The sequence below is a fragment of the Wolbachia endosymbiont (group A) of Pherbina coryleti genome (genome assembly GCF_964026875.1).
Taxonomy (GTDB): Bacteria; Pseudomonadota; Alphaproteobacteria; order Rickettsiales; family Anaplasmataceae; genus Wolbachia; species Wolbachia pipientis.
In genome coordinates this window covers 1091862-1149532 of record NZ_OZ034706.1, presented here as the reverse complement: position 1 = coordinate 1149532, position 57671 = coordinate 1091862, and the positions used below count along the sequence as shown (strand labels likewise).

Below are 57671 nucleotides of genomic sequence, written 5' to 3'. Positions count from 1 at the left end.
CCATAAAGATGTAGTAGACATTCTAATCAAAAAAGGAGCAAAGGTTAATGCAGAAAATGATGATAGATGTACTGCTTTACATCTTGCTGCTGAAAATAACCACATAGAGGTAGTAAAAATTCTAGTTGAGAAAGCAGATGTTAATGCAGAAGGTATTGTGGACGAGACTCCTTTACATCTTGCAGCCAGAGAGGGCCATAAAGATGTAGTAGACATTCTAATCAAAAAAGGAGCAAAGGTTAATGCAGAAAATGATAATAGATGTACTGCTTTACATCTTGCTGCTGAAAATAACCACATAGAGGTAGTAAAAATTCTAGTTGAGAAAGCAGATGTTAATATAAAGGATGCTGATAGATGGACTCCTTTGCATGTTGCTGCTGAAAATGGCCACGAAGATATAGTAAAAACTCTAATCGCAAAAGGAGCAAAGGTTAATGCAAAAAATGGTGATAGACGTACTCCTTTACATCTTGCTGCTAAAAATGGCCACGAAGATGTAGTAAAAACTCTAATCGCAAAAGGAGCAGAGGTTAATGCAAACAATGGTGATAGACGTACTCCTTTACATCTTGCTGCTGAAAATGGCAAAATAAAAGTGGTGGAAGTTCTGCTACACACTGAAGCAGACCCTTCATTAAAAGATGTTGATGGAAAAACGCCAAGAGACCTTACTAAATATCAAGGTATAATTCAGCTTTTAGAGGAAGCGGAAAAAAAGCAAACGTTAAAAAATGAGAATAAAAAAACGCCAAAGGATCTTACTGAAAATAAAGATGTAATGCAGCTTCCAGAGAAAAAGGAAGAAAAACAAATTGGAAAAAATGCAATTGTGAAAGAAAAAGAACAATCTGCAAAAAATGCAATTGTAAAAGGTGTTATTGTGTGTTTTGTAACTGCAGTGATAGTTGGTGTTGCACTTGCATTTGCTACTGCCCTATCTGTACCAGCAATAATTGGACTAGCTGCAGGATCTGCGCTCATAGTTGGTGCTGGTCAATATATAATGTCAAAGCCTAAAACTGAAATGAAAGAAGTAAAGGAACTTGTGCCTAGAGAGACAGAAAAAGCACTTACTTGATTTTTGTTATCCTGTTGCTATCAGACTAGCCTGGCACCTTATATTTATTGGGATAACTGTTTTATTATGAATTAAGTCAAAAACTCTGTAATATATTGAAGCTTAAAGATATCTTTAGATATGGAAGTTATTGCAGAAAATAGGAAAGCAAGGTTTGAATATTTCATCTTAGAAGAATTTGAAGCGGGTATGGTCTTATTAAGCAGTGAAGTTAAATCGCTAAGAGAAAGAAAAGTAAATATTTCCGACGCCTACGTTGTTGAAAAGAATAGCGAAGTATGGCTGCACAATATGCATATTGCAGAATATAAAGCTGCGAACCGAAAAAATCATAAACCAAAAAGGGAACGTAAATTACTCTTGCATAAAAAGGAGATAAATAAACTAATTGGTCAAATCAAGACTGCTGGGATAACTGTTGTGCCGCTTTCGGTCTATTTTAACGATAAAGGATTTGCAAAAACTAAAATTGCCATTGTAAAAGGAAAAAAACTCTACGATAAGAGAGCAACCATAAAACAGAGAGAGTGGGATCGTGAAAAAAGTAGATTGTCTAAAAATAATTTATAGCAAAATATGTCTTTAAATCCAGTAATTTTCAGCATCGGTCCTGTTTCTATATATTGGTATTCCTTAGCCTACGTTTTGGGTATAGTGTTTGCATATTGGTATTTACATAGGCTAGATGACCAAAAAATATTTACTAAGAATTTTTACGATTCGTTATTAACAGCCACTATTGTAGGTATTATCCTTGGAGGTAGACTTGGCTACGTATTGATATATGATCCAGTTCTTTATATAAGCAACCCTATCGAGATATTGAAGACCTGGGAAGGAGGGATGTCATTTCATGGCGGTGCTATAGGAGTTTTGCTTGCAGTAATAATCTCCTGCAGAAGACATAACATTCCTATATTTTATGCACTGGACCTAGTTTCTTGCGGAGTTCCCATAGGTTTATTTTTAGGTCGCATAGGCAATTTTATAAACGGAGAGTTATTTGGCAGAGTTACAACTATGCCATGGGGTATGGTATTTCCAGAGAGTGGTGATAATTTGCTGCATCATCCAAGCCAGCTTTATGAGGCACTTTTTGAAGGACTGCTACTTTTTGCAGTTGCAAATTCACTGTTTTTCTTAACTAGAATAAGACTGTATCACGGTGCGTTAACTGGTATTGCAGTTATGTGGTATGGAATAGCACGTTTTTTCGTTGAGTTTTTTCGCGAACCAGACTATCAAATTGGCTATTTGTGGCTTGATTTAACTATGGGGCAGTTGCTTTCTATACCTATGGTTTTGCTAGGAATGCTTGTATATCTAGGCGCATTAAATTTAAAATTTAATACGAAATCTGTCACATAGAGAAAAGGTGAGTTCAATAGAAAAATGTAGCCAGAAGCCCCACATTATGCACAATTGTACGAATTTTCTGCGTTGCAGTAGAATGAATCGGTGGGCTTTGTTGCATCGCTAGCTATGATGGATTAAAGATAAAAAAGGTGGAGAATATCAGTAGCTTATTATTCTGGTATTTATAACAAGAACGGTCAGTGAATACCTAAATTTGAGTAAAAGAAATTTCACTACCACTCACTAATCTGGCTAAAATTCAAGAATTTCAATGCTTTAGCTATTTTCAATAGAATTAAATTTATTAATATAAATAACAAATTACTATTCTTAAATTTGATCAGATTGATTGCAAAAAAACAAGATTTTCAATAAGTTGCTTATAATCCTAATTATAGTTAGCCTTTCATAAGTAGCGATGCAACAAAGCCATCCCAGTGTCAGCTACTTTCATGACACCATTTGCTGTGCAGTTTACCTTCAAAAATGAATGTTCGTACAGCTATGGAATGAATCGCGGTATGACGTAGCTTCGCTATAGGCAATGAAGGAAATATTAACTATACTTCTTTTTACCATTGTTTATATTTCCTATTCACATATATTAATATTTTACTCACTTAAAGTAAGCTAACTACCGTTATTAATATTTTTGTAATAAAAATTGTATATGGTGCATGTAATCAAATTAAGAGGAAGATTGTGGAAATTACGCCATCAATAAAAAAAGAATTGAAGCAAAGTACTCTATATATTTGCCTAGAAAAATGCAAAAGTGCATTTTGGTTTATCTTTTGGTTTAGTGCGGGAATCAATTTATTAATGTTATTCCTACCACTTTATACCTCTCAAGTGCTTGATCGGGTGATATCGAGCGAAAGTGTATCAACACTAACTATGCTGACAATTATCACTTTATCTGCATTTGCATGTTCTGCAATGCTTGAAACTTGTCGATATTTAGCCATGGCAAAAATAGGTGATTGGATCGATAAAACTGCAACACCAGATCTGATAGTAAGGTCAATCAGGCTAACGTCAGTGCAGAGCTCAACTTCAAGTGGTGAAGCAATACGAGATCTCGGAGTGATAAAAAATTTCATTACAGGAAATGGTATATTCTCACTGTTTGATACTCCATGGTCGTTAATTTACCTTGTTGTGATTTTCATGATACATACCTCCACGGGGTTTATAGCTATTACTGGAATTATTATATTAGTCTCTATGGCAATATGGAATGAACTTGCCACTAAACGAATATTACAAGAAACCAACGAAGAAACTATACGGAATATCAATGCTATAGATGTTGCAACAAGAAATGCAGAAGTGGTTGAAGCTATGGGCATGTCAGAATTCATAGTCTCTGATTGGTGTAAACGAAATGATCAGAACCGAGCAATGCAAATTAAAGCACAAAATCGCTCTAATGTAATTACTGGAATCACTAAATTTTTGCGCTCAACTCTGCAAATATCAGTGATTGGAACAGGTGCATTACTTGCAATCACAGCTCATAAGACTGCCGGTAGCATCATCGCTGCTTCAATTTTAATGGGTAGAGTATTAGCACCATTTGATGCTGCGGTTCATACTTGGAAGTTTTTAAATCAGGCTAGAATGTCATATGGAAGGCTACAAAGACTTATATTAACATCGCCAAAAAGAGAGCAAACGATGGCTCTACCAGAACCTGAAGGAAAATTGGAATTTGATAGAGTATTTTTTACTCCTTATGGAAGCAATAAGCCGACAGTAAAAGGAATATCATTCATTATAGATCCTGGAGATGTAGTTGGTGTTATTGGTGCAAGTGCTTCTGGTAAATCCACTATCGCAAAATTAACTGTTGGTGTATGGAAGCCAATATCTGGTGTAGTCAGACTAGATGGCGCTGATGTATATACTTGGAATCGAGAAAATTTTGGTAATTATGTTGGCTACTTACCTCAGGATATTGAGTTATTTAACACTAGTGTCAAAGCTAATATTGCTCGCATGAGGCCAGATCCAAATCCTGAAGAAATAATCAAAGCAGCAAAAATTGCAGGAATACATGAACTAATACTAAGCTTACCAAATGGATATGATACAACAATAGGAGGTCCTGGAGGAGTAACGCTCTCTGGCGGCCAAAAACAGCTTCTTGGACTTGCCAGAGCTTTTTATGGTCACACAAAACTTTTAGTACTTGATGAACCAAACGCTAACTTAGATAGCAATGGAGAGGCATGCTTAATTAATGCAATTGGCATTGCAAGAAAACAAAATACTACTACTGTTATCATCACTCACAAGCTACCGTTATTGTCCGTAGTTGATAAGGTGATCCTCATGTCAGATGGTGTCATTTACGCTATGGGACCAAAAGATGAGATTTTGAGCAAATTAGTTGCTCCATCATCAAGTACCACAGAAGATGAGCGCTCTTCAGCAAATGGTTAGTTTACTTACAATAAATTCTGTATCTGAAATAACAACTGTTCCAGAAAAATATATATTTCTTTACCATTAGAAATAATATTACAAGAATAGTAAATAGATTAATAACTCTTATTAATTAAAGTCAATCGGCAGATATAGCTAAAGTGGCTTAGGTTTACCTACAATTTGAAAAACAACAAATTCGTCTTAATGAATTTTCTTAATTTGTTATCTAAATAACTTAATATTAGTGGTAATTTTATAAAAAAATTATAATATAAATAATGTTGCTGCGAAAATTTATAACAATATTTCCCTCTAACGTTTAATGAATTTCAATAAATTGCCTTTTTAATTCTAGATAAGTATATGCTTTGTTAATATGTTTAGTTCAAAATCCAAAAGTAAGTTTATGCTTTCTATTGGAGAAGAAGGCATAATGTTACTATATTTTAAAAATAATACTTTAAATAAAAGGTATTTTGTTAAGGGCAAAAACGATAAAGCAGTTTCCGATTTAATTTCATGTCTTTCGTCAGATAAAAAAGCACCTTTATACCTGGTGCTTAATCATGCAGATCAAAATTACTCGCTACAGTTTATTACAAGGGCAAACAAGATTAATGCCTATCTATCAGCAAAAACAAAGATGGAGCATTTTTCTCGTAATAATGACATAAGTTCAGTTTTTTTGGTTGAGAAGCCAAACAAATTCAATCAAAACTGGTGCTATCTTCTTGTTTCATCAAAAGCAAAGCATTTAGTAGAATATTGGTTGAATGTGTTTATTGAGATAGGCTCCAACTTTAAGGGAATATTAATGTTTCCTATAGAAATAAGTAATGTAACAAAAAAGATTCTACATAAAGATCCTAATAATTGGAAAATTATAGTTGCTGCAACTAAAACGGGAGGCTATAGACAAGTGGTTCTTAAAGAGAATAAAATGGTATTTACGCGCTTAACATCATTTACTAATGATAATTTACCAGGAATTATCGCTGGTGGAATATATCAGGAAGTGCAAGATACTATTCGATCCTTAACTAAGTTTGGGTTTGAAAAAAATAACCCTATCGACCTTTGTATCATAGTGTCAGAAGATATCAAAGCTAGTTTATCAGTCATAAATTTTTCAGAGAACAGTGTGAACATATTAACTCCATATGAGTTAGGCAAACTATTAGGAGCAGAACTAGCTATAAGTGAAAAAGATAACTTTTGCGATACCATAATTTTGTTTCATAGCTTTAAGAATAAATTAGCAGCTATTTTTAATACAAAGGAAACTAAAGAATTTTATCTATTCAATTACCTTTATTTAAACTCTCCTCGAATTTTTCTATACTTCGCCCTGGTTTTAGTTATAACAAACACCCTTTGTTTGCTAAATTTGTATTCAAATTTCAATGTCGCTGATAATTTATCAGCAAAGCAGAACACCTTAAATAACCAATTAACAAAACTTAGCCAAAGCTATAATGTAAAAAAAATAGATGAAATTTATGATTTTATTAATATCAATAATATTTTATCAAAAATAGAATACTCTCCTCTTACACAAGTTAAGTATGTAGAAAAGTTAAAAATACCAGGTATAGAGCTTCGATCATTTGAATGGAATTATAATGAGGCAAAAAGTTATATTACCACAACTTTAAAGTTTAATTTTCAATCCGGTAAAAATATTTCTCATCAATACGAGAAACTACGAAAAAATTTAAACGATAATTTTCGTACCTATGACATTAATATTTCTAGCTTACCTGCTGCTAAAGAGCAAAATCTATCTATTGATGTTGAAATAGGAGAGGCAATGTAGATTAATGACTATCTCTCAATTAAAAAGAAAAGCTACAATTCAGTTTATATCGTATTTGTTATTATCTGTTGGATTAATAGGGTTATTAACATATGTTGTTATCTATAACGAAAAGATTTATAATAAAAACCAAATTGCGATTGATAAAATACGTTCTATTAATTTACAGATTACTGGAATTCAAAAAAAGGAAGTTGTTCTAAATAAAAACCTAGATTTATGGAAAAAAATTTCTTCTTCAAATTTACATAGTAGCAGATACATTGCAAATTTAAATTTCGAGCTTAGCAAGTTATATAAAAAGCACTATATATTAGAACCTGAAATATCAATTTCTATACCCGAAGAAGTTGAGCTCCACAACAAAAGTGAACGCACAAAAGTAATAAAAAGTGAAGTGGTCCTAAATTTAAGCTCAATCAGCGATAAGCATATTTTTTTATTTCTACAGTCTATTCCAAATCTGCCCGGTTATGTTATGATCAAATCTCTTATTTTAAATAAGCAGAGAAATATTGATGCTGCAACTATGAATCAGATTTTGAATGGTAATATGATAGAGATAGTGAGAGCTAATATAGTCTTTGATTGGTATACTATATTAAGTAGATAAGGTGATGAACATAAAGCTGTTTTTTATTTTTACGCTACTCATTTCCAATGTTAATGCATATTGCAGTTGTGAAGATATCATAGAAAGCATAGAAATTTGTAAGGAGTATTCTTGCCGACAATATATTGGCAATGAAGATTTTATTGAGCATAAAATATTAGGATTAAATAGTGGAAATTTATGCGTATATATAGAAAAACAAGGTAATGATGAAATGGTTTGTCATCATTCTCAGTATGGAATGATGATAGAAAAAAGATATTTTGAAAGTATTCTTAAAGTTGGCAATCAAGAAATCGACGATTTTATTGATATAGCAAATTTGCGTGCAAAAGAGTGTTTCTTTATCAACAATCAAAAACTAAGCTATACAGATCGGGACGATATAATAAGAGAAGCAGTGGAAAGTGACTTTGACGTTTTGTCACAATATAGTAACGTAAAAAGCATTTTTTTTGATGAAGAGCCAGTTAATAGAATGGTCAATGAAATGGAAAAGTTCAATTTACGATCTTCAAGAGCTGCAAAAGAGGAGGTATCAGATAATTTCAACTGTAAGGTAGTGAGTTTAGACTCAATTTTATATCTTTCTCCCGATACATGGAAAATATGGGTAAATGGAAAACTGTTTATAAATACCAAGGATTTAAAAGTGCACTCAGTCACTGAAAATTATGTAACTTTTGTATGGACCGTAGATCAAAAAGCAATAAAAAAGCATGCGAATGATTCTCAAAATGTATATTTTGGATATGGGAGTATTATGTTTACGCTTTATCCAAAACAAAAATTTGACTTGGATGGCTTATCTATTAAATAACTTAAATATATATGCGCTTGTAGCTCAGTTGGATAGAGCGTTGCCCTCCGGAGGCAAAGGCCGTGGGTTCGAATCCCTCCAAGCGCACTTTTAATTAAATTTGACAATAGTATTTTCACATAAGATAATAAAAGGATTTATTTAGAGCATAATTATGTCTGGTGGTACCATAAACAAAGTCATACTAGTTGGTAATTTAGGAAAAGATCCTGAAATTAGGACTACACAAAATGGAAAAGAAATGGCAAGTTTTTCAATAGCCACGTCTGAAAGTTGGACTGATAAACTTTCCGGTATGCGCTCTGAAAAGACAGAGTGGCATAATATCGTAATTTTTAGTGAAGGATTAGTAAAAATCGTCAAAGATTTTGCACGCAAAGGCAGTAAAGTTTATGTTGAAGGTTCTTTGAGAACTAGAAAATGGACTGACCAAAACGGTGGTGAAAGATACACAACAGAGGTGGTTCTATATAATTTTAATAGCGCTCTTACTCTCTTGGATTCACGAAATAGTGCGCCAAATCCTGATTACAAGCCAAGTGAATACAAACAAGGTGAAACAGGACAAAAAGATAAACACGAAAGTTTTGACAACGATATAAAAGATGAACTACTCGATGATGAAATACCATTTTAACAATTTAAATTGAAATCTACATTTTTATGGACTGCTTGTATTACTCCTTTTAATTGCAATGGAGATAGCATAGATTATAGCAGTTTGCAGCGTTTACTGACAATGCAAGTTAAAGCTGAAAATGGTGTAGTGTTGCTGGGTAGCACCGGTGAAAGCCTATCGCTTACTGATTCTGAAAAACGCGAGTTAGTTGAATTTGTATGTGAGCTAAAATTAAATACAAAAATTATAATTGGCGTACCAGGAGTGAATCTATATCAGACTCTTGAATGGCTTGATTTTTGCAAGGGTATGCCTATTCATGGCTATCTAATGACAACTCCCATTTATGCAAAGCCCGGAATTATGGGGCAGACTTTATGGTTTGAAAAGCTGCTTGAGAAAGCACATATGCCGGCTATGTTTTACAATATTCCATCGAGAGCAGGAGTGAGTCTTCACGCTGAAACTGTACGCAACTTATCTAGTCACGAAAAATTTTGGGCTATCAAAGATTCAAGTGGCACTGTTGATACTTTAACTCAGTATAAGAAAGTTGCACCAAATATTGAGGTCTTTTGCGGAGATGATAATATGATATCTGATATGGCCGCTTATGGTGCGGCTGGCCTGGTTTCCGTTGCTGCCAATGTTTGGCCACGCATAGCGCATGAATACGTTAAGAAGTGCCTCAATGGCAGGAACCCTCAGGCAGATATCTGGCAACAGGCTTGCGAAGCGTTATTTATTGCCAGCAACCCAATACCCACTAAAGCACTTTTGCATGATATTGGGCTCATAGAACATCAAACTGTCCGCCTACCACTCAGCACAGAAGACTTGCCTTCTGTTGAAAAATTGAGGCAAGTCAATAAAATGATTCTTGGATGGAAAGAATTGGCTACTCTCTAAATAGTCTTGCAACTTTGATTTAATATACAATCCAAGTTTCATTTGAACACTCCCAAACTTATCACTTTATGCCACTGGTCTTCATCTAAAATTTCTACACCTAATTCCACTGCCTTTTTATATTTGGATCCTGGTTTTTCTCCTGCAATTAGGTAGTCAGTTTTAGCAGAAAGATGTGAGCTGACCTTTGCTCCTAGAGTTTTGGCTCTTACTTTTGCCTCTCCTCTACTCATAGCAAGTAGCTTACCAGTAAACACTATAATTTTATTATTTAAAACAGAGTCACTAGAGTTGGAGCTCACAGAAAGAATTTGAAGACAAGCAGTAAGATCATTTAACATTTTGATGTTATGTTCCTTAGAAAAAAATGATTCCAAAGATTCAGCTACTTTTTTTCCTATGCCGTCTATACCTACTAGCTCAGTATTATCTGATGACAGTTCAATCATCGAATTATACCAATTATCATAAGAAACATAATAATCTGCAAGCAATTCTGCTGCAACTTGGCCAATAAATCTAATACCTAAAGAAAATATAAACCTATCTAGAGTTATTACCCTTCTGCTTTGTATAGCATTTAATAAATGAGCTATTGATTTCTTGCCCCAACCAGACTGTTCTTCCAGATTAAATTCATCCAATCTTTCTTCTAAAGTAAAAATATCGGGAATTTGTTTTATCAGACCAAGGTCGTAAAAAAACTCTATCTGCTTATCACCAAGGCCAACAATGTCAAATGCATCTTTCGATACAAAATGCTTTAGTTTTTCTATTATTTGAGCTTTACAGGCAAATTCCTCAGGACATCTTACTGCAGCCTCTCCCTCAACCTGACGTACTTTACTACCACATTCAGGGCATACTTCAGGAAACACAAATTCAGGTGTATTTGGAAGACGAGAATCTCTGCTTACTTCAACGATCTGGGGAATTACATCCCCTGCCCTTTTGATTGTTACAATATCTCCCTCTCTTATGTCTTTACGTTTTATCTCATCTTGGTTATGCAGACTTGCTCTACTAACTAGCACCCCACCAACATTGACTGGCACTAAATCTGCAACTGGAGTTAAAACCCCTGTTCTGCCCACCTGTATAAATATTTTATTTAACTTTGTTTTTGCATAAACCGCAGAAAACTTGTATGCAAGTGCTGAGCGCGGTGCTTTGTGAGTATTCCCTAGACGATTTTGTAGTACCAAATCATTTACTTTATAGACTATTCCATCAATATCATAATCCAAGTTATAGCGACAGTTATAGACCTCGTTATAGAACTTCAGCATTCCATCTAAACTACTCGTTAAGGACTGATGCTCATTTACGCAAAAACCAAGTGCCTCAAGCTTATTTAGTACCTCACTTTGACTTTTCTCTGCTCCACCAATCAAAGAATAAGCAAAATATCTAAGAGGTCTGCTTGCTGTAATGTTTGCATCCAATTGCTTTAGAGAACCAGCGGCTGCATTTCGAGGATTGGCAAATTCATCGTTTTCATTTAACTTTAAAAAGTCGCTGTTACCGATGTATATTTCACCTCTTACTTCTAGTCTTCCTTGCACACCTTGCAAAAACTTAGGAAAGCCTTTTATTGTTGCAACATTGTGAGTGACATCTTCCCCTACAAAACCGTCACCTCGAGTTGCAGCTTTAATAAATCTTCCATCCTCATAAATTGCAGAAAACGACAACCCATCAATTTTTGATTCACATAATATCTCTATTTTGTCCTCAATTAAAAACCTCTTTATTTTAGACAAAAATTTCTCTACACCTTGTTCATCATAAGCATTCTCAAGGGAAAGCATAGGTTCTTGATGTTCCACCTTAGAAAACCTCTCATCAGGTGGAGCACCAACACTATCTTGTGTTGCATAAATTTCTGGCTCTATTTCAGCTAACTTTTTCTTCAGTTCATCATATTCAGCATCACTTATTTCTGGCTTATTTTTTTGGTGATACAAAACATTATGATAATTTATTTGATCTTGCAGTTTTTCTCTCATCTTTTCTAAGTTAGTCATGATACCAATATAATGCTACATTAGCCTTTGTCGTCAAGCTGTGAATTTTCTTGAATTTATCATATGGTCTTAATCCATCAAATATCAAAGGTGCCACAATGCTATAGCCATACTTATTCTTCTCTTGCTCAATTGTATTAGCAGATCTCGCTTGCTCTAGCCATATATTTATATAAAATTAAAATAAATTAGAGTAAACAATATTGCTATTTAAATGCTAACAAGATTCGCTCCAAGCCCAACTGGCTACCTCCACGTAGGAAACGTACGAACTGCCTTGGTTTGTTGGATGTACACACGCAATCAAAATGGAAAATTTTTACTCCGTTTTGATGATACTGACCTTCAGCGTTCAGATGTCAAATATATAAATGATATCATACAAGATTTGAAATGGATTGGTATCAATTGGGATGCAAATTTCAAGCAATCAGAGCGCTTTGAGCGTTACAATGAGGTGTTTTTGCAGTTAATAAAAGAAGGGCATATTTATGCATGCTATGAAACAAGAGAAGAGTTAGACATTAAACGAAAATTGCAGTTAAAACAAGGACTTCCCCCTGTATATGACAGAAGCGCGTTACTTCTAACTGAGCAAGAGAAAATTAGTTATGAGCAAGAAGGAAGAAGACCACATTTTAGATTTAAGTTGGATAGAAATGAAGTTGTTAAATGGAATGATGAAGTTAAAGGTGAAATAAATATTGCAACCAGTAGCATAAGTGACCCTGTGGTAAAAAGAGAAGATGGAATTTACACATACATGTTACCTTCTGTTATTGATGATGTTGACTTTAATGTAACCCATGTTGTACGCGGGGAAGATCATGTAACTAATACCGCAGTTCAGCTCCAAATGATTAAAGCATTAAAAGCGAAAATCCCTACATTTGCTCACCTTTCTCTGCTACATTTTGATGATAGCAAGATATCCAAGCGAGCCGGCGTGCTAGATATCAAATCTATAAAAGAAGATGAAATTGAACCGATGGCGCTAGTTAGTTATTTAGTAAAGCTCGGAACATCCAATCCAATTGAAGCTTGCGCCTGTATGCAATCTTTGATTGACTCATTTGATATTAAAAAATTTAGCTCAGCATCTGTACAATTCAGCTTGAGTGAAGTATACAAGCTAAATAGCAAAGTGCTGCAACAAATGCCATTTGAAATTATACAAGAACGTTTAAATCAAATTGGAGTGGACTCCTCAGAGTTTTGGTATTTTATAAAGAACAATATAGAAAGGTTTTCTGAGGTGGCCAAGTGGTGGAAAATATGCAAATCCGATATAGAGCCTGTGATTCTTGATAAGGAGCTTATAAAAATTGCGTTCAATGCATTGCCCCAAGGTGATTGTAATGAAAACACGTTGTCAGAATGGGTCAAAACTATTCGACAAACAGTGGATATAAAGGCAAAAAACCTATTTACGCAGTTGCGTTCAGCTTTAACAGGAACAGAAACAGGACCAGAGCTCGCTAAACTATTAATTTTTATCGGCAAAGAAAATATCATTGCAAGGTTAAAAGAAAAGTGAAAACTAAAGAATTATAGCTAATGCAATCCCTACGTCATACCGCGATTCATTCGCGGTATCCCTTAGCCGCTAACAAGCAGCGGGATGACGATTGTCAGGGTGTCATCCAAGTAGCATCTTTCTTGTCATCCCAGTGCCCAGACACTGGGATGACAAAAAAAGGAGCACTGGAATGACAGCAATCTACGTCATACCGCGATTCATTCGCGGTATCTCAGCCGCTAACAAGAGATCCCGCTAACAAGCAGCGGGATGACGGTTGTCGTTTAGCCATAAACATTAAGAAATTTACCAAATGAAAAAAAAGGCAAAAGAAGCCCCGTGGTTATTATCCGCTTTAAAATATTGGCGTTTTTTATGTTTTAAACGCTTGACAAGCGAGATTCAGCCGCTTTTAATTGCAACTAACTTACGCTGCAAATGTTTAAGAAATTTACTAAGCAGAAAAAAAGACAAAGAATCCCCAAGTTAGCTAGTCTTTTACTATCTCTGTCGAGTATTGGCATTTTTTGATGTCTTGTAACGCTTTATAAGCGCGTTCAGCTTATTTAGATAAAAATCTAGATGTAGATGAAGTTTTGTAAAGACATACAGTATCTATATACTGCAAAAAATTGAACATAAGACGCAGATACATTAAGTAATCCTTACCTTTTAATCTGCAGATTGGCGAAAGCAAATACAATAGCTTCACTATCATGATAAGGGAGCTGGCGGAGTTTGTCAAGTAAGTTTTTGTATTTTAATTTTAGAATTTTATAGGCTTTTGTTCTCATGAAAATTATGTTCTCATGAGTAAATTAATGTTATCCTTTTTTGTTGATCTAAAGTTTCTTATGTTCATACACTTACGTGTTCATAGTGTTTATTCGCTGCTTGAAAGCTCGGTTAAAATTGAGGAGCTGATCGGCCTTTGTTTGCGAAATAAAATGCCAGCGGTTGCAATTACTGATTCAGGTAATTTATTTGGTTCACTTGAGTTTGCAGAATATGCGGCAAGTAGGGGAATACAGCTAATAATAGGATGCAATATTATAGTTAAACATTCAGAACAAAATTTACCTATATTATTGCTTGCAAAAAATGAGCAAGGGTACACTAATTTAGTCACTTTGGTGAGTGAGTCTTTTAGAAAGCGCAAGAATAACAGCGATATTCCTTACGTTGATTTTGATGAGCTATTGAATTTAAGTACGGGTCTGATCGCTTTAACCGGTGGATGTTTGGCTCAACTATTGTTGGGGCAAGATAAAGAAACGGTTGAAAAACTGCTTTCAGCATTCAATGGTCATTTATATGTTGAATTGCAGCGTCATGGGCTGAGCAAGGAGCTAGAGCTTGAAGAAACTTTAATAGATTTTGCTTATCAGCGCAATATACCACTGGTTGCAACAAATGATGTATTCTTTACAAATAGATCTGACTATGAAGCTTATGATATATTAACGTGTATATCAGAGGGTAGTTATGCTCTCGAAAATAACAGGAAAAAGCTAACCACTGAGCATTATTTCAAATCTGTGGCAGAAATGGAGGAGCTGTTCAGCGACATTCCCGAAGCAATTCATAACACTTTAGTGATAGCTAAGCGGTGCTCTTACATGCCAAGAAGCAGGCAGCCTATTTTGCCTAAATTTCCTTGTCGAGAAAATAAAACTGAGAATGAAGAACTGAGGGAGCAGGCAGTTGCAGGATTAGAATTCCGTATTGCGAATGAGACAGACATAGACCTTAAACAATACTACGATCGGCTGAATTACGAACTGAGTGTGATAACTTCGATGAACTACGCTGGCTACTTTTTGATAGTTTCTGATTTCATTCGTTGGAGCAAAGCAAATGGCATTCCAGTTGGTCCAGGAAGAGGCTCTGGTGCAGGCTCAATTGTTGCTTGGGGCTTACAGATTACAGACCTTGATCCAATAAAGTTTGGCCTAATATTTGAAAGATTTTTGAATCCTGATCGTATATCGATGCCTGACTTTGATATCGATTTCTGCCAAGAGAAAAGGGACCTGGTTATTGATTATGTTCAGAAAAAGTACGGTTATGTTGCTCAAATAATCACTTTTGGAAAATTGCAGGCAAGGGCAGTATTGCGTGATGTTGGGAGGGTATTACAAATGCCTTACTCTCAAGTGGATAAAATATCTAAAATGGTTCCATTTAATCCAGTAAATCCTGTAACTTTATCGCAAGCGATAGAGTTTGATCAAAATCTGCAGAAAGAACGGGATAGTGATGAGGTAATTGCAAAGCTTCTTGATATATCTCTTAAGCTTGAAGGAATATATCGTCACGTTTCAACCCATGCTGCTGGAATTGTAATATGTGATCAAAAGTTGGAAAATTTTGTTCCTGTGTATTATGATCCAAATTCAGCTTTGCCAATCACTCAATACAGCATGAAATATGTGGAGAAAGCTGGGCTAATAAAATTTGATTTTCTTGGACTTGGTACGCTAACGCTAATAGATCATGTGTGTCGTTTAATTAATCGTGATAGACAAAAGATCGATATTTCTTCAGTTCCTTTAGATGACCAAAAAACCTATGAGATGCTCTCAAGCGGTGATTCAATTGGAGTGTTCCAGCTTGAAAGTTCGGGAATGAGAGAAGCTTTAATTAAACTAAAACCGGACTGCATTGAGGACATCATCGCTTTAATCTCCCTTTATCGTCCAGGACCTATGGATAACATTCCAACTTATGTTGCAAGAAAGCATGGACTTGAGAAGCCAGATTATATTCATCCATTACTTGAGGGAATATTAAAAGAAACGTTTGGGGTAATAATCTACCAAGAACAGGTGATGGAAATAGCGCGTATTCTCTCTGGATATAGTCTCGCAGAAGCAGATTTGCTAAGACGTGCCATGGGTAAGAAAATCAAGGAAGAGATGGATAAACAACGTACACTTTTCGTCCAAGGGGCAACGAAGAATGGCGTTGATTATGACAGGGCAAGTTATATCTTTGACCTTGTTGCAAAATTTGCTGGTTATGGGTTCAATAAATCTCATGCTGCAGCATATGCGGTTATATCTTATCAAACGGCTTACCTTAAAGCTAATTATCCATTAGAATTTTTTACAGCACTAATGAATCTGAATATTGATGATAGAGATAAACTGAATTTATTTTATCATGCAGCAAAGTTTAGTGGCGTTACCGTTCTTTCACCTGATATAAACAAGTCTCAAGCTGAATTCTCAATAGAGGATGAACGCATACGTTATGGTATTGCTGCCTTGAGGAATGTTGGTTTTTCTATAGCGGAAGGAATAGTGAACGTACGTTCAAGCGCTTGTAAGGACATATGGGAATTCATTCAAAATTCAGGTCATATAATAAATAAGAGAGCGCTAGAAAGCCTGATTAAATCCGGAGCATTCGATAGCGTGCATAAGAACAGAAAGCAGCTATATGAGTCAATGGACATGCTGATTTACTTTGCAAATAAAAACAAACAGGATAGAGAATCAAGTCAAGCTGCTTTGTTTGGTAGTCTTGATGTCCTCAAACCGAAACTTGAGAATGTGGAAGATTTTGATGAAGAGAAAAAATTAGAGCATGAGTTATTTTCACTAGGATTTTATTTAACTAATCATCCACTTGAAAAATTTAGAATTCTTCTGGAAAAGTTAAATATTGGGTTTATCGGAGAAAATAGAACAGCAAAAACTGCTGGGGTAATATTAAATGCACGTATGAGAACCTCAGAGCGTGGAAGGTTTGTTATACTCACACTTTCTGATCCCCATAACGTTTCTGAAATAGCATTCTATAATAATGAAATAATAGAAGAAAAAAGAGATTTATTTTCACCAGGAACGTTTGTGATAATTGATCTTGAAGCTTCGGAAAATACAACAAGATTGGCAGGCAAAGATATATCTGAGTTTACAAAAAGAGTCACTTCTACAATAAAAGAATTAGTTCTCACCACTGAGTGCACGGATTCGCAAAAAGCCGCTATGGAATTAAACGCAATATTGAAAGATGAAGGCAGAACCAAAATAATGCTAAAACTTCTTCTCGAAAAACACAAAGTGAGCATCTTATTACCAGGTGCATACTCAATTGCTCCTCAAGTTATTTATGAAATATCTAACTTAAGCTGGATTAAAGGCGTAGAAATTAATACAAATAACTTGCTTATATAAAAAAGCTTTATATAATGAAATATTTAATCGGTATTAAAGGAAGATATAGTGAATCTTTATGAATTTACTTTTATAGCACAACAAGGATTGTTACAGCAAGAAGTAGAGGAGATGGTCCAAGAGCTAGCTGTTTCATTGAAAAATATTAAAGCAGATATTATGTTCCAGCAAATCAGGGATATTCTGAAAAAAGGAAATGACAAGCTTACAAAACAAGAGTTAGAAGTGCGTGCTGAGGACATTAAAGAAAGTCTAGTTGCTTACTCTGATTTCTTGGAAGATCTTACAAAAATTTTATGGGTTGAATTAGAAGAAGATCTTTCAAATTTGAAAGAAGTGAAGTCAAAAATCGATAAAGAGTTGAAAGATGACCTAAAAGATTTAGGAATAACGCAAGATTTTACAAAATTTCTAGGAGGCAGTACTAAAAGTGCGTTTATCCATAACGCAGTAAATGCTTTGAAGAGAAATATTTCAGAACATCTAATAAAGATTTTTCAAGATATTTTGAAAGATTTTAGAATAAACGGTCCAACTCAATCGAGCAAAGCGTTGGAAATGCTTTTGAAAAACATTGAAGCATCAGGATTAATCAAGTATGAACATTGGGGTCTTTTGGATTTTGCATATCACAAAAATAAAATGAAGAGCGGTCATTATTGTATAATGTGCATAAGTTCTACTGCAAGCATTCTGGATGAATTTATGCGTAGAATGAAACTTAATGAGAACGTTATTCGCCACTTTCCTGTGCAGGTTGATAAAATTTTTGAAGGTAAATCTCATATGATGAATAAACAAATTGAGGAGCAAAGCGCATAATGATGAAAAGACGAAATAGTTTTAATAATTCTTACGTATCTGTAAATAATAGGACTGGCTTTAGGCGTTCTAAAGTTTGCCCTCTTGCTGCGTCTAAAGATGAAGACATAGATTATAAGAATATAGATTTATTATCCAAGTTTACCTCTGACTATGGTAGGATATTACCTAGAAGATTAACAGGCGTATGTGCAAAAAAACAAAGGAAGTTACGCTTAGCGATCATAAGGGCACGTTTTTTAGCTCTTATTCCTTACTGTACTAAAAAAGTTTAGGTAATTTATGTTGATAATTTTAAAGGAAAATATAAGGACTTTAGGTAAGCTTGGTGAAGTTGTCAAAGTTAAACCAGGTTATGCACGTAATTTTCTTTTTCCACAAAGAAAAGCGGTGAAAGCTACCAAGGAAAATTTAACAAAGCTAGAGGAGCAACGTTTATTACTGGAAGAAGAGAATATAAAAAGATTAAATGTAGCAAAAGAGCTTGCATTGTCACTACATGATAAGTTTGTGGTATTGATAAAGCAAGCTTCAGAGGATGGTAAAATTTTTGGTTCTGTAACAACACGTGAAATTGCGAAAATTTTACTACAAGAAGGACATGTGATAGATCACCGTAGTTTATCTTTTGGTGGAGTAAGCATCAAAAACTTGGGTGAATACCAAGTAAACGTAGAATTACATAGTGAAGTAGTAGTACCAATTACTATATACGTCGTGAAATCCGAAACAGATGCAAATGAGCTAAGGCAAGTAAAATTGCAAAATCAGAAGTCTGAGCAACAAGAAGCAGAGCAAGATGCGAATAAAGAAGCTACTGATGGTGATGATAGCTGATCAAAGATGATCCCTTGTTATAGTCGTAAAGAAATGTCTGCCATGGCTAAGCTGGTGTCATCCCAGTGCTTCCCTCATGTCATCCCAGTGCGTGACACTGGGATCCAGTTTATTTCATCATGGACATTATTTTATGCTTCTAGAATCCGTTGTCCATTGAATAATTTGCAAATACTTTTATACCTGGATTCCAGTGTCACGCACTGGAATGACACCATTATTGGAATAAATCAAAAATGATTTCCCGCTATAGCAGAAAAGAAATGTCTTCCATTTGGGAGGAAAATAATAAATTTAATATATGGCTTAAAATAGAAAAATTAGCGTGTGAAGCTCAAGCAAAGTTAGGAGTGATTCCGAATAATATTGCTGAGAACCTCTCTGGTGCTATTGAATTTGATGTTGAATGTATCAACGAAATTGAATCCATTGTAAAACATGATGTTATAGCTTTTCTGACATATATTGCTAAAAAAGCGGGAGTTGATGTTCGTTATCTTCATTATGGAATGACAAGTTCTGATGTTTTGGATACATGCCTTGCGGTGCAACTGAAAGAGTCCTGTGATATTTTGCTCGAGAATCTAAAAAATTTACTTGCAGCATTGAAAAAAAAAGCTGAGGACTATAAAGATATTGTTTGTGTTGGACGCAGTCACGGAATGCATGCAGAACCAACAACTCTTGGAATAAAATTTGCCAGATTTTATGCTGAATTTAAACGCAATTATCAGAGATTAATTAGCGCGCAAAAAGAGATCTCAATTTGTAAAATATCAGGTGCAGTAGGCAATTTTGCAAATGTTGATCCGTTTGTTGAAGAATATGTAGCGAAAGAAATAGGACTCATACCTGAAATCATATCGTCTCAAGTCATTCCTCGTGATAGACATGCTATGTTCTTTTCAGTTTTGGGAGTGATTGCAAGCTCAATAGAAAATGTTGCTGTTGAAATTCGTCATTTGCAAAGAACTGAAATCGGCGAAATTTCTGAGCATTTTTCCACTGGGCAGAAGGGAAGCTCTGCTATGCCACACAAATGTAATCCTATTTTAAGTGAAAATCTGACTGGACTCTCACGTTTAATACGCAGTTATGTTTTTCCTGCGTTAGAAAATGTTGCATTGTGGCACGAACGTGATATATCACACTCATCTGTGGAAAGATGCATTGCTCCTGATGCTTGTATAACAATGGATTTTGCTTTAGTGCGATTAACAGATTTGATAGATAAATTGGTGATCAATAAGGAAAACATTGAAAAGAACTTAAATTCTTCAAAAGGTTTAGTTTTCTCACAGCGTGTATTGCTTGAGTTAGTAAATAGTGGTTTGGCGAGGGAAGAGGCGTATAAAATTGTTCAGAGCAATGCAATGAAAGTGAAACAAAACAACAGTGATTTTCTGGCCGAATTGAAACAAGATAAACTCTTACTTAAGGTTATTAACTCGGAAAAACTTGAATCTTTGTTTGATTTGAAATATTATACAAAACATGTAGGTCACATGTATAGCAAGGTTTTCAATTAGGCTGAGTAGCTCAGTTGGTAGAGCAGGAGGATCATAATCTCTTGGTCGGGGGTTCAAGTCCCTCCTCAGCCACTCGAACTAAACTATGTTTAGCAAAGCAGTGCTATTGGTGAAACCCAGTGTCAGTTACTTGGAATGAGTTGTATATCCACTCAGGTGAGGAGACAATGGATAAGAGATTGTGAAAAGGGTTTAGCTTTTGGCCTATGATCTCTTTAAATGACAGAATTTCACTACAAAACTTAACTTTCTTCTATGCAGTTAGCTAAGTCAAGAAAGGTGAATCTATCTCTTGTTGCAAACGCAAGATCGACCACTTTACAATATTGTTCTTTATTCCAATTGAGGTGCTCTGGTAAGTGTGGAATTGACAGATCTGCAAATATTTTTTGCAGGTGTTTTGCAGGTAGTAAATTTTGCTTAATTAAACTGGAAATATTATGCCATTCTTTGCGAATAATCTCTTGGATTTTTTGCTGCAGAATTTGCTTCTGTTCAAAAGTTCTTACAAATTCAATATTATCAAAGCACTGAGTTATATGTTTTACATCTAAAGTGGTCGGTTTAATTATTGGGTTTTGTATTGATAATATCTTTTCCTGTAAATTAGCCATAGTAATCGTTGTGACAGCAATTTTTTCACCATGTAGTGAGGAATAATCTTTTGTTACCATTTCCATTGCGTGAGCTATCATATGCTCTCCTTGGCTTGCAGAATAGCTGCCTTTTGACATCACCATTCCAAGTCCTGAAATTAGTAGAACTTCCATAAGTAATAGGACCTCTTTTCTACTTCTTTTAGTAAGCGCCATATATTCTCTTAGCAAAATTTGCTCCAAATCGTGAACAAGTGTAAAAGGTAATTCATTGTATTCTGTGCTAAGCAACAAATGAGATAGTAGCCAGTCAGCCTGAACTGTTGAACGACAAATGAAATCTGCAAATCCGCTTAATATGAGGCGCAGTGGTGCATTGGCAAGTATGTCTATATCTATATATATTGCTCTTGGAAGATGTGCTTTGAACGATTTTTTATATCTATTTACTAATATTGAAGCATTTGCGGATGTATATCCATTCATAGAAGCGGCTGTTGGAAAGGATATATAATCTTTTTTCTCGAGGTAGCTTACATATTTGCAGATATCGTTAACGGTGCCGCTACCAAATGCAACTATTAAGTCACTGTCTTTTACTTTGTTTCTCACTAGATTTACGGTTTCAAGAGAGGCAGCTCTGCTTGGTGTCATTTCTCTACCTGATGTCATCCCAGCGCGTGACACTGGAATGGCAGGTGGGGTTGGAATAATTAAATGAGAAATTTTATTAAATACGTTTTTGTTTAAAAGTTTTGCTGTATTTTCATCTGCAACTAGAAAGATGTCATTTCCGTGTCGTGTGCATATTTCATAGATATCATCAGCAAGGTGGTAATCTGTTATTACTTCCCTTAGAAAAGTTTGTTCGGCTTGATGTAATATTTGTTTTAAATAGTGCATAGAGTGTTTACAATATAGCAATATAAGTATTTTAAGATTGACATGAAAATTGACCCTGTAGAGCTAACTAAGAAATTGATCTCTTTTGAGAGTATAACACCAAGGGACGGCGGGGCAATAGAGTATATAGCAACAATCTTCAAGAAGAGTGGCTTTGACTGTGAGATTTTAGAATTTGGTGATAATGGAACTAAAGTTAAAAACCTCTATGCGAAATATATAAATGGAGTACCAAATTTGTGCTTTGCTGGGCATGTTGATGTTGTACCACCGGGTCAGTTAAAAGATTGGGCATTTGGTCCATTTAATCCAGAAGTGAGGGATGGCATATTATATGGAAGAGGGGCGGCTGATATGAAAAGCGGAGTAGCTGCGTTTATTGCTGCTATGGTAAATTTGATTGCAGAGAAGTTTCAATTTAATGGTTCGATAAGTGCATTGATTACCAGTGCTGAAGAAAGCACGGAAGAATATGGAACAAAGGCAGTTTTGGAATGGATGAAAAGTAAGCAGAAAAAGGTGGATTTCTGTGTGGTTGCTGAACCAACCAGTAGTGAGAAATTAGGTGATACCATAAAAATAGGCAGAAGAGGTTCTGTAACATTTGAATTAATTTGCCATGGAAAACAAGGGCACGTTGCCTATCCAGACCTAGCAGATAATCCAATATATAAGGTAATATCGATATTGAGTAAGGTAAAAAATACTACTTTTGATCATGGTAATAAATATTTTCAGCCTTCACATTGCGAAGTTACTACTATCGATGTTGGAAATAATACTAGCAATCTAATACCTGGTTCAGCAACTACATGTTTTAACATTCGATATAACAATGAACAAACACCGGGTGGCCTATATAAGCTGATTGATGAAATATGCTCTAGTGTAACTAACGATTATAAGCTTTCTATGCATAGCAGCAGGGACGTTTTCCTCTCTACTCCCGATAGGAATACTGATATTATGCTTGATGCAATAAGTAAGGTTACCAACATTGATGCTATACTTAGCACAAGTGGTGGCACATCTGACGCTGCGTTTATCAAAGATGTTTGTCCAGTGATTGAATTTGGTATAATCAACAAAACTGCACATCAGATAAACGAATGCGTATCAGTAAACGATATACACAAGTTAACAGCTATATATAAGGAATTTATAGAAAATTATTTCAATCCCACTAATAAAATATTGAATCAGGTCAACGTGGTTAGTAATATATCTAGTGGTCCATTGTTAGCTTAGATGTAATCAGATCTCTTGCATAACTGTTGTTTGAATAATAACTTGTATCATTCCAGCAAAATGTGTCAAGTAAGTTTTTTCGTTTCTATAGCTACTTGGATGACAAAAGAAGAAATACTAGACTTTATACCTTTTGCACTCAAATTCACATAAATCATGAATTATGCACGTTTCACACGAAGGTTTCTGTGCTTTGCAAACATATCTACCATGCAAAACTAGCCAATGATGAGCATAAAGCAGGTATTTTTTGGGAACCACATTTAAAAGAGATTGCTCTGTTTTAAACACATCTTTTTCTTTCACAAGCCCAATTCTATTGCTCACTCTAAAAACGTGAATATCAACTGCCAATGTTGGAATGCCAAGCCCTGAATTTAAGAACACATTAGCGCTCTTTCTCCCCACTCCAGGCAAAGACACCAAATCATCAAAATTAGTAGGTACTTTGCTGTTGTATCGTTCTACCAATATTTTACTAAGCCCGATTATATTTTTTGCTTTGGAATTATATAAACCAATACTGCTTATGCATTTTTTCAGCTCACTCTGCCCAAAGCTCAGCATTTTTTCTGGCGTATCAGCGATATTAAATAGTTCTCTTGTAATTTTATTAACGCTTACATCAGTTGTCCGCGCTGATAAAACTATCGCAACCAGTAACGTAAAATGATTGGTATAATTTAGCTCTATTTTTGGCGCAGGATTTGATTGTTGAAACTTTTCAAATATTAGTTCTACTTTTTTTGAGTCCATGCATAGAGCTAAAAGTTTATACTATACCGTAATATTCTACTATGCAAATTCAACCGCTTGAGGTCTAGGTGGCTGTTCAGTGTTAACGTCAGACATATTAGTGTTCACTTCATCGAAATTCCTCTCAGCAAATTCGCTTGCCACCTCTGTAAAACACTTTCTAACAAGAGGCATAATTATTGGCATTAATAGCCTTCGTGGATCATACCGTCCTAACAGATCAGTTTCCTTTTGCACTCTATCTCTTAGATCTTCCTCAAGTAAATCTTTCATGTGTTTTTCAGTGTATATTTCACAAGCCTTTGAAAATGTAGGACTAAATATCTCAGTAGCTAGCAGTGCTAACAATGACAAAGTACCAAATATTGTCACATCAACATAAAAACTGCCAGAGATAAAACCCTCTATCATTAAAGAAGTAAAAAAGACAGGCAAAGGGTAAAAAACAAAAAGCTTATAGCATAAGTAAATACAATTTATTCTATTTACATATTGATCAGTAGAAATTTCAGAGTTTTTGTATTTTTTTTCGTAATGTTGTGTTAAAGCAGATAAAATCTCTGTCATAATAAGATTTAATGCTACTAGTGGCAAGCATAAACACATCAAGGTATCACTGGCAATTAACCAAGTAGGCAAGAAACAATAGCAATAAATTGCTTCAGCAAAAGCTAAAAAAAGTAAAGTATTTACTTTTTTCTTTAAAGTACTAGATAGCAAATCGTCTCTACGCTTTATAAACTTTTGCATTAGCGCTTGTTTGTCTTCCCTTATTAAACTTCCATTCTTTGTTAAAGGGGCGATATAACTAAATAATTGTATGTTAGGTTTAAGCAAGTGTTCGTCAAGCTCATTTCTCAGCTCTTTGACTTTATCATCGAAAAGTGAGCTATATCTTGTCCAAGAATTTATATAATGGATTAATTTATTTTGGTGTTGCAGATCCTGTATTAGCGAGCTGCTTTTTTTTTCAAGTATAGAAGCAAGCTCAGCAAAATTCCTTCCTCTAACTTCCTCTTCAGTGATATTCAATTTTTCAAATAATTTCTTCCTATAATGGAATTCACGCGCTGTTAAATGCCCATCACTTTCAGCATCAACGCTAATTTTAACACAAGGGTCCCCTGACTTTAAAGGTTCAATATATGCATTTAATTCTTTATAAGCTTTGTCAAGATTTTTAAATCTTTCTTCATTTCCACCTTTATCAGGGTGGTGTACAAGAATCAATTTTCTATATTGTTTTTTTAAAACGCTACTAAGCTCTTGATGATCCTTACCTATAACTTGCTTAGCTTCTATTTCCAATACGTTGAACAGATCAGCATTATCACAAAACTCCTGACCAGTTAACTTAAAATGTTGACCCATTACTACATCTCACATAAATAAATTATATCTCTAGTATAATCTATTTAAATGTTTTATGCAATCATAAGAATGTCAAACGATCCATACGCGTCAAGTTAAGAGATTGTGAGCAAATTTAGAGAGGTTAAAGTGGATACTCTAGCCCTTCTACGTTTGTCTTTTAATGAAAATCGCGACCAAGTTATAGTGAGTTTTTTAAGAAATGCTTTTAAACTATTAATTTTGGTTAATACTAAAAATAACTCTCTAACCCGCCTTTTTAGCTCAATAAATGCCTTTGTTAAGCTAAGTTCTGTATTCTTTTTCACTTCTGTGCAACCAACTATGCCGTGAAATATAAGAATTGCGCACAATTTAGCATATAGTTCACATAATACTCTGCATGGCTTTCCTTTTAGCTTATCAAGCCTGATATGGCTTTTATACAATTTAAATAATAACTCAATTTGCCACCTTACTCTGTAAATCGTTAATACTTGCTCAGCACTAATTTTATTTTCTGGAACATTAGTTATAAATATTGACCAGTTCAACAATTTTTGATTTCTTTTAGAGGATCTGCGATCTTGCTAATCTATTAGCTTTCCTTCTTCTGCCCATAGACTGTTCTTCAGTTAGTTTCTGACATATAATTCTTACTCTAATTTTTGCTTCTTTTCCTAACAATACCTCGTTTTCTAAAAATAACTTATCCTCTCAACATTCTAATAACTCCATTTTTTGATTTGTTTCTACATCATATATGTTGGTATCGACGACTTATGAAATAAGCTCCTATTTCATTGATTTGTTTAAAAGAACTTGGCACAAAATAACCGAGATCAGATATTAGCAAATCATTGCTTAATATATTACTTAAATGTTTCCTATATCCCTGGTCTGATCTTACCCCCTCCGTTAAATTAAGTTGGTCTATTATCTGATTCATGTAGTCGAAAACTAATTGTAACTTTATTCCAGACTTAGTATTGCTTTCATAGCCACTGTAGCTAGTACCATAACCTTTATACATCTCTTCCATACTGTTAGGTAGAGTAATATAGCTACTGTCCAATAATTTAACACTATTAAATTGCTGTAAGATTTTGCAATCAACTTGCAAGATATTTTTAAAGAGAATCACAGATTCATTATACATCCTTTTCATAAATTCCACTGCTTCTTCAGTAAATCTAAAATCCAAACCTTGTTTTGTTATATCTATCGAGTCCTCGTTTAGTAATTGACACATTGTTTCTACGCTACAATTATCAACTCCTATATTACCCAAGACCATGGCTTTTACGAATGATGAACCTTTTAGCTTTCTCTTTCTTTTTATAAACCTTGTTGTAATTGAGATTTTCTCTGCTTTTTCATTAAAAAATTCTTTGAGCTTTTTTGATAAGCAAGTTATTTTATTCATTGGTTCTCTCACTAAAAGTATATCTGGGAGAACTTATACCTTATTATTCTATCTCTTTCATACCTTTATTTCCTTAACTTGACGCGTATGGTCAAACGATCATTAAGAGAAAAACCCCTCTTTCCCATCATACAAATACAATTTGTCCATTCTCACCACGTCAAAATTGTGTTCTTCGAGTTTGATTAGCAAGTTATTTACATCACTATTTGTAATAGCTTGCTTTTCATTATTTGCGATAAACCTATAGGTTATTTGGTCACTTGAAGGTTTTGAGTTTCCTGGCCAAATCGCAAGTCCTTTTGAGTATATTGCTATCATTTGCAGATTACTTGATTCAAATAATCCTACTATTTGATCAACATTACTGGATTTGTCCCAAGCGAGAGTTATATCACTACCCACTAGCTTTTTAACTTTGTAATCTTGTTCGTAATTGTCTTGTACTTTATTTATTTTACTATCCAAATTTATTTTACTATCCGAACCACTGCCAATTATAAGCTCAGCAGGTTTCTTTCCTAAATTATCTATAACAGCTTCTGCAAATTCTTTGGTACCAACTTTCTGTTTACTTCTTTTCTCCTTATATAAATCGGCAGTGTGTATTCCATCCTCCAAAGTCTTGAGCCATGCATCGTAGATTAGTTTTGCAGTACCCACTTGACCTATGTAAATTAGCATATGCACTGCAGCATTTAAAAGACCAGAAGGATTGGCTATGTTTTTTCCTGCAATATCAGGGGCAGAACCGTGCACTGCTTCAAACATTGCGTATTCATTCCCGATGTTGCTACTTCCGGCAAGCCCCACAGATCCAGAGGTTTGTGCGACTATATCTGATAATATGTCGCCATATAAGTTCTCGGTTACTATAACATCAAAATTCTCCGGTTCTGTTGCAACACGCGCCATTCCAATATCAACTATATAATGTTCTGCCTTTATATCTGGGTATTCCTTTGCAATGCGATCAAACGCGGCATGGAAAGTTCCGTCAGTCATTTTCATGATGTTATCTTTAGTCAGGCAAGTTACTTTTTTTCTGTTGTGTTTTTTTGCATATTCAAAAGCGTACCTGCATATCTTCTCTGAGCCAGATCTAGTAATAATTTTAGTGCATTGGTAAGAGTCACCAGTGAGCCTATGCTCTATTCCGGTGTAAACGTCCTCTTCATTTTCACGTATCACTACGATATCAAACTTATCGAATTTATTTTCTATAACAGGATGATATGAAATGCATGGTCTGATATTTGCATACAACCCTAGATTTTTTCTGAGTGCAACGTTTAAGCTTTTGTGCCCTTTACCTTGAGGAGTTGTTGTCGGAGATTTTAATAATATTTTTGTCCTTTCAATTGATTCCCAACCACTTGGAGAAATTCCGTGAGACCATTCTTTACTGTAAACACGCTCCCCTATTTCAATAATATCTATTGAGATTTCCGCTTCTGCTTCGCGCAATATCGACAGCACCGCTTCCATGATTTCTGGTCCGATACCGTCGCCATATGCAACTGTGATTAGTGTTGACATAACTTCCCTAGTTATAAATGATTTAATATTAATTTAAATAATAGAGTGGCACAAGTAGCTAATATTACCCAAGTTAGTATATTTACGGTTATTTAATAACGTATTTTTATATCATATGATGATATTATGAAATATAGGTGGGGTTATGAATACTGAAATAAATGTTAAAGTAAATTATGTAGGATTTACAAGGCGTATTGTAGCAGAAATACTTGACCTCATCATATTTTCCCCTCATTTTATCTTCGGTTTTATCTATGGTGTATTCATCGTATCATTACAAGATCAAGATAAAGATAAAGACTCTTTTCAGGAACTTGCACAACTAGCAACAGAAATACCATTTATAGTTTCTACAGTGGTCGCAACATTAGTACTAACAATATCCAAAATATTAATGGTAACAAAACTTGGTGGTACCCCAGGAAAACTATTGTGTGGTATGCATATTAAAGATGCTAATACATTTACAAATGTTACCCTTATGCAAGCAACAATAAGATGTATTTCTAAGGGAAGCATCTGGATTATTTTTCGCTTTTTGCTTCATCTGCATTATCATGGTTATACTTTTCTATATCTTTTAATTGTGCTAATTTTATTTTTGTTTGCAGTATTTGATCAACGCAAACAGACTTTTTACGATAAAATTGCAAAAACAGTAGTGATAGACTATAAATCTAGTTGATATTTTTCTTTATAGGTAGTACATGGATAAAAAAGTAAACTACTCAACGATGACAAGACGTACTCTAGCATTTATAGTTGATTGTATTTTATTTATCGCAATACCATTTGGTTTAATGGCGGTGGGTTTCTCACTTACACACGCAATACAAGGGATCATGGGTGCAATAATTGTAATCACCACGATTGTATTTTCTTTATTTTTAATGATACCATGTATATTTCATATATTCATGCTAGTAAAATTTGGCGGCACTCCAGGACACTTGTTATTTAGCATGCGTGTAAAAGACAAAGATACATTTGAGTCAATCACTACAATGCAAGCAATGAAAAGGACTATAGCTCTTTTTATAATTTATTGCATATCACTTTGTAATCCCATTTTATTCTTAGCTATACTAATCTTAGTTTTAGTATGTGCAGTAGGTGATGAACATAAACAAGCTTTTCACGACAAAATTGCAAACACGGTAGTGATAGATTATAAACCTAGTTGATATTTTCCTTTAGCTGTCTGCCACCAAGGGTGTCATTCCAGTGTCACGCGCTAACTTAAGGTAAATTGCCAACTTAACTATAAATATACTTTGGTAAATCCAAATTATTTTAGCTATAAGAGCGTTTTACTTTTTGCTCAGCATATCCATCATAACCATACGCGTCAAGTTAAGAGATTGTGAGCAAATTTAGAGAGGTTAAAGTGGATACTCTAGCCCTTCTACGTTTGTCTTTTAATGAAAATCGCGACCAAGTTATAGTGAGTTTTTTAAGAAATGCTTTTAAACTATTAATTTTGGTTAATACTAAAAATAACTCTCTAACCCGCCTTTTTAGCTCAATAAATGCCTTTGTTAAGCTAAGTTCTGTATTCTTTTTCACTTCTGTGCAACCAACTATGCCGTGAAATATAAGAATTGCGCACAATTTAGCATATAGTTCACATAATACTCTGCATGGCTTTCCTTTTAGCTTATCAAGCCTGATATGGCTTTTATACAATTTAAATAATAACTCAATTTGCCACCTTACTCTGTAAATCGTTAATACTTGCTCAGCACTAATTTTATTTTCTGGAACATTAGTTATAAATATTGACCAGTTCAACAATTTTTGATTTCTTTTAGAGGATCTGCGATCTTGCTAATCTATTAGCTTTCCTTCTTCTGCCCATAGACTGTTCTTCAGTTAGTTTCTGACATATAATTCTTACTCTAATTTTTGCTTCTTTTCCTAACAATACCTCGTTTTCTAAAAATAACTTATCCTCTCAACATTCTAATAACTCCATTTTTTGATTTGTTTCTACATCATATATGTTGGTATCGACGACTTATGAAATAAGCTCCTATTTCATTGATTTGTTTAAAAGAACTTGGCACAAAATAACCGAGATCAGATATTAGCAAATCATTGCTTAATATATTACTTAAATGTTTCCTATATCCCTGGTCTGATCTTACCCCCTCCGTTAAATTAAGTTGGTCTATTATCTGATTCATGTAGTCGAAAACTAATTGTAACTTTATTCCAGACTTAGTATTGCTTTCATAGCCACTGTAGCTAGTACCATAACCTTTATACATCTCTTCCATACTGTTAGGTAGAGTAATATAGCTACTGTCCAATAATTTAACACTATTAAATTGCTGTAAGATTTTGCAATCAACTTGCAAGATATTTTTAAAGAGAATCACAGATTCATTATACATCCTTTTCATAAATTCCACTGCTTCTTCAGTAAATCTAAAATCCAAACCTTGTTTTGTTATATCTATCGAGTCCTCGTTTAGTAATTGACACATTGTTTCTACGCTACAATTATCAACTCCTATATTACCCAAGACCATGGCTTTTACGAATGATGAACCTTTTAGCTTTCTCTTTCTTTTTATAAACCTTGTTGTAATTGAGATTTTCTCTGCTTTTTCATTAAAAAATTCTTTGAGCTTTTTTGATAAGCAAGTTATTTTATTCATTGGTTCTCTCACTAAAAGTATATCTGGGAGAACTTATACCTTATTATTCTATCTCTTTCATACCTTTATTTCCTTAACTTGACGCGTATGCTTATCATAACAGTGAAGCTATTTATTTATCTTCGCAATCTGTGCAGGTTAATGACAAAAAACTTAGGGTATTTGGCGTCTCATGTTTAATTTTTCGCACTACGTGCATCGCATGTCTTTAAAAATTTTTAGGTTTTTACCTATATAAGCCGAAACGCGCTTACAAAGCGTTTAAGACAGCAAAAAACGTCAAATTGACAAGGGAGAATTTGAATGCTAGCTACTACGGGGTTTCTTTGCCTTTTTTCCTGCTTAGTAAATTTCTTAAACACTTGCGGTGTAGGTTAGTTGCAAGTTAAAAGCAGCTAAATCGCTCTTAATCAAGCGTTTTAGAATAAAAAAAACGCCGATATTTTAGTACATAGTAAATAGCCAACCACCACGGGGCTTCTTTTGCCTTTTTTTTATTTAGTAAATTTCTTAAATATTTATGGCTAAAGCAATTTAAGAGACCGAAAATGGTGTCATTTCAGTGCCCCTGTAATGTCATCCCAGTGCCCTGACTACTTGGATCCAGGAATTTTATTAAGTTGGTGAGCATAAAAATAGCTGTTTTACGTTAAAATACAATGTTTTGATGATTATGGAAAGGCTGGATTCCAGTGCCAAGCACTGGAATGACATCCTCCCTTATGGAAATTGCTCTCAAATCACAATGTTCGTACAGCTATGGAATGAATCGCGGTATGACGGTTATCAGTAAACATGAATTACTTTAGCTATGCAATCAGGCTTCCTAAAAACACTTTGTAGCCAATCAATTCTTGAGTATAAAAAGAATTCCTTTAATAATAAGGTATGCTAATCAGGAATTTAATAAAACAAGCAACTCAAGTAGGAAGCAGTGAAAATGCAATACGGTATGTCGAATATCTCTATCAATTTGAGAAGTTTAGAAACACATTAAACCTCACTTTATCACTAATAAAGCAAAATAGGCTCTCATTTGAAATATACCAAGAGGGATTAGTGGATATGGAAGAGGGAGTGTGTAAGACAATCAGGTCTTCCAGTGTAAATAGATATGTTATTGTACTGAGGAAGTCAAACCCATACATTATAGTGCATGAACTTTCACACATGGTTGAAAATGAACTGAACTTAAATTTGGAGCAGGAATTCCTCCATAAAGTTTACCAGGATATTGAGCAGAACCTAAAGCAAGCAAATATTCTTGTGCAGAAAATTATCGGCCAAGTTATATTTAAGGAGATACAGGCTTATCAAACTGCAAAATCACGTGCATCTGAATTATTTGCACGCTATTTTGAGCTATTTGCTTGGGCGCAGGAGGTTTACCCTAAAGATAAAGAATACTTAATCCGCACTCAAGACTTAAACAAAGTGTTCCTTGCTACTGGCCAATGGAAAAAGAGCTACCTTGATTCACAAATGATGGAGAGAATAGATAAGGAAATCAAGGAATACAGCAATAAAACTGCCACTAAAGACGTAACCAAAGTGCAAAGCAGTTGGACTAATAAATTTTCTCCTGGGGGCAAAAAAATTAGCTCTATATTTGGAGATGATGATTAGCTTATAGTGCAGGTTTTCCTACGTCATGCCGCCGCGAACCGTCATACCGCGATTCATTCTTTTGGTGTACGAACATTGCAATTTGCAGGTAATTTGAGTAGTAGATGGTGTCATTCCAGTGCTTGACACTGGAATCCAGGAATTTGGATTGGGCAATAAGTTGGTGAGCATAAAAGTGGCTGATCTTATGTTAAAACACAACGTTCTTGATGAGATTACGGCAAGGCTGGATTCCAGTGTCAAGCACTGGAATGACACCATTTGCTGTGCAGTTTACCTTTAAGAATGAATGTTCGTACAGTTGTGCGCGGTATCTCATCAGCTAACACGTAGCGGAATGACGGTTGTCGGTAAATCTTTTAGCTATAGAAGTTAACTTTGCAGTTAACTTCTACAGCGTTTCAAAGTATAGTTTTGGTAATACAGTAACTAAATATACATGAAAACCATTTTAGCTGTTGAAACAAGCTGCGACGAAACTGCAGTAGCGATTGTAAATAGTGACAAGCAAGTCCTTGCTCACAAGATTCTTTCTCAAGTAGAACACAAAAAACGCGGTGGGGTGATTCCTGAGATAGCTTCACGTGCTCATATGGAACATTTAAGTGGCCTGATAAAAAGCGCTGTAAAAAAATCTAACCTTAACTTTTGTGACCTCAATGCAATTGCAGCAACATCAGGACCAGGACTCATAGGTGGATTAATAGTTGGTACAATGATGGCTAAAGCAATTGCGCATGTAGCACAAAAACCGTTCATTGCAGTGAATCACTTAGAAGCGCATGCATTGGTTATTAGGTTACTGCATGAGGTAAAATTTCCATTTTTAGTCCTACTAATATCAGGTGGTCACTGTCAATTTTTAATTGCACAGGATGTAGGTAAATACATTAAACTTGGAGAAACGCTCGATGATTCACTAGGAGAAGCATTTGATAAAGTTGCTAAGATGCTGGGTTTAAGCTACCCAGGAGGCCCATTAATTGAAAAGTTGGCTAAAAAAGGCAATGGCACAAGATTCAAACTGCCAAGGGCAATGATAAAACGTTCTGGATGTAACTTTTCGTTTTCTGGGATTAAAACAGCAGTAAAAAACTTAGTACAAGAACTTAAAATGAGCGAGCAAGATGTGTGTGATGTATGTGCTTCGTTTCAAGAGTGTATTAGTGACATACTGCTGGACAGGGTTAGTAATGCGATTATTATGGCCGAATCTTTAAATATCAAAATCAATGACTTTGTGATTACCGGCGGAGTTGCAGCAAATAATTTCTTGAGAGAAAAATTAAAACAACACATAAACTTAAACATATTTTTTCCCCCTAACGACCTATGTACAGACAATGCAATTATGGTTGGATGGACAGGAATTGAAAGGTTACAGAAAAATTATATAGATCCACTTAATTTTGCACCAAGACCTAAGTGGGAGTTAGAGAGTTATTAAAAGCTCTCAATTCTGAATTATAGCTAAAGTGACTTAGGTTCTCTAATTGCACATAAGTCAACAATAATTTTCACACAAATCAAAACAGCATATCTTCTCCATAATCCTTGGTAATTTTACATAAGTTAAAAGTAGCATATGGTTCTCTCCGCGGTCTGAGATGACAATAAATTTGTCAAGCCGCATTATATAGCTCTTTTTACAATAATCCGAACAGACCGTAATATGCTACTGGCCTGCTATAGCCATAAACACATATCTTATCGCATTCGGACTATTATAAGAAAGGCTATACTTGTTAGGCGGAAGTGGACGGCAACATATTTACCACGAAGTCTAACTAAGTTCTTGCTTGTCCCTTCCATCGGCATTGCTATCTTTATTTTCAATAAAATTATTGTCCTATGCTCTTTTGATGTTTATTGATAATAAAATTCTGTTTTATCAACCAACATCCTATGCATAATTACAGCTAATTTTCTTGCTACTGCTACAATTGCTTTTTTCATTCCTTTTTTCTTCGCAACCCCAGTTTTTTAATTTAAATGTCCTCTTGGTAACTGTAAGCATTGTTTGTGCAGCTTCATATAACATACTTCTACATTCCGCTGGTCCCATCTTTGATATGCTGCCATGCCGATCAACTTCTCCAGAAGAATATTGCCTTGGTGTCAACCCTATATATGCTCCAACTGTATCAGATTTCTCAAACCTATGTGGGTTATCAATTGCAGCTTTATACGTCATTGCTACTATAATCCCCACTCCTGGAACAGTAGTTAACAATTTACAATCATCGTCTTTTTCACCTTGTTCTGAAAGCATTTTGTCAAGCTTTCTTAATGACTTTTCTATTGCTTCCAAACTACAAACTAACGCTTCAATTGAACTCCTACTGATTTCATCCAAATTATTTATTGCCTCTTGTATTCTTAAAGCGAAAGTTTCAAATTTTGATCCTTTATCGACCATGTATCTTCAACCATACGCGTCAAGTTAAGAGATTGTGAGCAAATTTAGAGAGGTTAAAGTGGATACTCTAGCCCTTCTACGTTTGTCTTTTAATGAAAATCGCGACCAAGTTATAGTGAGTTTTTTAAGAAATGCTTTTAAACTATTAATTTTGGTTAATACTAAAAATAACTCTCTAACCCGCCTTTTTAGCTCAATAAATGCCTTTGTTAAGCTAAGTTCTGTATTCTTTTTCACTTCTGTGCAACCAACTATGCCGTGAAATATAAGAATTGCGCACAATTTAGCATATAGTTCACATAATACTCTGCATGGCTTTCCTTTTAGCTTATCAAGCCTGATATGGCTTTTATACAATTTAAATAATAACTCAATTTGCCACCTTACTCTGTAAATCGTTAATACTTGCTCAGCACTAATTTTATTTTCTGGAACATTAGTTATAAATATTGACCAGTTCAACAATTTTTGATTTCTTTTAGAGGATCTGCGATCTTGCTAATCTATTAGCTTTCCTTCTTCTGCCCATAGACTGTTCTTCAGTTAGTTTCTGACATATAATTCTTACTCTAATTTTTGCTTCTTTTCCTAACAATACCTCGTTTTCTAAAAATAACTTATCCTCTCAACATTCTAATAACTCCATTTTTTGATTTGTTTCTACATCATATATGTTGGTATCGACGACTTATGAAATAAGCTCCTATTTCATTGATTTGTTTAAAAGAACTTGGCACAAAATAACCGAGATCAGATATTAGCAAATCATTGCTTAATATATTACTTAAATGTTTCCTATATCCCTGGTCTGATCTTACCCCCTCCGTTAAATTAAGTTGGTCTATTATCTGATTCATGTAGTCGAAAACTAATTGTAACTTTATTCCAGACTTAGTATTGCTTTCATAGCCACTGTAGCTAGTACCATAACCTTTATACATCTCTTCCATACTGTTAGGTAGAGTAATATAGCTACTGTCCAATAATTTAACACTATTAAATTGCTGTAAGATTTTGCAATCAACTTGCAAGATATTTTTAAAGAGAATCACAGATTCATTATACATCCTTTTCATAAATTCCACTGCTTCTTCAGTAAATCTAAAATCCAAACCTTGTTTTGTTATATAGCCTTTCTTATAATAGTCCGAATGCGATAAGATATGTGTTTATGGCTATAGCAGGCCAGTAGCATATTACGGTCTGTTCGGATTATTGTAAAAAGAGCTATATCTATCGAGTCCTCGTTTAGTAATTGACACATTGTTTCTACGCTACAATTATCAACTCCTATATTACCCAAGACCATGGCTTTTACGAATGATGAACCTTTTAGCTTTCTCTTTCTTTTTATAAACCTTGTTGTAATTGAGATTTTCTCTGCTTTTTCATTAAAAAATTCTTTGAGCTTTTTTGATAAGCAAGTTATTTTATTCATTGGTTCTCTCACTAAAAGTATATCTGGGAGAACTTATACCTTATTATTCTATCTCTTTCATACCTTTATTTCCTTAACTTGACGCGTATGGTATCTTCAACAACCCTCTTATTGTTCCAATAACCTGCTGTTTGCTACACATTAGCTGTCTTCTGCTTCCAAGCGCTATTTTAATTTGACAACTGATTTTACTAACACTTCTCATCATCTGCGCTATACCCCTCGCATCGTTTTTATCATTCTTATTGATTCTTGCAGACAACGCTGCTGCCATATGCCTTGCATCTACACAAATTACTGGTAATCCAAAACTCCTTAACTCTTTGCACATTGATATTGACAACTATCCACTTTCTATTCCTATGGGTTCGTATTTTTTGCCTTGGCTAATCTGCTATTGCCTTACTTTCGCTTGCAACAACTTCTTCCTTAACAACTTTTCCTTTCTCATCAACGATACTTATAAAAGTTTCTTTTAATGAGATCGCTATAATATTTCATGACCTACTGTAAAAGTTTAAATTATTTTTGAAGAACCAATTCATTGAATTTGTTACTTCGTGCTAAAATAATGGAGTATGTCTCTCCATCATTCAATAGCAATTACAGTATGTTTAGCTATAATTTGAAAAACAAAAATTCGTCATTCCGCTACTAGTTAGCGGGATCTAGAGGTACCGCGGCGGCATGACGTAGGATTGCTGTCATCCCGCTGCTTGTTAGTGGCTAAGAGATGCTGTGAATAAATCACGGTATGACGGTTAAGTATCCCGCTACGTGTTAGCGGCTGAGATAACGCGAATAAATCGCGGGATGACGTGTTGCTTGGGTCAGCTATAGAAGCAAAACTCATCATTTTGAAAGAGGAGGAGATTTTTCCGGACCCTCAGCAGGGATTGATTTTGGATCTGATAATTCTGTATTTACCTTGATTGGCTCTAATGGAGTTTTCTGCTCTTCCGGTTTATCATCTGGAATTGGAACAGGCCAATCCATAATGTTTTGCGGTATAACTTCTGCTTCTTTAGCTTCTTTTTGACCTGTTGAAGATGATGCATCAACTCCTGCATTTTTAGTAACTTCTTGTTTGAGTTGTTTATTTTCTTCTTGTAATTGCTTTAAATTTTTCTTTAACTCGTCAATCTCTCTTATTTTTTGTTTTAATTGTTCAGATATAGTTAGTTTGTCTCTAGTCAATTTTTTGTTTTCTTGTCTTAACCCACTAGCTGTTCTGCTTGAGTTGTTGTTTACAGCTTGTATACCTTGGTCTTGCTGCTGCATGCTTGTTCCTCTACTTTCATATTCAACTTCAGTTTGAGTTGCCTGACCTTTTTCCTGCTGTAATATGTTCTGCAGTTGCTCTAGACTCTCTTTGGCAGATTTCAACTCTTCTTGTAACATATCTTCCTTTTCCTTAAGCTGACGTTGAAGCTTTTCTATTTCCCCCTTCGTATTTTCTTCGCTTAGCTCATCTGCAAGTGATCTTCCAGGTTCAAGTTGTCGAATTTTCCTCTCTAAGTCTTCCTTTTCTCTCTGTAATTCATTTAATTCTTTAGACAATTGGTTCGCCGTTTCAGCCAATGTATTGTTTTCCTTTTTTGTTTCCATTAACTGTTCTGCCAACTGCTTTTTATGATCATCGTTTAAACCTTCCACTATTTTCTTCAGGTCATTCTCCAAATTTGCATTCTTTTCCTTTAGTACAGTTAAATTAGCTTCACTTTGCTTCAATTTTCTCTGTAATTCTTTATTTGCCTCATTTGTTTCACCTTCCTTATCTTTCAACTGATCATTTAAGTTCTTTATTACATCATTTTTATCCTGTAGTTCTTCCTCTTGTTCCTTTATTCTTTGACCTCTTTCAAATATCGCTCGCTGTTGTTCATTGACTTTATCTCTCAAGGAGTCACGTTCTAATCTTAGATCCTCAAGCTGCTTTGCCTGCACTGCAAAATATTTAGCAAATGTTTCTTTTTCTTCCTCTAATTCCTCAACTTCATCTTTTAATCCTTCTTGCTCATACTCTTCTTCATCACCAGACATATCATCCTCAAATATTTCATCTTCATCACTAAATTCACTGCTGGTGGATATAGAACTTCTACGTGAAGAAGGTGTGCTAGGAGAGGAATACCCACTGCTGCTTGGTGTAGGTGACTGTGGTGATATATGTAGATCTTTTGTAAATATTTCCTCTGCTGGTACTTGCTGATCGTCTACACTCTTGGATATGCCAGTAAAAGCTTGATACAGAGTTTTTCCGTTGATAAAAACTTCTTTATTTTGTCCAACTAACTTTAATACTTCTTCTGAACTCGTTATTCCTCCAAATTTTGGCTCACCAATAACACTCTGTATACCACCAGAATCCAATTTTACGGTCATGCTACAGTCTATGCTGTTACCTTCAGAATCCTTAGCCTGCCAATTAATGGTCATTTCACATGAGCTTGAACCAGTAAAATCATAGTGCCTTTCGCTGCCTTTTTTGGTTGCAGTTATTTGACTATCTTTCCCTAAAGATATGTTATAAACCTTACCTTCACTGCTAGCTCTTAAAATATTGCTAATTTCTATTGGTTTTTCTTCATTTTCAAATCTAATTTTGAAGTCATCATCTTTTGTTGAATACGCTAAGAAATTTTGATTTGGTAAAGATGCTTCAAATTCTCTATGTGTTTCATTTATTGATTGCTCAAATTTTTGGAACTCCTTTTCCCACTTTAAATTTATCTGTCCTGTAATGTTCTCATCTTTGCGTAAAGGGCCAATAAAATACCAGATTAAATTTTTTTCCTCCAATTGTTTTATAGTCTCTTGAAAGCTGCTACAAGATTCAATCACATCTAAAATATCCTTTTTCTTCTGTTCATCTACATCTAAACTTTGACTTTCAGCTATAAATACATTTTCGTTTTCCTGTGGCATAATTTTACATTTTAAAAAATATACTATAATATTAACAGATTTCTTTAAAAAGTCAACTAATTGTTGGATAAATAAACTTGAGCATTTGGCCAAAATGTTATATAGTAGTCACTTCAAGAAGTACAGTATGGACAATACCATTATAAGAAAATACGATATTAGAGGTATAATAGGCAAAGACTTGCAGATTAATGATGGGTACGAGATAGGTAGAAAGTTTGGCCAAACCGTAGTTAGTGTTTGTGTCGGCTACGACAGCAGAATAGATTCACCAGGTATAGAAAGAGAATTAATTAGGGGCTTAACTTTATCCGGTGCAAATGTTATACGCGTTGGACTATGCTCTTCACCTATGCTTTACGCTGCAACACAAATCACACAGGCGGATCTTGGTATCATAATAACTGCCTCTCATAACCCCAGCGAATATAATGGCTTTAAATTTTTTAGTAATAAAAAAGTCTTCTCAGATCAAGAAATGAAGGAAATTATAAGCAGTCCAATTAAAAACAGCACAAGAATTGGAAGCTTAATTAACATAAATATATATAGTGAGTACATTAGCATATTGAAAAGTGCAGTGAAGAATAATACTACACAGAAATTAAAAATAGCCTGGGATTGTGGAAATAGTCCAGCAAGTGGAATTATAAGGTATATTGAAAAGATCTTGCCTGGTCATACGCATATCGTAACCAATAACTCTATAGATGGGGCATTTCCACTGCATGATCCAGATCCCATAGAGGAAAAGAACCTCGCTCAATTAATTGACATTGTGAAGGAATGTGAATGTGATCTTGGCATTGCGCTAGATGGCGATAGCGATAGGGTGCGCTTAATTGATAATAAAGGCAACGTTGTTTCCAATGACCATTTATTTATAATTTTTGCACGTGAAGTGTTGGAGGAATATCCAGAAAGCAAAGTTATTGCTAACGTAAAAATGAGTATGAAAGTGCATGATTTTGTTAGTAAGTTAGGAGGGCAAGTTATTACCTGCGCTACTGGACATTCACTAGTTAAGAAGAAGATGGTAGAGGAAGAGGCAAAGTTTGCTGGTGAATTAAGCGGGCACTTCTTCTTTTCTGAGCTAGGTTTTGATGATGGGCTATATTCTGCTGTTAAAGCAGTTGACATTTTGCTTAAGAAAAACCAAAGCCTATCTCAGGTAATTGAGGATTTACCGAAGTTATATATCACTCATGAAGTAAAGATTGTAGTGAAAGATGAGAAAAAATTTCAAATAATTGAATCAATAAAGAAAACACTGGAGAAGCAAAATATTGTATTTTCAGATCTTGATGGTGTTAAAGTAACCGATAATAAAGGTTGGTGGCTTCTTAGGGTATCAAATACGCAAAACTGCATTACAGCAAGATGCGAAGGAGAGACTTTAGAGGGTTTTGAACTTACTAAAAAGGTTTTGTTCCATTACATTGATGAAGCAAGGTCTTTAAATTGTAGCTACTCACAGAAATAAATTTGATTTATAAAATTGACATGAAAGTATAAAGATAAATAGGCTAAATGTACTTATCACCTGGTCAGGCTGCAGCATTATTTCGTGTAACCGTTTGCGGGTCCACTTAATTCTGCAATTCTTTGATCTCACTCATGGAGAGGCCAGTAAACTTAACAATAGTGGTGACATCAACATTATTAGCCAGCATTGTTTTTGCAACTTCAATTTTTCCTTCCTTTTTAGCATCATCAAGTTTTTGTTCAAGAACAGCCCGTTCATCACGAATACGTTTTATTTCCTGTTCGTAGGCAATAAATTCTTTCTCTGACCAGTTGAATCTATTTAGTTCTTCATATGCCTTTTTAATTATTACATCACTACCTATTATCTTTTCCAATTCTTCTTCGCTAGTTTCATCTGCATATTTAAAATAATAGATCCATTTTTCAACTATACTCTCCAATTGGTCTTCTTTAGTTTTAGGAAATTTTGGTAACTCAATAAATGTAAAATAAAAATCTTTTAAATCATGTTCATAGCTATCTTTGTCTAACATTACATGATCTGACTTATACTCAGATTTATTAGGAAAGAGAATACAATCAGCAATAGCTATAAAAATGATTTCTTTAAGATCCTGATATTGATCACCTTTATCAGCTTGCCTTGAATAAGCTTTAGCAGCGTAATATTGAGCGCGTTTTTCAAAGCCTTTAGTTTTGGCAACTTGCATTTCGACTATTACTTGCACCCCATTTTCATCCCTGCAAAGAACATCAACGATACTTTGTTTTTTAGAGGCAATTTCAGCATCTTGAATAGTGCTGAGGAATTCTATTTCTTTTATTTCATCTTTGCCAGTGAACCCCAAAATATCATTGAGAAAGTGAATGAGGATGTCTTTATTTTTTTCAGTACCAAAAATACGCCGAAACGCAACATCATTCTTGGGGTCGAGAAACTTAGAAAGAGCCATAAAAAAATTTTTAAATGTATCTTTATATTATATATTCTTATTGATAATAATTCAATAATTTGTCATCTTTTTTGTTAACTTTACTGATGTTGCCAGAGGGAACGTTGTTGCAAAATTTTGTAAAATTTATTATCCTAAGGTTTCAAGTCCTCACAGGTTTATTGGAACTATATGTACAATGTGTTTATCAGTGAAAATCCGGAGAAAATGATGGGGGAAAAGTTAATGCATTACTTTAGCCAGGGTAAATGCGAAGGCAATGCAGAAATGAAAAATCTGCTGGGAGGAAAGGGGGCAAATTTAGCAGAAATGTGCAATGTTGGCATTCCTGTTCCACCTGGTTTCACAATTTCCACCTCTGCTTGCAAAGTCTATTATCAAGACAATAGATCTTCTGTCATCCAAGTAGCTGACTACTCGGATCCAGAAAAAAATGTGGTCACGCACTGGAATGACATATGTAGTGAAATCAAAAACTACATGGCGATGCTCGAAAATGACATCGGTTGTAAGTTTGGGGATTTAAATAACCCCTTATTAGTTTCAATACGCTCTGGTAGTGTTAGTTCAATGCCGGGCATGCTTGATACTATTTTAAATGTTGGCCTAAATGATGAAACCGTTGTTGGGCTTGCAAAAAAAAGTGGCGAACGTTTTGCTTACGATAGCTACTGCCGTTTCATCATGATGTACTCCAATGTTGTACTACAGCTTGATCATCACCTATTTCAAGATGTTATTGATAATAAGCAGCAAAAGAGTGGAGCAAAAAGCTTAGCTGATCTTGATGTTGATGTTTTAAAAGAAATTGTTAACAATTTCAAAAGGATAGTACATGAAAAAACAGGAAAACATTTCCCGCAGAACGTTGAAGAGCAATTGTTAAACTCAGTTAATGCAGTATTTGCCTCTTGGAAAAATGATAGGGCTGTTTCCTATAGAAGAATACATAATATTCCTGAAAACCTTGGAACAGCGGTCAACGTGCAAGCAATGGTTTTTGGTAATTTAAATGATAATTCTGCAACTGGTGTGATATTTACACGAAATCCTTCAACTGGAGAAAAAAAATACTTTGGTGAATTTCTGATTAATGCTCAGGGTGAGGATGTGGTTTCTGGTGTTTATACTCCTATGCCAATTGACGGAAAGCAAAAAAACACCATGGAGAAGTTGCTGCCAAGTGTCTACCGAGAATTATGTGTGGTATGTGAAAAACTTGAAAGGCATTATAAAGACATGCAGGATATCGAATTTACTGTACAGGACGGTAAATTATGGATTTTGCAGACTAGGTCTGGCAAGCGCACGGCTGAAGCTGCTATTCGCATAATAGTTGATATGGTAAACGAAGGAACGATTACAAAAGAAGAAGGAATATTGAGAATTGATCCAAAAACCTTTGACAATTTATTGCATCCAGTTCTTGACGTTGAGAGTGACCAAAAAGTAATAGGGAAGGGGCTACCTGCTTCTCCAGGTGTTGCTTCTGGATATGTAGTGTTTAGTGCAAGTGATGCTGAAAAAGCTGCAGAGCAGGGTAAAAAAGTGATTTTAGTAAGGTCAGAAACGAGTCCTGAAGATATTAATGGAATGAATGCTGCAAGCGGCATAGTAACAGCACGGGGAGGGATGACCTCGCATGCTGCTGTTGTAACCCGTGGAATGGGTAAGCCATGCATTTGCAGTGTAAGTGGACTTTATATCGATAAAGATGGAATTTTCTTTTCTGTAGGGGATACAAAAGTAAATAAAGGTGAACCAATTACCATCAACGGAGGAACAGGGGAGGTTATGCTTGGCATTCTTCCTACAATTTCGCCTGAATTATCGCAAGAATTCAAAACGATAATCAACTGGATAGATGAAATCAAAACGATCAAAGTGAGAGCGAACGCTGATACTCCAAAAGATGCAAAAATTGCAAAAGAATTCGGTGCAGAAGGTATAGGCTTATGTCGCACAGAACATATGTTTTTCGCTAGTGATAGAATCGAATTCATTCAAAAATTGATAATAGCTGACGATGAAAATGAAAGGGCAAATGCGCTCATTAAACTAGAAGAAATGCAAAAGTCTGATTTCAAAGAAATATTTTCTATTATGGAGGGCAGGGAAGTCACTATACGGTTGCTTGATCCACCTTTGCATGAATTTTTACCCAATGATCAGTCTACTATAGAAAAAATTGCCAAATCACTTAGTAAGTCAGTTGAGTCAGTAAAAAATAAAATAGCACAGTTATCAGAAAAGAACCCAATGCTTGGCCATCGAGGTTGTAGACTTGCTATTTCTCATCCTGAAATATATAGCATGCAGATTAGGGCAATACTTAGTGCTGCAAGTGAATTAAAGAAAGAAAAGAAGATAGAAGTGGAACCTGAAATCATGATTCCTTTTATCATGAGTGAGAAAGAGTTTGTTCTGATATGCGAGCTAGCAAAGAAAGAATCCTCTGTCATCTCAGCTAGGATCCAGATGCAGATTCCAGCGTCACGCGCTGGAATGACATCAGACAAGGCGTACTCAATTGGAACGATGATAGAACTACCAAGAGCAGCACTGATTGCTGATAAGTTAGCAAAACATGCAGAGTTTTTTAGTTTTGGCACTAATGATTTAACGCAAACAACCATGGGACTTTCAAGAGATGATTCAGTTAATTTCCTCGATTCTTATAAGGAAAGCAACATATTTGACAATGATCCATTTGAAGTGCTGGACATCGAAGGGGTAGGGGAGTTAATCAAGATAGCCATTGAAAGAGGCAAAAAAACCCGAAAAGAAATAAAACTGGGTATATGTGGAGAGCATGGAGCAGATCCAAAATCTATAGAGTTTCTCATCGAATCAGGGGTAGATTATGTTTCATGCTCACCCTATAGAGTACCGATTGCAAAGTTAGTGGCAGCACAGTTTAGTGTTAGATCTAAATTTGCTAGGTAAGTATAGTGGCAGTGTTGGCTACTCATATGGTTTGAGCCCACCAGAGGGTGTCATTCCAGCGCGTGACGCTGGAATCTAGTTTTTATTATGACCTTCTGGATCCCAGTGTCTGGGCACTGGGATGACATCCTGTTACACGTTCAACTTCATTCTCTCTCATCTCCCTATAACTTGGTAATGTAGAATTTTTTACATGCAACCCGGTATATATTGCAATCAAAGCAGCTATGACACTGCAAACTACTGCACCAGCTACAAATGGAACCATCACAGCAGCAGTAATGAATAATCCTGTAATAACAACTCCAACAACATCTTTTGTCAATGAGGTGTAAAAATCCTTTTTGCTCTCTTTATATTTAGTTTCTTGTTCATTTGGCATAGAAAATTGAGAATTTGTGAAGACATTTTTATTATTATCACAATCTGATATAGTAGTTTTGCCGGTATTTGTTTCTATTGTTAATACAGGCGTTTCATTTTCGTTACTATGACCTGGCTGATCATTAACACTACTTGACACAGGTTGGTTAGCATTTGCTTCTGTTACTATAGGAGGTGCTGGTACTATATTTTCTTCTACATTGGATGTTTCTGGTGTAATAAAATTTAATAGTATCTGAGTAATTTCTTCAACTTGTGTAGTTTGTTCTTTATCCATGGCCACCTTTAAAGCCTTTTGCATGTTTTCATCATTTACATGACCTAACAATAATTTAACTCCCTGGACATACTTTTGAGTAACAGCACAGAGCAAAGCGTTAAATTTTTCTTCTTCATTAAACTTACCACTATCCAGGAGTATTCTTACAACATCAGCTTGCTTAGTCGTTATAGCTTCGCTCAATCCAGCTTTTACATGTTTGAATTGACCAGTATTGCCTTCAGTTTTCAACTCTGTGAGTAATTTAATAATGTGTAGAAATATAGCACGATCATTGGTGTTGTCTGTAATATTAGGTCCCTTTGAATTAACAATATGCCCAAGTAAAGTATAATGATATTTATTTGTTTTTTTTATGTTTATCCTATTTTCTTTGAGCTTCTCACCAAACTCCTCAGCAGTTATATTAGGATTGTTAGTTACAATTTCCTTTATCTTTTCATAAGTCATGTCAAATTTTACCACTATTACTATCTAATTTATTATAGCAACTTTCCCAAAACCAGTCAAGGCATATTGCAGTTTCAAGCAGCATGATATATCATGATACATATTGAATATAGTTCTTAAAGCAAATGATGGAAGATTTAGCCTATAAATTAGTTAAAGTGACCGAAGCTGCAGCACTTGCTGCGTATAAATTGGCAGGCTTTGGTGATGAAAAAAGGGCTGATCAGGTTGCAGTTGATGCAATGCGTACAGTATTAAATTCAATGGAAATAAATGGTACTATCGTAATTGGTGAAGGTGAGAGAGATGAAGCGCCGATGCTATATATTGGCGAGAAGGTTGGCACTGGAAATGGTCCTGAAATCGACATTGCCGTTGACCCACTTGAGGGCACTACGATTTGTGCTCATTACAAACCAGGGGCAATGTCTGTTCTTGCTGCAACGAAAAAAGGTAATTTTTTACATGCACCTGATGTTTATATGGAAAAAATAGCGGTAGGAAAAAATCTTCCAGAGGGTGTAGTCTCACTAAAAAATAGCATTGAAAAGAATCTAGACAATTTAGCCAAGGCAAAAAAGTGCAAAGTGAATGATCTCGTGGTAACTGTACTTAAACGTGAAAGGCATGGTGAATTAATAGAGAAAATCAGGAAATTAGGATCAAAAATTAAACTAATAGATGATGGTGATGTTGCGGCCATAGTTTCACTAGTAAATGGCAATCATGATATGTATATCGGTATAGGAGGAGCACCAGAGGGAGTGCTTGCGGCTGCAGCGCTAAGCTCTATCGACGGACAGATGGAGGGAAGATTAGTACTTGATACGGATCAGTTAAGAGAAAGAGCAAAAAATTTAAATATTGATGACCCAGAAAAAGTCTACGCCGTAAAAGATATGGCAAGAGGTGAATCAGTGTTCATTGCAACTGGAGTAACAAGCGGAGAACTTGTGGATGGAGTTAAATTGAATCATAATACCTATTCAACTAATTCTTTAATAATTCTGCCTAATAGGCTGATAAAGCTGCAAACAATGCAGAACTTATGTTAGCTTTTTTAGTTTCTAATTTTAGCTTTACAACATTTAGCATTAAGATATAATCAAGTTTACTTATAACAATAGAGGTGTGAAATGTTTTCTAGTATTATAAATCTATTTAATGGTTTGTACAAAAATTCGAGTACCAAGGAAAGTGAAGAAAAGTTGACTCTTCTATCTCCTCAAGCAAATCTTCAATTCGATGAGACTCAGGTACAAAGTGTGCTCTCAGATTTTGAGGAATTGGAGTTTAAGGATAATAAGTGTTTTGACAAAATAGCAGACGATTATGAAAAGAAGGGGGAGAGTGCCCTTTTTAACTATGTAATATTGAATAAGCGGAAAGAAATAATCGATATATTAGATAGGAATCTTCCTCTCCTCGAAGAACAGGAGGAGTTTAGAAAGAAATATGGTCAATATGTTCTTCAAATTGACAAAGGAATGAGTTATGGAAAAGAACTTCAAGATGGACTTCGGTCTTTTGAAGATAGGGCAGAAAAAGTATTATCAGATTTTGAAAGATTGAATTTTGATTTTAAGGATAATAAGTGTGAAGATTCTTCTGATTTCGTAAATTATAATAACGGTTGGCCGGCAGATCCATTTGACAAGATAGCAAATTATTATCGAGAGGATGATATTTTCCTTTTCAATTATGTGGTATTGAGTAAGCGAAAAGAAATAATGGGTATATTGGATAAGAAGCTTACTTCTAAAGATCAGGAGGAGTTAAAAGAAAATTTTAAAAAGAGGTTGGGTAGATATCTTATTCGAATTGGTGAAAGAATGAGCGATGGACAAGAATTTCTAAAAACTGGTAGTGCAATTGCTTTCTTTGATGGGTGTTATGTGCCATGTCCATATGCAAACCGTCTTCTTAATCATTATGACCATCTTAATATCAACATTACTAAACCTGAACAAAGTTTAGAAACCAGTCGTCTTTTCACTGAAAAAACTAAAAGAATGGAAGAAGAGAAAAGCGAGGTAAAAAGAGCAAAAATATACAGCAATGGTGAAAGAATAGTAACAATTGAGAAGAATGAGAAACAACAGAGGAACTACTCCTTTACAAAATTTGCAATATGTGACATCGAAATTAGTTGGGGTGCAAAAGATGAATCTGGAAAAGACCTTAACTGTACTGTTGTTCTAAATATAAATTTAGGTCAAGTTAGTATTAAAAAATCAACTATTGACGGTAAAGATGTTGAACCAAAGAAAATTTTAGAGTTAGCTAAGCAAAACGAGGCTGTGCTTATAAAAGGTAAAGCTTTACATGAAGTTTTAGCAGCACATTTCATTAAGCAAACACCATGTGAGGAAAAGAAGGATATGCAATCGCACGAGAATATCGTTGTACCTGGTTCCGGTGCACCTCGCTCTATTAATGAGGAAATAACTGTAGAGCATCCGTTCGGGAAAGCGGCAAATAAAGATAATCATAGAGAAATGTGAGTTTACAACAAATGGTGCCATGAAAGTAGCTGATACATAACTGTACGAACGTTTGTTTGCGAAGAAATGTTATAGCAGGTTTTGCCTCAAACACAAAGGTGTCATTCCAGTGCTTGACACTGGAATCCAGCCCTTTTACGCAGTCCCATTAAAAACGTTGTATTTTAACGTAGGATTAGCTACTTTTATACTCACCAATTTAATCTCTAATCAAAATTCCTGGATCCCAGTGTCTGGGCACTGGGATGACATCCTCCCTAGTGGATTCAAATCACAATATTCGTATAGTAAGCACTGACCACTTTTGCTTCAATATTTGCGATGCCCCTGAACAGATACAATTATTCTATTATCAGGAGGATGCCATTAATCGCTTTATATAATGCTACTTGTAACACTTATGCCCTGAACGGAGACAGTTTAGGCTGTTATGCCTGGCGGCTTTGTTGGAATAAGTTTTTCAACACTGCTAACAATAAAATTGATTGTATCGTCAGCTACCTTATCGAATTTATCATTTATCTCTTTTCCTATTTCTTGATTTTTAACATATTCGTGTAGAGCTAAAGCAGTTATAGCTGCACATGCTGCAATTAAGCCAGTTTGTGCTATAATGAATAGTGATAATCCTCCTACGAATATAGATGTTAATCCAATAGCCAGGTTTATAATTTTACTTTGTGTTGTTTGTTGCGTCGCTTGGCTTTGATCTGCCTGTTTATCCTCTAAAGCATTCGATATTGTTTTTAAGGCAACTTTTATCGCTATTGCTGCAACTGAAACCATAATTAGCCCTATAGCTATTTTTGCTAAAAGAAGAATCGACGGTAGCATCATTACAAATAATAGCGCGCCAATTCCTCCAGCTAACCACTTCTCATTTATTTTTTTTGATTGATTTGTACCAGTGTTCATTATTACCCTCCACTTTACTTATGATTTACCTATATCTAATACGAAATATGAAGGTAGTCAACTATATATTTTATATGAAAGATTGTATTAAAAGTTTTTCATGTTATTTTTTGCTGCTTCGTGGTTAAATTTGGAATTTTAGAAAGAGTTACGTATTATTTGAAATTCTTGTATACTGTTTTGAATCAGTTAAATAGATAATGAAGTGCAGGACGCAGTTTTAATTTTACAAGATGGCAAGTGCTTTTGGGGAAAATCAGTAGGTAAAAAAGGCAAGTGCATAGGCGAGGTTTGTTTTACCACTGGTATGACCGGTTATCAGCATACTATAACTGATCCTTCTTTTGCCGATCAAATTATAACGTTCACTTTTCCTCATATTGGTAACATTGGAATAAACCATAAAGATAATGAAGGAAAGAAAATTTTTGCAAGTGGTGTGGTTATGCGTGAACTTTCTTCTATGTCCCACCCTTCTTCATATATCAGTTTAAATGATTGGTTAGAGAAAAATAACGTGATTGGGATATCAGGAGTTGATACTAGAGCTTTAACAAGACATTTGAGAGAACATGGATCTCAAAATGGAATGATATGCTCATCGAGTAAGGCGCATGCATTAGACAAATTGAAGGAATACAAACCTGTAAATGGGATAGAAATAACTAATAAGGTTAGCTTAAATAACAGTTTTGAAAATAATAGACTAGCGGAGCACTTTGTCATCCAAGTAGCTGACTACTCGGATCCAGCAAAAAATATATGGATTCCAGTGTCACGCACTGGAATGACATCAGATAGAGCTATTGACCTTAATGCAAAATATAGGATTGTAATCGTTGATTTTGGCGTAAAAATCAGTATAGTTTCACGCTTAATAGAACTTGGTTGTACAGTTGAATTAATCAGACCAAGCACAGGTTTTGCTCAAAAAGTGTTGAGTATGAATCCAGATGGTATAGTGCTTTCAAATGGTCCTGGTGATCCGCAAGAAATAGGAGAAAGTGTAGTTTCAGAAATAGACATTATTATAAAATCTAAAATACCAATTTTTGGCATATGCATGGGCCATCAATTACTTGCGATTACTTTGGGGGCAAAGACCATCAAGATGGATATAGGTCACCGAGGGAGTAACCATCCAGTTTATGATGTAATTAGTGGAAAAGTTGAGATCACTAGCCAAAATCATGGTTTTGTTGTTGATTCAGCTTCTCTTCCAAGTAATGTTGAAATTACTCACATTTCTCTATTTGATAATAGTGTAGAGGGAATAATGATGAAGGATTACCTAGTCTTTTCTGTGCAATATCATCCAGAAGAAGCGCCAGGTACGCATGATTCGCATTATTTGTTTAGGCGTTTTATTGGCAATATTGTGTTATATAAAATGAAATCTGCATGATTTTAATCAGGGTAGGTTTTATTGCTTGATTTTTTAATTTTAGGCGTTTAGTATTAAATACAATAAGAGCTTAAGTTAAGATGCTAAAATAGTATTCTCTTAACAAATTTTTGCGGAGGAGTGACCGAGTGGTTAAAGGTAACAGACTGTAAATCTGTCCGCGTGAGCGTACGTAGGTTCGAATCCTACCTCCTCCATTGTGCGGGTATAGCTCAATGGTAGAGCTCTAGCCTTCCAAGCTAGTGAAGTGGGTTCGATTCCCACTATCCGCTCTTTTTTTTGTTGTATTTTTATAAAATCAACATATTATTTATTGATGTATTTGTATTTTAGGTAGAAAAGTTTAAATTATGACAGCAATAGTGGAAGCATTTGGAAAGCCGCATGTAAATGTGGGAACAATAGGACATGTGGATCATGGGAAGACGACGTTAACAGCGGCGATAACGAAGCATTATGGAAATTTTGTAGCGTACGATCAGATAGACAAAGCGCCAGAAGAAAGGAAGAGGGGGATAACGATAGCAACAGCGCATGTTGAGTATCAGACAGAGAAAAGGCATTATGCACACGTTGATTGTCCTGGACACGCTGACTATGTAAAGAACATGATAGTAGGTGCAGCACAGATGGATGCGGCGATATTGGTAGTGTCGGGGGTTGATGGGCCAATGCCACAAACGAGAGAGCATATATTGCTGGCGAAGCAGGTAGGTGTTGGATATATCGTGGTGTATATAAATAAAGCTGATGTTGCTGATGCTGATATGATAGATTTAGTAGAAATGGAAGTGAGGGAATTACTGAGTAAATACGGATTTCCAGGGGATGAAGTGCCTGTGGTGGTTGGTTCAGCGCTCAAGGCGCTGGAGGATGACAGCAGCGAATATGGAAAGAAATCAATAGACAAATTGATGGAAAAGTTAGATGAATATGTAGCGGTTCCACCAAGGCCTGTGGATTTACCATTTTTATTGCCAATCGAAGATGTATTTTCGATATCGGGGCGAGGAACAGTGGTAACAGGAAGAATAGAGAAGGGAGAGATAAAGACGGGAGAAGAGATAGAGATAATAGGTCTGAAAGCGACGCAAAAGACGATATGCACAGGTGTAGAAATGTTTAAGAATTTGCTGGATAAGGGAAGTGCAGGACTCAATGTAGGAATATTGTTAAGAGGAACAAAAAGAGAAGAAGTAGAGAGAGGGCAAGTATTGGCAAAACCGGGGACGATAACGCCGCATAGAAAGTTTAAGGCGGAGGTTTATATATTAAAGAAAGAGGAAGGAGGAAGGCATACACCATTTTTTGCGAATTACCAGCCACAGTTTTATTTAAGGACAACGGATGTAACTGGGAGCATAAAATTGCTAGATGGGAAGGAGATGGTAATGCCAGGAGATAATGTGAGTGTAGAAGTAGAATTGCAAGTACCGATAGCAATGGATAAGGGATTGCGTTTTGCGATAAGAGAAGGCGGTAGAACTGTTGGTTCTGGTGTTGTTTCTGAAATTTTGGAGTGAGTGTAGTAACTAAGATGAAGCAAGATATATATATTAACATTAAGGCTTTCGATTGTTCTTTATTGGAGGAGTGTGTTCGAAAATTTGTTGATGAATTAAAGCGGTCCAGTGCAAAATTATCTGGTCCGATTGCGTTGCCAAGGAAAGATTCTAAATTTATTGTTAATAGATCTCCTCACGTTGATAAAAAATCTCGTGAACAGTTTGAAATGAGAACTTCTAGGCGTTTGATTGTTTTACATGATCTTACTCCTACTATGATGCAGATGCTTACAGGTTTATCTTTTTCTGCTGGCGTAGAAGTGGATTTAAAAGTCAAGGAAGTTAAGGTTTAGGAGAAGGAAATGAAGAGAATAAATTCGCTGAGGAGAATTGGTTTACTAATGATGAATATTGGTCATACTGCTATGTATTCTGACAATAGTCGCATGGCTGTAACTTTATTGCATCTCAGCGAAACTTATATTATTGATATAAAAGGACAAGATAAATGTGGCTATAATTCAGTCATTTTAGGCACAGGAGATTTTAAAAATATAGCAAAACCTCAGTTGGAATATTTAAAGAAAAAGGGTATAAATAATAAATGTAAGTTATACGAAAGTAGATTAAATGACCTGTCGGGAATAGAATGTGGTAAAAAAGTGGGAATCAATCATTTTGTGGTTGGTCAATATCTTGATATTACGGGTTATTCTATAGGTAAAGGATTTGCTGGTGTGATGAAGCGGCATAATTTCAGTGGGCTTAGGGCATCTCATGGTGTTTCTATTGCTCACAGATCACAAGGTTCCACTGGCCAATGTCAGGATCCTGGTAGAGTATTCAAAGGAAAGAAAATGGCTGGTCATTTAGGTAACAGCAGGATAACTGCACAAAATATGAAGATATTATCCATTGATCATGAAAATAGTATAATTGCTGTGAAGGGTAATAATGTTCCTGGGTTTAAAAATTCCTATGTTTTTGTAAGAGATGCAGTTAAAAAATCTTTACATAAAGATGTTCCTTTTCCGGTAGGTTTACTGTTAGATGTAAATGATGATGCTAGTAATTTGGTAAGTTAGTTATGGAATGTAATTTAGTTAATCTATCTAATGATAATGTAGGTACTGCTCAGCTCAATCCTTTGATATTTTCTGCTAAGCAAAAATTGAGTATTTTGCATGATATAGTGAGATGGCAATTAGCGAAGAGAAGAGCTGGTACTCATAAAACAAAAGGTATTAGTGATGTCTCTGGTACAACAGCTAAACCTTATGGTCAAAAACGTACCGGTAGGGCAAGACAAGGGAGCTTGCGATCTCCTCAATTTAGAGGTGGTGGGATTATTTTCGGCCCTGTTGTGAGGAGTCATACTTATTCTCTTAATAAGAAGGTACGCAAATTTGGTTTAAAAATTGCTTTATCTCTAAAGTATTTAAATAATCAAGTAATTATTCTGGATAATTTAAATATTGATGTGAAGAAAACGTCTGAAATGTGTAAATGTATTAAAAATTTTAAATTTTCTTCCTTTTTGATAGTTGGTGATTATGGAGATGATTTGTTGCGTGCGGCTAAAAACTTGCACTATGTAGACTTAATCAAACCTATTGGGTTAAATGTTTTTGATATATTGAATCACGAATGCGTGATGTTGACAAAGGATACTTTAAAGCATCTTGAAGGTAGATTGTTATGATCAAATATAATAATATAATAAAATCTCCTATAATTACAGAAAAGGCCTCTTTTTTGAGGGAGAAGTTTAATAAATATTCTTTGTATGTTTTTGTAAATGTAAATAAGCGTCAAATAAAGTTGGCAATAGAGTCTCTATTTGATGTTAAAATTTCTTCTATAAATGTTGTTAGAATTAAGCCTAAATATAGGCGTTTTAGGGGTGTGATTGGTTGTGAAAAACAGAAAAAGAAAGTTTATTTTTCTTTGATGGATGGTCAAAAATTAGATATAATGAGCGTTTAGTATGGGTATGAAATTTTTTAATCCTGTTACTCCGTCTTCTCGTGGGACTGTGTTAGTAAGTAAAGTTGGTTTATCAAAAGATGAGCCAGAAAAGTCTCTTACATCCGGTAAAAAGTCCAGTGGTGGAAGAAATAATCATGGTAGAATTACAACTCGTCATAGGGGTGGTGGTCACAAAAAGAAGTATAGAGTGATAGATTTTAAGCGTAATAGAAGTGGTCAAGGTATAGTTGAAAAAATAGAGTATGACCCAAATAGAAGTGGGTTTTTGGCGTTAATATCATATAAGGAAGATGATATTAAGTCTTATATATTAGCTCCTCAAGGTATGAAGCCAGGTGATGTTGTTACAGCTGGGAATGATGCTGATATTTTGCCAGGGAATTGTTTACTACTCAAGCATATACCTGTTGGTTCTTTCGTTCATAATGTTGAGCTGAAGCCAGGTAATGGTGCTGCGATTGCTAGAGCTGCTGGTTGTTATGCACAAATCGTTGGTCGTGATGGCCAATATATTTTATTACGACTCAGGTCTGGTCAAATTAGGTTGATTTTATCTTCTTGCAAGGCTACTATTGGTGTAGTATCTAACCCTGACCATAAGAATAGAAAGTTGGGTAAAGCTGGGAGAAGTAGGTGGCTTGGGATTAGACCTACTGTACGTGGAGTTGCAATGAATCCGGTTGACCATCCTCATGGAGGCGGGGAAGGAAAAACCTCTGGTGGTCGTCATCCTGTTACTCCTTGGGGTGTTGCAACAAAAGGAAAGAAAACTCGAAGGAGAAATAAATCTAGTGATAAGTATATAAAACAATTGAAAGGTTAGTTTATGAGTAGATCTGCATGGAAGCCTCCTTTTTGTCATCCTTCTATATTAAAGTCGGTGAATAATGCTTTAAACAAGGGGTTTGTTAACATGGCTATAAAAGTTCATTCCAGGGCTTCTGTAATTCTTCCTAATTGTTTAGGTTTAAAGTTTGCTGTTTATAATGGTAAGGATTACATTCCTGTGAATGTTAATGATCAGAATATGATAGGTCATAAGTTTGGTGAGTTTTCACCCACTCGTAAATTTACTGGGCATAGTGGTGATAAAAAGGCGACAAGAAGGTAATTGATATGAAAAACAGAGATGTAATAGTTAAAGCTGGTTCTAGGGTTTTAAAATCAACTCCTCGTAAATTGAATTTGGTTGCTGGTTTAGTACGTAATAAAAAAGTTTCTTTTGCCACTGTGCAATTAAGATTTTGTGAAAAGAAAGCTGCAGGTCTTATAAGGAAGGTATTAAATTCTGCGATTGCTAATGCTCAAAATTATGGATTGGATATCGATAATTTATATATAAAAGAAATTTTAATAGGTAAGTCTCTTACTTTGCGTAGGGTATGTCCAAAAGCTATGGGTAGAGCTAATAGAGTTAGTAAACGTTATAGTAATATAACTGTAAAATTGGGGGAAATTATATGATTCATAAAAATAGAAAATTAATAAGGAAAGTGCAAAAATATGGGAAACGTTAATCCTAAAGGATTTAGGTTAAAAATAATTAATACTTGGTCATCTATTTGGTATGCTGAGAAGGGTTATAAACAAGGGTTGCATCAAGATTTATCTATTCGCAGTTATATAAATGAATCTTTTAAGCATGCTGGTGTTTCTAAAGTAATTATAGAGCGTACGATCGATTTGGTATCTGTAATAATACATTCTTCTAGACCTGGAGTGATAATAGGTAAGAAAGGCTCGGATATTGAGAAGATAAAGCAAAAGATAGCTGAAAAAGTAAAAAATAATGTGGAAGTGAATGTAGTAGGGGTTAAAAGGTCTGAAATAGATGCAGTTTTAATATCAAACAGCATTGCACAGCAGTTAGAAAAAAGGGTTTCATTTAGAAGAGCGATGAAAAAAGCTATTCAAAGTTGTTTGAGGATGGGTGCTAGAGGTATTAAAGTAAGTTGTTCTGGGCGCCTTGGCGGAGCTGAGATAGCTCGTACTGAGTGGTATAAAGAAGGCCGTTTGCCTTTGCATACTTTACGTGCTAATATAGATTATGCTTTTGCTGAAGCAAAAACTATATATGGCATCATAGGAGTTAAGGTCTGGGTTTATATTGGTAACTAATTAGGTATATTGAAATGTTTATTCCTAAAAAAAGTAAATATAAAAAAGTATTTAAAGGACGAATTAAGGGTAACACGAAAGGTGGTAGCACATTATCTTTTGGAGATTATGGTCTAAAGGCTATGGAAGCAGGTAGGATTCAATCTAAGCATATTGAAACTGCAAGGCGTGTAATATCTAGAACATTAAAACGCTCTGGTAAAGTGTGGATAAGAATTTTTCCTGATACCCCTGTTAGTAAAAAGCCGGCGGATGTGCGTATGGGTAAAGGGAAAGGTAGTGTTGAGTTTTGGGTATTTAAAGCTAAGCCCGGTAGAATGTTGTTTGAAATTAGCAGTGATGTTCCCATGCATTTAGCAAGATTGGCGCTTGAAAAGGCAACTGCTAAGCTTCCTATGAAGTGTAAATTTGTATCTAATCATAATTAAATGGAGTTGCAATGGATATAGCTGACATTGAATCGAGGTCCTCGCAAGAATTGCATGAAATTCTTGTGAATTTGAGAAAAGAGTTTGTTAATTTGGTTTTTCAAAAGAAGCTGGGCCAGTGCAACAATATTTCGCGTTTTAGCTTAATAAGAAAGAGCATAGCTCGTATTTTAACTACATTAAATAAAAGAAGAAGAGAGGAAAAGAATGCCTAAAAAGGTTTTTTGTGGTACTGTAACTAAGGCTAAGTGTGATAAGACTGTAAAGGTTTCGGTATTACAAGTGTATAAGGATGAGCTGTATAAAAAGGTTATAAAAAAATACAAGAAGTATACAGCACATGATGAGAATAATAGTTGTAAAGAAGGGGACAAGGTTTTAATACAAGAACACAAGCCTATTTCTACTACTAAAAAATGGGTTATTGTTAATAGCTCACATTGAATAGGATATTTATATGATTCAAAAAAATACATTGTTGGAAGTAGCTGATAATTCTGGCGCGCGTGCAGTGCTTTGTATTGGTTTATTGGGTGGTAGAAAGTCTGCATCTATAGGTGACACAGTTATTGTATCTACTAAATCTATTACTCCAAGAGGGAAAGTTGAGAAGGGAAAAGTATATAGAGCAGTTGTGGTGAGGGTGAAAAGCCCTATTAGAAAATCTGATGGTTCTGTAATTCGTTTTTCTAGCAATGCTGTAGTTTTGATTAACGATCAAGGTGAACCACTTGGCACTCGGGTGTTTGGTCCGGTAAAAAAGTTATCATCTGGTTCTTTTATGAAGATAATGTCATTAGCTGTTGAGGTTTTATAATGAGTGCTAAAATAAAAAGTGGTGACGAC

General features: G+C 35.0%; 51 protein-coding genes, 4 tRNA genes and 4 pseudogenes (2 of these 59 cut by a window edge). 44 read left to right on the top strand and 15 right to left on the bottom strand.

What is annotated here, in order from left to right:
* The 10 genes from AAGD87_RS05710 to dapA form a co-directional block, all read left to right on the top strand.
* Positions 1 to 1081, top strand: the 3' portion of a protein-coding gene (locus AAGD87_RS05710; RefSeq protein ID WP_341817474.1) for an ankyrin repeat domain-containing protein. It extends 962 nt beyond the left edge of the window; only the last 1081 of its 2043 coding nucleotides appear in the window; its start codon lies off the left edge, out of view; it ends in the stop codon at positions 1079 to 1081.
* A gap of 120 nt (positions 1082 to 1201) precedes the next feature.
* Positions 1202 to 1651, top strand: coding sequence for an SsrA-binding protein SmpB (smpB, locus tag AAGD87_RS05705; RefSeq protein ID WP_007548863.1), 450 nt, complete (start codon positions 1202 to 1204; stop codon positions 1649 to 1651).
* Positions 1652 to 1657: 6 nt separating this feature from the next.
* On the top strand, positions 1658 to 2449 hold the full coding sequence (lgt, locus tag AAGD87_RS05700) for a prolipoprotein diacylglyceryl transferase (protein WP_006280508.1): 792 nt from the start codon (positions 1658 to 1660) through the stop codon (positions 2447 to 2449).
* A gap of 690 nt (positions 2450 to 3139) precedes the next feature.
* Positions 3140 to 4885 (top strand): type I secretion system permease/ATPase, encoded by a 1746-nt coding sequence (locus AAGD87_RS05695; protein WP_065094799.1) that lies wholly within the window; start codon positions 3140 to 3142, stop codon positions 4883 to 4885.
* A 361-nt stretch (positions 4886 to 5246) separates the two neighbouring features.
* On the top strand, positions 5247 to 6686 hold the full coding sequence (locus AAGD87_RS05690; protein ID WP_341817473.1) for a hypothetical protein: 1440 nt from the start codon (positions 5247 to 5249) through the stop codon (positions 6684 to 6686).
* 4 nt (positions 6687 to 6690) lie between these two features.
* On the top strand, positions 6691 to 7299 hold the full coding sequence (locus AAGD87_RS05685) for a hypothetical protein (RefSeq protein ID WP_015589194.1): 609 nt from the start codon (positions 6691 to 6693) through the stop codon (positions 7297 to 7299).
* Between the two features lie 4 nt (positions 7300 to 7303).
* On the top strand, positions 7304 to 8119 hold the full coding sequence (locus AAGD87_RS05680) for a hypothetical protein (RefSeq protein ID WP_264339599.1): 816 nt from the start codon (positions 7304 to 7306) through the stop codon (positions 8117 to 8119).
* Positions 8120 to 8132: 13 nt separating this feature from the next.
* Positions 8133 to 8206, top strand: a tRNA-Arg gene (locus tag AAGD87_RS05675).
* Positions 8207 to 8273: 67 nt separating this feature from the next.
* A complete protein-coding gene (gene ssb, locus AAGD87_RS05670; protein ID WP_155969077.1) occupies positions 8274 to 8756 on the top strand; it encodes a single-stranded DNA-binding protein in 483 nt (160 codons plus the stop codon).
* 9 nt (positions 8757 to 8765) lie between these two features.
* Positions 8766 to 9647: a 4-hydroxy-tetrahydrodipicolinate synthase gene (gene dapA / locus AAGD87_RS05665; protein WP_264339492.1), complete on the top strand. Its 882-nt coding sequence runs from the start codon at positions 8766 to 8768 to the stop codon at positions 9645 to 9647.
* 38 nt (positions 9648 to 9685) lie between these two features.
* On the opposite strand, the gene ligA is transcribed toward dapA, so the two are convergent.
* On the bottom strand, positions 9686 to 11674 hold the full coding sequence (ligA, locus tag AAGD87_RS05660) for an NAD-dependent DNA ligase LigA (RefSeq protein ID WP_341817472.1): 1989 nt from the start codon (positions 11672 to 11674) through the stop codon (positions 9686 to 9688).
* Between the two features lie 214 nt (positions 11675 to 11888).
* Between ligA and gltX the strand changes: the two genes are divergently transcribed.
* From gltX to AAGD87_RS05625, 7 genes are all read left to right on the top strand, one after another.
* The gene (gene gltX / locus AAGD87_RS05655; RefSeq protein WP_264339494.1) at positions 11889 to 13211 is read left to right on the top strand and encodes a glutamate--tRNA ligase; all 1323 of its coding nucleotides are present in this window, start codon (positions 11889 to 11891) and stop codon (positions 13209 to 13211) included.
* Between the two features lie 836 nt (positions 13212 to 14047).
* A complete protein-coding gene (dnaE, locus tag AAGD87_RS05650; RefSeq protein ID WP_265024322.1) occupies positions 14048 to 17377 on the top strand; it encodes a DNA polymerase III subunit alpha in 3330 nt (1109 codons plus the stop codon).
* A 48-nt stretch (positions 17378 to 17425) separates the two neighbouring features.
* Positions 17426 to 18199, top strand: a complete 774-nt coding sequence (locus AAGD87_RS05645; RefSeq protein ID WP_010082465.1) for a 30S ribosomal protein S6 — start codon at positions 17426 to 17428, stop codon at positions 18197 to 18199.
* Positions 18199 to 18474 carry a 30S ribosomal protein S18 gene (rpsR, locus tag AAGD87_RS05640; protein ID WP_007548890.1) on the top strand — a complete coding sequence of 92 codons (276 nt, stop codon included), beginning with the start codon at positions 18199 to 18201 and terminating at the stop codon, positions 18472 to 18474. The genes AAGD87_RS05645 and rpsR overlap by 1 nt, the downstream gene beginning before the upstream one ends.
* Before the next feature lie 7 nt (positions 18475 to 18481).
* Entirely contained in the window at positions 18482 to 19036 is a 555-nt protein-coding gene (rplI, locus tag AAGD87_RS05635; RefSeq protein WP_006279792.1) for a 50S ribosomal protein L9, read from the top strand.
* A gap of 236 nt (positions 19037 to 19272) precedes the next feature.
* Positions 19273 to 20565 carry an adenylosuccinate lyase gene (gene purB / locus AAGD87_RS05630; protein ID WP_341817471.1) on the top strand — a complete coding sequence of 431 codons (1293 nt, stop codon included), beginning with the start codon at positions 19273 to 19275 and terminating at the stop codon, positions 20563 to 20565.
* Positions 20565 to 20637: transfer RNA gene (locus AAGD87_RS05625), tRNA-Met, on the top strand. The genes purB and AAGD87_RS05625 overlap by 1 nt, the downstream gene beginning before the upstream one ends.
* 170 nt (positions 20638 to 20807) lie before the next feature.
* Here AAGD87_RS05625 and AAGD87_RS05620 read toward each other — a convergent pair.
* A complete protein-coding gene (locus tag AAGD87_RS05620; RefSeq protein ID WP_341817800.1) occupies positions 20808 to 22064 on the bottom strand; it encodes an iron-containing alcohol dehydrogenase in 1257 nt (418 codons plus the stop codon).
* Between the two features lie 42 nt (positions 22065 to 22106).
* On the opposite strand from AAGD87_RS05620, the gene dapE reads away from it, so the two are divergent.
* Positions 22107 to 23312, top strand: a complete 1206-nt coding sequence (gene dapE / locus AAGD87_RS05615; protein WP_264339498.1) for a succinyl-diaminopimelate desuccinylase — start codon at positions 22107 to 22109, stop codon at positions 23310 to 23312.
* A 117-nt stretch (positions 23313 to 23429) separates the two neighbouring features.
* Here the strand turns inward: dapE and nth are convergent, their stop codons facing one another.
* The 4 genes and pseudogenes from nth to icd all read right to left on the bottom strand — a co-directional run bounded on the left by nth (position 23430) and on the right by icd (position 28383).
* Positions 23430 to 24068 carry an endonuclease III gene (gene nth / locus AAGD87_RS05610; protein ID WP_341817470.1) on the bottom strand — a complete coding sequence of 213 codons (639 nt, stop codon included), beginning with the start codon at positions 24066 to 24068 and terminating at the stop codon, positions 23430 to 23432.
* A gap of 39 nt (positions 24069 to 24107) precedes the next feature.
* Positions 24108 to 25439 carry a DnaJ domain-containing protein gene (locus AAGD87_RS05605; protein WP_264339499.1) on the bottom strand — a complete coding sequence of 444 codons (1332 nt, stop codon included), beginning with the start codon at positions 25437 to 25439 and terminating at the stop codon, positions 24108 to 24110.
* 95 nt (positions 25440 to 25534) lie between these two features.
* A pseudogene (locus tag AAGD87_RS05600) lies at positions 25535 to 26844 on the bottom strand (IS4 family transposase).
* A 102-nt stretch (positions 26845 to 26946) separates the two neighbouring features.
* Positions 26947 to 28383 (bottom strand): isocitrate dehydrogenase, encoded by a 1437-nt coding sequence (gene icd / locus AAGD87_RS05595; RefSeq protein ID WP_155969097.1) that lies wholly within the window; start codon positions 28381 to 28383, stop codon positions 26947 to 26949.
* 145 nt (positions 28384 to 28528) lie between these two features.
* Between icd and AAGD87_RS05590 the strand changes: the two genes are divergently transcribed.
* Positions 28529 to 29071 (top strand): RDD family protein, encoded by a 543-nt coding sequence (locus AAGD87_RS05590; protein ID WP_155969099.1) that lies wholly within the window; start codon positions 28529 to 28531, stop codon positions 29069 to 29071.
* A gap of 22 nt (positions 29072 to 29093) precedes the next feature.
* Positions 29094 to 29570 carry an RDD family protein gene (locus tag AAGD87_RS05585; protein WP_006279800.1) on the top strand — a complete coding sequence of 159 codons (477 nt, stop codon included), beginning with the start codon at positions 29094 to 29096 and terminating at the stop codon, positions 29568 to 29570.
* Positions 29571 to 29739: 169 nt separating this feature from the next.
* Here the strand turns inward: AAGD87_RS05585 and AAGD87_RS05580 are convergent.
* Positions 29740 to 31049: pseudogene (locus tag AAGD87_RS05580) on the bottom strand (IS4 family transposase).
* A gap of 888 nt (positions 31050 to 31937) precedes the next feature.
* On the opposite strand from AAGD87_RS05580, the gene AAGD87_RS05575 reads away from it, so the two are divergent.
* From AAGD87_RS05575 to AAGD87_RS05565, 3 genes are all read left to right on the top strand, one after another.
* The gene (locus AAGD87_RS05575; protein ID WP_012673220.1) at positions 31938 to 32675 is read left to right on the top strand and encodes a hypothetical protein; all 738 of its coding nucleotides are present in this window, start codon (positions 31938 to 31940) and stop codon (positions 32673 to 32675) included.
* A gap of 439 nt (positions 32676 to 33114) precedes the next feature.
* Positions 33115 to 34122: a tRNA (adenosine(37)-N6)-threonylcarbamoyltransferase complex transferase subunit TsaD gene (gene tsaD, locus AAGD87_RS05570; RefSeq protein WP_182309476.1), complete on the top strand. Its 1008-nt coding sequence runs from the start codon at positions 33115 to 33117 to the stop codon at positions 34120 to 34122.
* A gap of 225 nt (positions 34123 to 34347) precedes the next feature.
* Positions 34348 to 34548, top strand: coding sequence for a hypothetical protein (locus tag AAGD87_RS05565; RefSeq protein ID WP_341817469.1), 201 nt, complete (start codon positions 34348 to 34350; stop codon positions 34546 to 34548).
* Between the two features lie 30 nt (positions 34549 to 34578).
* Here AAGD87_RS05565 and AAGD87_RS05560 read toward each other — a convergent pair whose 3' ends face one another.
* The 5 genes and pseudogenes from AAGD87_RS05560 to AAGD87_RS05540 all read right to left on the bottom strand — a co-directional run bounded on the left by AAGD87_RS05560 (position 34579) and on the right by AAGD87_RS05540 (position 39460).
* Positions 34579 to 35094 carry an IS110 family transposase gene (locus AAGD87_RS05560; protein WP_065095460.1) on the bottom strand — a complete coding sequence of 172 codons (516 nt, stop codon included), beginning with the start codon at positions 35092 to 35094 and terminating at the stop codon, positions 34579 to 34581.
* 24 nt (positions 35095 to 35118) lie between these two features.
* Positions 35119 to 36221, bottom strand: a pseudogene (locus tag AAGD87_RS05555) (IS4 family transposase); the annotation flags it as partial.
* A 104-nt stretch (positions 36222 to 36325) separates the two neighbouring features.
* Positions 36326 to 36532: pseudogene (locus tag AAGD87_RS05550) on the bottom strand (IS4 family transposase); the annotation flags it as partial.
* 73 nt (positions 36533 to 36605) lie between these two features.
* On the bottom strand, positions 36606 to 36875 hold the full coding sequence (locus AAGD87_RS05545; protein WP_265023974.1) for a hypothetical protein: 270 nt from the start codon (positions 36873 to 36875) through the stop codon (positions 36606 to 36608).
* Positions 36876 to 37384: 509 nt separating this feature from the next.
* Entirely contained in the window at positions 37385 to 39460 is a 2076-nt protein-coding gene (locus AAGD87_RS05540; protein WP_264339460.1) for a hypothetical protein, read from the bottom strand.
* 94 nt (positions 39461 to 39554) lie between these two features.
* Here AAGD87_RS05540 and AAGD87_RS05535 point away from each other — a divergent pair, with 94 nt between their 5' ends.
* On the top strand, positions 39555 to 40943 hold the full coding sequence (locus tag AAGD87_RS05535) for a phosphomannomutase/phosphoglucomutase (protein ID WP_265023973.1): 1389 nt from the start codon (positions 39555 to 39557) through the stop codon (positions 40941 to 40943).
* 106 nt (positions 40944 to 41049) lie between these two features.
* Here the strand turns inward: AAGD87_RS05535 and AAGD87_RS05530 are convergent, their stop codons facing one another.
* On the bottom strand, positions 41050 to 41901 hold the full coding sequence (locus AAGD87_RS05530; RefSeq protein ID WP_096616857.1) for an Rpn family recombination-promoting nuclease/putative transposase: 852 nt from the start codon (positions 41899 to 41901) through the stop codon (positions 41050 to 41052).
* Positions 41902 to 42111: 210 nt separating this feature from the next.
* On the opposite strand from AAGD87_RS05530, the gene ppdK reads away from it, so the two are divergent.
* Entirely contained in the window at positions 42112 to 44847 is a 2736-nt protein-coding gene (ppdK, locus tag AAGD87_RS05525; RefSeq protein WP_341817468.1) for a pyruvate, phosphate dikinase, read from the top strand.
* A gap of 85 nt (positions 44848 to 44932) precedes the next feature.
* Here ppdK and AAGD87_RS05520 read toward each other — a convergent pair whose 3' ends face one another.
* Positions 44933 to 45961 (bottom strand): hypothetical protein, encoded by a 1029-nt coding sequence (locus tag AAGD87_RS05520; protein ID WP_338481646.1) that lies wholly within the window; start codon positions 45959 to 45961, stop codon positions 44933 to 44935.
* A gap of 128 nt (positions 45962 to 46089) precedes the next feature.
* On the opposite strand from AAGD87_RS05520, the gene glpX reads away from it, so the two are divergent.
* A complete protein-coding gene (glpX, locus tag AAGD87_RS05515; protein WP_265024331.1) occupies positions 46090 to 47016 on the top strand; it encodes a class II fructose-bisphosphatase in 927 nt (308 codons plus the stop codon).
* Positions 47017 to 47097: 81 nt separating this feature from the next.
* Complete coding sequence (locus tag AAGD87_RS05510) at positions 47098 to 48465, top strand: hypothetical protein (protein ID WP_265023970.1); 1368 nt, start codon at positions 47098 to 47100, stop codon at positions 48463 to 48465.
* Between the two features lie 420 nt (positions 48466 to 48885).
* Here AAGD87_RS05510 and AAGD87_RS05505 read toward each other — a convergent pair whose 3' ends face one another.
* Positions 48886 to 49380: a hypothetical protein gene (locus tag AAGD87_RS05505; RefSeq protein WP_010962761.1), complete on the bottom strand. Its 495-nt coding sequence runs from the start codon at positions 49378 to 49380 to the stop codon at positions 48886 to 48888.
* 205 nt (positions 49381 to 49585) lie between these two features.
* On the opposite strand from AAGD87_RS05505, the gene carA reads away from it, so the two are divergent.
* The 17 genes from carA to rplX all read left to right on the top strand — a co-directional run.
* Complete coding sequence (carA, locus tag AAGD87_RS05500) at positions 49586 to 50785, top strand: glutamine-hydrolyzing carbamoyl-phosphate synthase small subunit (RefSeq protein ID WP_010962760.1); 1200 nt, start codon at positions 49586 to 49588, stop codon at positions 50783 to 50785.
* Positions 50786 to 50899: 114 nt separating this feature from the next.
* Positions 50900 to 50982: transfer RNA gene (locus AAGD87_RS05495), tRNA-Tyr, on the top strand.
* 4 nt (positions 50983 to 50986) lie between these two features.
* Positions 50987 to 51057, top strand: a tRNA-Gly gene (locus AAGD87_RS05490).
* A 78-nt stretch (positions 51058 to 51135) separates the two neighbouring features.
* Complete coding sequence (gene tuf / locus AAGD87_RS05485; RefSeq protein WP_341817467.1) at positions 51136 to 52308, top strand: elongation factor Tu; 1173 nt, start codon at positions 51136 to 51138, stop codon at positions 52306 to 52308.
* Positions 52309 to 52322: 14 nt separating this feature from the next.
* Positions 52323 to 52643, top strand: coding sequence for a 30S ribosomal protein S10 (gene rpsJ, locus AAGD87_RS05480; RefSeq protein WP_012673184.1), 321 nt, complete (start codon positions 52323 to 52325; stop codon positions 52641 to 52643).
* Positions 52644 to 52652: 9 nt separating this feature from the next.
* A complete protein-coding gene (gene rplC, locus AAGD87_RS05475; RefSeq protein WP_006279218.1) occupies positions 52653 to 53375 on the top strand; it encodes a 50S ribosomal protein L3 in 723 nt (240 codons plus the stop codon).
* Positions 53376 to 53377: 2 nt separating this feature from the next.
* The gene (gene rplD, locus AAGD87_RS05470) at positions 53378 to 53992 is read left to right on the top strand and encodes a 50S ribosomal protein L4 (RefSeq protein ID WP_012673183.1); all 615 of its coding nucleotides are present in this window, start codon (positions 53378 to 53380) and stop codon (positions 53990 to 53992) included.
* The gene (locus tag AAGD87_RS05465; protein WP_015589144.1) at positions 53989 to 54276 is read left to right on the top strand and encodes a 50S ribosomal protein L23; all 288 of its coding nucleotides are present in this window, start codon (positions 53989 to 53991) and stop codon (positions 54274 to 54276) included. The genes rplD and AAGD87_RS05465 overlap by 4 nt, the downstream gene beginning before the upstream one ends.
* A gap of 1 nt (position 54277) precedes the next feature.
* Positions 54278 to 55102 carry a 50S ribosomal protein L2 gene (gene rplB, locus AAGD87_RS05460; protein WP_155968324.1) on the top strand — a complete coding sequence of 275 codons (825 nt, stop codon included), beginning with the start codon at positions 54278 to 54280 and terminating at the stop codon, positions 55100 to 55102.
* A 3-nt stretch (positions 55103 to 55105) separates the two neighbouring features.
* A complete protein-coding gene (rpsS, locus tag AAGD87_RS05455) occupies positions 55106 to 55390 on the top strand; it encodes a 30S ribosomal protein S19 (protein ID WP_006279181.1) in 285 nt (94 codons plus the stop codon).
* Between the two features lie 5 nt (positions 55391 to 55395).
* Positions 55396 to 55743 (top strand): 50S ribosomal protein L22, encoded by a 348-nt coding sequence (gene rplV, locus AAGD87_RS05450; protein WP_007549821.1) that lies wholly within the window; start codon positions 55396 to 55398, stop codon positions 55741 to 55743.
* 39 nt (positions 55744 to 55782) lie between these two features.
* A complete protein-coding gene (gene rpsC / locus AAGD87_RS05445; protein ID WP_010962753.1) occupies positions 55783 to 56397 on the top strand; it encodes a 30S ribosomal protein S3 in 615 nt (204 codons plus the stop codon).
* Positions 56398 to 56411: 14 nt separating this feature from the next.
* Positions 56412 to 56825, top strand: coding sequence for a 50S ribosomal protein L16 (gene rplP / locus AAGD87_RS05440; protein WP_010962752.1), 414 nt, complete (start codon positions 56412 to 56414; stop codon positions 56823 to 56825).
* An 11-nt stretch (positions 56826 to 56836) separates the two neighbouring features.
* Entirely contained in the window at positions 56837 to 57040 is a 204-nt protein-coding gene (gene rpmC / locus AAGD87_RS05435) for a 50S ribosomal protein L29 (protein WP_006279350.1), read from the top strand.
* On the top strand, positions 57033 to 57269 hold the full coding sequence (rpsQ, locus tag AAGD87_RS05430) for a 30S ribosomal protein S17 (protein ID WP_007549925.1): 237 nt from the start codon (positions 57033 to 57035) through the stop codon (positions 57267 to 57269). The genes rpmC and rpsQ overlap by 8 nt, the downstream gene beginning before the upstream one ends.
* 13 nt (positions 57270 to 57282) lie before the next feature.
* Positions 57283 to 57642: a 50S ribosomal protein L14 gene (gene rplN / locus AAGD87_RS05425; RefSeq protein ID WP_006279348.1), complete on the top strand. Its 360-nt coding sequence runs from the start codon at positions 57283 to 57285 to the stop codon at positions 57640 to 57642.
* Positions 57642 to 57671: the start of a 50S ribosomal protein L24 gene (gene rplX, locus AAGD87_RS05420; RefSeq protein WP_006279347.1), read on the top strand. The gene runs 288 nt beyond the window's last position; the window shows 30 of its 318 coding nt (coding positions 1-30); its start codon is at positions 57642 to 57644; its stop codon lies off the right edge, out of view. The genes rplN and rplX overlap by 1 nt, the downstream gene beginning before the upstream one ends.

Excerpts from the sequence above, each read along its gene's own strand:
- smpB (WP_007548863.1), top strand. The coding sequence starts at position 1,202 with ATGGAAGTTATTGCAGAAAATAGGAAAGCAAGGTTTGAATATTTCATC.
- lgt (WP_006280508.1), top strand. The coding sequence starts at position 1,658 with ATGTCTTTAAATCCAGTAATTTTCAGCATCGGTCCTGTTTCTATATAT.
- AAGD87_RS05690 (WP_341817473.1), top strand. The coding sequence starts at position 5,247 with ATGTTTAGTTCAAAATCCAAAAGTAAGTTTATGCTTTCTATTGGAGAA.
- AAGD87_RS05685 (WP_015589194.1), top strand. The coding sequence starts at position 6,691 with ATGACTATCTCTCAATTAAAAAGAAAAGCTACAATTCAGTTTATATCG.
- AAGD87_RS05680 (WP_264339599.1), top strand. The coding sequence starts at position 7,304 with ATGAACATAAAGCTGTTTTTTATTTTTACGCTACTCATTTCCAATGTT.
- ssb (WP_155969077.1), top strand. The coding sequence starts at position 8,274 with ATGTCTGGTGGTACCATAAACAAAGTCATACTAGTTGGTAATTTAGGA.
- ligA (WP_341817472.1), bottom strand. The coding sequence starts at position 11,674 with ATGACTAACTTAGAAAAGATGAGAGAAAAACTGCAAGATCAAATAAAT.
- gltX (WP_264339494.1), top strand. The coding sequence starts at position 11,889 with ATGCTAACAAGATTCGCTCCAAGCCCAACTGGCTACCTCCACGTAGGA.
- dnaE (WP_265024322.1), top strand. The coding sequence starts at position 14,048 with ATGTTCATACACTTACGTGTTCATAGTGTTTATTCGCTGCTTGAAAGC.
- rpsR (WP_007548890.1), top strand. The coding sequence starts at position 18,199 with ATGATGAAAAGACGAAATAGTTTTAATAATTCTTACGTATCTGTAAAT.
- rplI (WP_006279792.1), top strand. The coding sequence starts at position 18,482 with ATGTTGATAATTTTAAAGGAAAATATAAGGACTTTAGGTAAGCTTGGT.
- purB (WP_341817471.1), top strand. The coding sequence starts at position 19,273 with ATGATTTCCCGCTATAGCAGAAAAGAAATGTCTTCCATTTGGGAGGAA.
- AAGD87_RS05620 (WP_341817800.1), bottom strand. The coding sequence starts at position 22,064 with ATGCACTATTTAAAACAAATATTACATCAAGCCGAACAAACTTTTCTA.
- dapE (WP_264339498.1), top strand. The coding sequence starts at position 22,107 with ATGAAAATTGACCCTGTAGAGCTAACTAAGAAATTGATCTCTTTTGAG.
- nth (WP_341817470.1), bottom strand. The coding sequence starts at position 24,068 with ATGGACTCAAAAAAAGTAGAACTAATATTTGAAAAGTTTCAACAATCA.
- AAGD87_RS05605 (WP_264339499.1), bottom strand. The coding sequence starts at position 25,439 with ATGGGTCAACATTTTAAGTTAACTGGTCAGGAGTTTTGTGATAATGCT.
- icd (WP_155969097.1), bottom strand. The coding sequence starts at position 28,383 with ATGTCAACACTAATCACAGTTGCATATGGCGACGGTATCGGACCAGAA.
- AAGD87_RS05590 (WP_155969099.1), top strand. The coding sequence starts at position 28,529 with ATGAATACTGAAATAAATGTTAAAGTAAATTATGTAGGATTTACAAGG.
- AAGD87_RS05585 (WP_006279800.1), top strand. The coding sequence starts at position 29,094 with ATGGATAAAAAAGTAAACTACTCAACGATGACAAGACGTACTCTAGCA.
- AAGD87_RS05575 (WP_012673220.1), top strand. The coding sequence starts at position 31,938 with ATGCTAATCAGGAATTTAATAAAACAAGCAACTCAAGTAGGAAGCAGT.
- tsaD (WP_182309476.1), top strand. The coding sequence starts at position 33,115 with ATGAAAACCATTTTAGCTGTTGAAACAAGCTGCGACGAAACTGCAGTA.
- AAGD87_RS05565 (WP_341817469.1), top strand. The coding sequence starts at position 34,348 with ATGCTACTGGCCTGCTATAGCCATAAACACATATCTTATCGCATTCGG.
- AAGD87_RS05560 (WP_065095460.1), bottom strand. The coding sequence starts at position 35,094 with ATGGTCGATAAAGGATCAAAATTTGAAACTTTCGCTTTAAGAATACAA.
- AAGD87_RS05540 (WP_264339460.1), bottom strand. The coding sequence starts at position 39,460 with ATGCCACAGGAAAACGAAAATGTATTTATAGCTGAAAGTCAAAGTTTA.
- AAGD87_RS05535 (WP_265023973.1), top strand. The coding sequence starts at position 39,555 with ATGTTATATAGTAGTCACTTCAAGAAGTACAGTATGGACAATACCATT.
- AAGD87_RS05530 (WP_096616857.1), bottom strand. The coding sequence starts at position 41,901 with ATGGCTCTTTCTAAGTTTCTCGACCCCAAGAATGATGTTGCGTTTCGG.
- ppdK (WP_341817468.1), top strand. The coding sequence starts at position 42,112 with ATGGGGGAAAAGTTAATGCATTACTTTAGCCAGGGTAAATGCGAAGGC.
- AAGD87_RS05520 (WP_338481646.1), bottom strand. The coding sequence starts at position 45,961 with ATGACTTATGAAAAGATAAAGGAAATTGTAACTAACAATCCTAATATA.
- glpX (WP_265024331.1), top strand. The coding sequence starts at position 46,090 with ATGGAAGATTTAGCCTATAAATTAGTTAAAGTGACCGAAGCTGCAGCA.
- AAGD87_RS05510 (WP_265023970.1), top strand. The coding sequence starts at position 47,098 with ATGTTTTCTAGTATTATAAATCTATTTAATGGTTTGTACAAAAATTCG.
- AAGD87_RS05505 (WP_010962761.1), bottom strand. The coding sequence starts at position 49,380 with ATGAACACTGGTACAAATCAATCAAAAAAAATAAATGAGAAGTGGTTA.
- tuf (WP_341817467.1), top strand. The coding sequence starts at position 51,136 with ATGACAGCAATAGTGGAAGCATTTGGAAAGCCGCATGTAAATGTGGGA.
- rpsJ (WP_012673184.1), top strand. The coding sequence starts at position 52,323 with ATGAAGCAAGATATATATATTAACATTAAGGCTTTCGATTGTTCTTTA.
- rplC (WP_006279218.1), top strand. The coding sequence starts at position 52,653 with ATGAAGAGAATAAATTCGCTGAGGAGAATTGGTTTACTAATGATGAAT.
- rplD (WP_012673183.1), top strand. The coding sequence starts at position 53,378 with ATGGAATGTAATTTAGTTAATCTATCTAATGATAATGTAGGTACTGCT.
- AAGD87_RS05465 (WP_015589144.1), top strand. The coding sequence starts at position 53,989 with ATGATCAAATATAATAATATAATAAAATCTCCTATAATTACAGAAAAG.
- rplB (WP_155968324.1), top strand. The coding sequence starts at position 54,278 with ATGGGTATGAAATTTTTTAATCCTGTTACTCCGTCTTCTCGTGGGACT.
- rpsS (WP_006279181.1), top strand. The coding sequence starts at position 55,106 with ATGAGTAGATCTGCATGGAAGCCTCCTTTTTGTCATCCTTCTATATTA.
- rplV (WP_007549821.1), top strand. The coding sequence starts at position 55,396 with ATGAAAAACAGAGATGTAATAGTTAAAGCTGGTTCTAGGGTTTTAAAA.
- rpsC (WP_010962753.1), top strand. The coding sequence starts at position 55,783 with ATGGGAAACGTTAATCCTAAAGGATTTAGGTTAAAAATAATTAATACT.
- rplP (WP_010962752.1), top strand. The coding sequence starts at position 56,412 with ATGTTTATTCCTAAAAAAAGTAAATATAAAAAAGTATTTAAAGGACGA.
- rpmC (WP_006279350.1), top strand. The coding sequence starts at position 56,837 with ATGGATATAGCTGACATTGAATCGAGGTCCTCGCAAGAATTGCATGAA.
- rpsQ (WP_007549925.1), top strand. The coding sequence starts at position 57,033 with ATGCCTAAAAAGGTTTTTTGTGGTACTGTAACTAAGGCTAAGTGTGAT.
- rplN (WP_006279348.1), top strand. The coding sequence starts at position 57,283 with ATGATTCAAAAAAATACATTGTTGGAAGTAGCTGATAATTCTGGCGCG.